The sequence below is a fragment of the Pseudomonas sp. G34 genome (assembly GCF_031119625.1).
In the GTDB taxonomy this organism is placed as follows: Bacteria; Pseudomonadota; Gammaproteobacteria; order Pseudomonadales; family Pseudomonadaceae; genus Aquipseudomonas.
In genome coordinates this window covers 226,022-282,950 of record NZ_JAVHZV010000030.1, presented here as the reverse complement: position 1 = coordinate 282,950, position 56,929 = coordinate 226,022, and the positions used below count along the sequence as shown (strand labels likewise).

53 protein-coding genes (2 of these 53 cut by a window edge) are annotated in these 56,929 nt (G+C 64.8%); 28 read left to right on the top strand and 25 right to left on the bottom strand.

Features of this window, described 5'->3' with window-relative positions; all coding sequences use genetic code 11:
• The 8 genes from QYS36_RS22845 to QYS36_RS22810 all read left to right on the top strand — a co-directional run.
• Positions 1-212, top strand: the final stretch of a protein-coding gene (locus tag QYS36_RS22845) for a LytTR family DNA-binding domain-containing protein (RefSeq protein WP_308841653.1). It extends 535 nt beyond the left edge of the window; the window shows 212 of its 747 coding nt (coding positions 536-747); its start codon lies beyond the left edge, outside the window; the stop codon is at positions 210-212.
• 100 nt (positions 213-312) lie between these two features.
• Positions 313-1,251: a hydroxymethylbilane synthase gene (gene hemC / locus QYS36_RS22840; RefSeq protein WP_308841652.1), complete on the top strand. Its 939-nt coding sequence runs from the start codon at positions 313-315 to the stop codon at positions 1,249-1,251.
• Positions 1,248-2,021: a uroporphyrinogen-III synthase gene (locus tag QYS36_RS22835; RefSeq protein WP_308841651.1), complete on the top strand. Its 774-nt coding sequence runs from the start codon at positions 1,248-1,250 to the stop codon at positions 2,019-2,021. The genes hemC and QYS36_RS22835 overlap by 4 nt, the downstream gene beginning before the upstream one ends.
• A gap of 16 nt (positions 2,022-2,037) precedes the next feature.
• Positions 2,038-3,174: a uroporphyrinogen-III C-methyltransferase gene (locus QYS36_RS22830; protein WP_308841650.1), complete on the top strand. Its 1,137-nt coding sequence runs from the start codon at positions 2,038-2,040 to the stop codon at positions 3,172-3,174.
• Positions 3,171-4,433, top strand: coding sequence for a heme biosynthesis HemY N-terminal domain-containing protein (locus QYS36_RS22825; RefSeq protein ID WP_308841649.1), 1,263 nt, complete (start codon positions 3,171-3,173; stop codon positions 4,431-4,433). Before QYS36_RS22830 ends, QYS36_RS22825 begins: the two co-directional genes overlap by 4 nt.
• A 307-nt stretch (positions 4,434-4,740) precedes the next feature.
• The gene (gene rsd / locus QYS36_RS22820; protein ID WP_308841648.1) at positions 4,741-5,202 is read left to right on the top strand and encodes a sigma D regulator; all 462 of its coding nucleotides are present in this window, start codon (positions 4,741-4,743) and stop codon (positions 5,200-5,202) included.
• Positions 5,203-5,341: 139 nt separating this feature from the next.
• Positions 5,342-6,406 carry an AlgP family protein gene (locus QYS36_RS22815; RefSeq protein WP_308841822.1) on the top strand — a complete coding sequence of 355 codons (1,065 nt, stop codon included), beginning with the start codon at positions 5,342-5,344 and terminating at the stop codon, positions 6,404-6,406.
• A gap of 374 nt (positions 6,407-6,780) precedes the next feature.
• Complete coding sequence (locus QYS36_RS22810) at positions 6,781-7,545, top strand: phasin family protein (RefSeq protein WP_308841647.1); 765 nt, start codon at positions 6,781-6,783, stop codon at positions 7,543-7,545.
• Between the two features lie 99 nt (positions 7,546-7,644).
• Here QYS36_RS22810 and QYS36_RS22805 read toward each other — a convergent pair whose 3' ends face one another.
• The 6 genes from QYS36_RS22805 to QYS36_RS22780 form a co-directional block, all read right to left on the bottom strand.
• Positions 7,645-8,016, bottom strand: a complete 372-nt coding sequence (locus tag QYS36_RS22805; RefSeq protein WP_308841646.1) for a DUF971 domain-containing protein — start codon at positions 8,014-8,016, stop codon at positions 7,645-7,647.
• 47 nt (positions 8,017-8,063) lie between these two features.
• On the bottom strand, positions 8,064-9,404 hold the full coding sequence (hslU, locus tag QYS36_RS22800; RefSeq protein ID WP_308841645.1) for an HslU--HslV peptidase ATPase subunit: 1,341 nt from the start codon (positions 9,402-9,404) through the stop codon (positions 8,064-8,066).
• Positions 9,405-9,428: 24 nt separating this feature from the next.
• Positions 9,429-9,965 carry an ATP-dependent protease subunit HslV gene (hslV, locus tag QYS36_RS22795; protein ID WP_308841644.1) on the bottom strand — a complete coding sequence of 179 codons (537 nt, stop codon included), beginning with the start codon at positions 9,963-9,965 and terminating at the stop codon, positions 9,429-9,431.
• Between the two features lie 255 nt (positions 9,966-10,220).
• A complete protein-coding gene (locus tag QYS36_RS22790; RefSeq protein ID WP_308841643.1) occupies positions 10,221-10,922 on the bottom strand; it encodes an SPOR domain-containing protein in 702 nt (233 codons plus the stop codon).
• Positions 10,923-12,686, bottom strand: coding sequence for an arginine--tRNA ligase (argS, locus tag QYS36_RS22785; RefSeq protein ID WP_308841642.1), 1,764 nt, complete (start codon positions 12,684-12,686; stop codon positions 10,923-10,925).
• 145 nt (positions 12,687-12,831) lie between these two features.
• Entirely contained in the window at positions 12,832-15,051 is a 2,220-nt protein-coding gene (locus QYS36_RS22780; protein ID WP_308841641.1) for a primosomal protein N', read from the bottom strand.
• Positions 15,052-15,296: 245 nt separating this feature from the next.
• Between QYS36_RS22780 and rpmE the strand changes: the two genes are divergently transcribed.
• The 4 genes from rpmE (at position 15,297) to QYS36_RS22760 (ending at position 19,133) form a co-directional block, all read left to right on the top strand.
• The gene (gene rpmE / locus QYS36_RS22775) at positions 15,297-15,509 is read left to right on the top strand and encodes a 50S ribosomal protein L31 (RefSeq protein WP_073262851.1); all 213 of its coding nucleotides are present in this window, start codon (positions 15,297-15,299) and stop codon (positions 15,507-15,509) included.
• Positions 15,510-15,534: 25 nt separating this feature from the next.
• Positions 15,535-16,332 carry a thermonuclease family protein gene (locus QYS36_RS22770; RefSeq protein ID WP_308841640.1) on the top strand — a complete coding sequence of 266 codons (798 nt, stop codon included), beginning with the start codon at positions 15,535-15,537 and terminating at the stop codon, positions 16,330-16,332.
• A complete protein-coding gene (locus tag QYS36_RS22765) occupies positions 16,329-17,762 on the top strand; it encodes a M48 family metalloprotease (RefSeq protein ID WP_308841639.1) in 1,434 nt (477 codons plus the stop codon). The genes QYS36_RS22770 and QYS36_RS22765 overlap by 4 nt, the downstream gene beginning before the upstream one ends.
• 102 nt (positions 17,763-17,864) lie before the next feature.
• Positions 17,865-19,133: a malic enzyme-like NAD(P)-binding protein gene (locus tag QYS36_RS22760; RefSeq protein WP_111461266.1), complete on the top strand. Its 1,269-nt coding sequence runs from the start codon at positions 17,865-17,867 to the stop codon at positions 19,131-19,133.
• 325 nt (positions 19,134-19,458) lie between these two features.
• Here the strand turns inward: QYS36_RS22760 and QYS36_RS22755 are convergent, their stop codons facing one another.
• Positions 19,459-21,894 (bottom strand): penicillin-binding protein 1A, encoded by a 2,436-nt coding sequence (locus QYS36_RS22755; protein ID WP_374990489.1) that lies wholly within the window; start codon positions 21,892-21,894, stop codon positions 19,459-19,461.
• 184 nt (positions 21,895-22,078) lie between these two features.
• Here QYS36_RS22755 and QYS36_RS22750 point away from each other — a divergent pair, with 184 nt between their 5' ends.
• The 11 genes from QYS36_RS22750 (at position 22,079) to hemE (ending at position 37,754) form a co-directional block, all read left to right on the top strand.
• A complete protein-coding gene (locus QYS36_RS22750; protein ID WP_308841637.1) occupies positions 22,079-23,143 on the top strand; it encodes a pilus assembly protein PilM in 1,065 nt (354 codons plus the stop codon).
• The gene (gene pilN, locus QYS36_RS22745; protein ID WP_230123288.1) at positions 23,143-23,715 is read left to right on the top strand and encodes a type 4a pilus biogenesis protein PilN; all 573 of its coding nucleotides are present in this window, start codon (positions 23,143-23,145) and stop codon (positions 23,713-23,715) included. The genes QYS36_RS22750 and pilN overlap by 1 nt, the downstream gene beginning before the upstream one ends.
• Positions 23,712-24,335: a type 4a pilus biogenesis protein PilO gene (gene pilO, locus QYS36_RS22740; protein WP_308841636.1), complete on the top strand. Its 624-nt coding sequence runs from the start codon at positions 23,712-23,714 to the stop codon at positions 24,333-24,335. Before pilN ends, pilO begins: the two co-directional genes overlap by 4 nt.
• Positions 24,332-24,850: a type 4a pilus biogenesis lipoprotein PilP gene (gene pilP / locus QYS36_RS22735; RefSeq protein ID WP_308841635.1), complete on the top strand. Its 519-nt coding sequence runs from the start codon at positions 24,332-24,334 to the stop codon at positions 24,848-24,850. The genes pilO and pilP overlap by 4 nt, the downstream gene beginning before the upstream one ends.
• Positions 24,851-24,904: 54 nt before the next feature.
• Positions 24,905-27,040: a type IV pilus secretin PilQ gene (gene pilQ, locus QYS36_RS22730; RefSeq protein WP_308841634.1), complete on the top strand. Its 2,136-nt coding sequence runs from the start codon at positions 24,905-24,907 to the stop codon at positions 27,038-27,040.
• Between the two features lie 3 nt (positions 27,041-27,043).
• Positions 27,044-27,562: a shikimate kinase AroK gene (gene aroK / locus QYS36_RS22725; protein WP_111461259.1), complete on the top strand. Its 519-nt coding sequence runs from the start codon at positions 27,044-27,046 to the stop codon at positions 27,560-27,562.
• A gap of 51 nt (positions 27,563-27,613) precedes the next feature.
• Positions 27,614-28,720 carry a 3-dehydroquinate synthase gene (gene aroB / locus QYS36_RS22720; protein ID WP_308841633.1) on the top strand — a complete coding sequence of 369 codons (1,107 nt, stop codon included), beginning with the start codon at positions 27,614-27,616 and terminating at the stop codon, positions 28,718-28,720.
• Positions 28,721-28,727: 7 nt separating this feature from the next.
• Entirely contained in the window at positions 28,728-30,332 is a 1,605-nt protein-coding gene (locus QYS36_RS22715; RefSeq protein ID WP_308841632.1) for an AAA family ATPase, read from the top strand.
• Between the two features lie 205 nt (positions 30,333-30,537).
• A complete protein-coding gene (gltB, locus tag QYS36_RS22710) occupies positions 30,538-34,986 on the top strand; it encodes a glutamate synthase large subunit (protein WP_308841631.1) in 4,449 nt (1,482 codons plus the stop codon).
• A 102-nt stretch (positions 34,987-35,088) separates the two neighbouring features.
• The gene (locus QYS36_RS22705; protein ID WP_308841630.1) at positions 35,089-36,507 is read left to right on the top strand and encodes an FAD-dependent oxidoreductase; all 1,419 of its coding nucleotides are present in this window, start codon (positions 35,089-35,091) and stop codon (positions 36,505-36,507) included.
• Between the two features lie 179 nt (positions 36,508-36,686).
• On the top strand, positions 36,687-37,754 hold the full coding sequence (gene hemE / locus QYS36_RS22700; RefSeq protein ID WP_308841629.1) for a uroporphyrinogen decarboxylase: 1,068 nt from the start codon (positions 36,687-36,689) through the stop codon (positions 37,752-37,754).
• 6 nt (positions 37,755-37,760) lie between these two features.
• Here hemE and QYS36_RS22695 read toward each other — a convergent pair whose 3' ends face one another.
• Complete coding sequence (locus QYS36_RS22695) at positions 37,761-38,162, bottom strand: DUF2141 domain-containing protein (RefSeq protein ID WP_308841628.1); 402 nt, start codon at positions 38,160-38,162, stop codon at positions 37,761-37,763.
• Positions 38,163-38,244: 82 nt separating this feature from the next.
• On the opposite strand from QYS36_RS22695, the gene QYS36_RS22690 reads away from it, so the two are divergent.
• Genes QYS36_RS22690 through QYS36_RS22675 form a run of 4 tightly spaced genes read left to right on the top strand, consistent with a single transcriptional unit; the run spans position 38,245 to position 41,733 of the window.
• The gene (locus QYS36_RS22690) at positions 38,245-39,162 is read left to right on the top strand and encodes a dialkylrecorsinol condensing enzyme (protein ID WP_308841627.1); all 918 of its coding nucleotides are present in this window, start codon (positions 38,245-38,247) and stop codon (positions 39,160-39,162) included.
• Between the two features lie 18 nt (positions 39,163-39,180).
• The gene (locus tag QYS36_RS22685; RefSeq protein ID WP_308841626.1) at positions 39,181-40,338 is read left to right on the top strand and encodes a beta-ketoacyl-ACP synthase III; all 1,158 of its coding nucleotides are present in this window, start codon (positions 39,181-39,183) and stop codon (positions 40,336-40,338) included.
• Positions 40,328-40,735 (top strand): hypothetical protein, encoded by a 408-nt coding sequence (locus QYS36_RS22680; protein ID WP_308841625.1) that lies wholly within the window; start codon positions 40,328-40,330, stop codon positions 40,733-40,735. Before QYS36_RS22685 ends, QYS36_RS22680 begins: the two co-directional genes overlap by 11 nt.
• On the top strand, positions 40,732-41,733 hold the full coding sequence (locus QYS36_RS22675) for a BtrH N-terminal domain-containing protein (RefSeq protein ID WP_308841624.1): 1,002 nt from the start codon (positions 40,732-40,734) through the stop codon (positions 41,731-41,733). The genes QYS36_RS22680 and QYS36_RS22675 overlap by 4 nt, the downstream gene beginning before the upstream one ends.
• 426 nt (positions 41,734-42,159) lie before the next feature.
• Here QYS36_RS22675 and QYS36_RS22670 read toward each other — a convergent pair whose 3' ends face one another.
• Genes QYS36_RS22670 through QYS36_RS22645 form a run of 6 tightly spaced genes read right to left on the bottom strand, consistent with a single transcriptional unit; the run spans position 42,160 to position 46,527 of the window.
• Positions 42,160-42,711 (bottom strand): hypothetical protein, encoded by a 552-nt coding sequence (locus QYS36_RS22670; RefSeq protein ID WP_308841623.1) that lies wholly within the window; start codon positions 42,709-42,711, stop codon positions 42,160-42,162.
• Positions 42,708-43,814: a beta-ketoacyl synthase N-terminal-like domain-containing protein gene (locus tag QYS36_RS22665; RefSeq protein WP_308841622.1), complete on the bottom strand. Its 1,107-nt coding sequence runs from the start codon at positions 43,812-43,814 to the stop codon at positions 42,708-42,710. Before QYS36_RS22665 ends, QYS36_RS22670 begins: the two co-directional genes overlap by 4 nt.
• Positions 43,811-44,077, bottom strand: coding sequence for an acyl carrier protein (locus QYS36_RS22660; protein WP_308841621.1), 267 nt, complete (start codon positions 44,075-44,077; stop codon positions 43,811-43,813). Before QYS36_RS22660 ends, QYS36_RS22665 begins: the two co-directional genes overlap by 4 nt.
• A complete protein-coding gene (locus QYS36_RS22655) occupies positions 44,059-45,246 on the bottom strand; it encodes an ABC transporter permease (protein ID WP_308841620.1) in 1,188 nt (395 codons plus the stop codon). The genes QYS36_RS22660 and QYS36_RS22655 overlap by 19 nt, the downstream gene beginning before the upstream one ends.
• Positions 45,243-46,127: an ABC transporter ATP-binding protein gene (locus tag QYS36_RS22650; protein WP_308841619.1), complete on the bottom strand. Its 885-nt coding sequence runs from the start codon at positions 46,125-46,127 to the stop codon at positions 45,243-45,245. Before QYS36_RS22650 ends, QYS36_RS22655 begins: the two co-directional genes overlap by 4 nt.
• Positions 46,120-46,527, bottom strand: coding sequence for a beta-hydroxyacyl-ACP dehydratase (locus QYS36_RS22645; protein WP_308841618.1), 408 nt, complete (start codon positions 46,525-46,527; stop codon positions 46,120-46,122). Before QYS36_RS22645 ends, QYS36_RS22650 begins: the two co-directional genes overlap by 8 nt.
• Positions 46,528-46,585: 58 nt before the next feature.
• On the opposite strand from QYS36_RS22645, the gene QYS36_RS22640 reads away from it, so the two are divergent.
• Positions 46,586-47,140, top strand: coding sequence for an isoprenylcysteine carboxylmethyltransferase family protein (locus QYS36_RS22640; RefSeq protein WP_308841617.1), 555 nt, complete (start codon positions 46,586-46,588; stop codon positions 47,138-47,140).
• Positions 47,141-47,181: 41 nt separating this feature from the next.
• Here the strand turns inward: QYS36_RS22640 and QYS36_RS22635 are convergent, their stop codons facing one another.
• The 11 genes in view from QYS36_RS22635 to QYS36_RS22585 are tightly spaced (at most 34 nt apart) and all read right to left on the bottom strand, a layout consistent with a single transcriptional unit that may run on beyond the window.
• Positions 47,182-47,622: an excinuclease gene (locus QYS36_RS22635; protein ID WP_308841616.1), complete on the bottom strand. Its 441-nt coding sequence runs from the start codon at positions 47,620-47,622 to the stop codon at positions 47,182-47,184.
• Between the two features lie 18 nt (positions 47,623-47,640).
• On the bottom strand, positions 47,641-48,042 hold the full coding sequence (locus QYS36_RS22630; protein WP_308841615.1) for a hypothetical protein: 402 nt from the start codon (positions 48,040-48,042) through the stop codon (positions 47,641-47,643).
• A 34-nt stretch (positions 48,043-48,076) separates the two neighbouring features.
• Entirely contained in the window at positions 48,077-49,303 is a 1,227-nt protein-coding gene (locus QYS36_RS22625) for a beta-ketoacyl-ACP synthase (RefSeq protein WP_308841614.1), read from the bottom strand.
• Positions 49,304-49,319: 16 nt separating this feature from the next.
• On the bottom strand, positions 49,320-50,048 hold the full coding sequence (fabG, locus tag QYS36_RS22620) for a 3-oxoacyl-ACP reductase FabG (protein ID WP_308841613.1): 729 nt from the start codon (positions 50,046-50,048) through the stop codon (positions 49,320-49,322).
• Complete coding sequence (locus tag QYS36_RS22615) at positions 50,045-50,515, bottom strand: hotdog family protein (RefSeq protein WP_308841612.1); 471 nt, start codon at positions 50,513-50,515, stop codon at positions 50,045-50,047. The genes fabG and QYS36_RS22615 overlap by 4 nt, the downstream gene beginning before the upstream one ends.
• The gene (locus tag QYS36_RS22610; RefSeq protein ID WP_308841611.1) at positions 50,512-51,705 is read right to left on the bottom strand and encodes a beta-ketoacyl-[acyl-carrier-protein] synthase family protein; all 1,194 of its coding nucleotides are present in this window, start codon (positions 51,703-51,705) and stop codon (positions 50,512-50,514) included. Before QYS36_RS22610 ends, QYS36_RS22615 begins: the two co-directional genes overlap by 4 nt.
• Positions 51,702-52,181: a DUF3261 domain-containing protein gene (locus tag QYS36_RS22605; RefSeq protein ID WP_308841610.1), complete on the bottom strand. Its 480-nt coding sequence runs from the start codon at positions 52,179-52,181 to the stop codon at positions 51,702-51,704. The genes QYS36_RS22610 and QYS36_RS22605 overlap by 4 nt, the downstream gene beginning before the upstream one ends.
• Positions 52,178-52,900 (bottom strand): class I SAM-dependent methyltransferase, encoded by a 723-nt coding sequence (locus QYS36_RS22600; RefSeq protein WP_308841821.1) that lies wholly within the window; start codon positions 52,898-52,900, stop codon positions 52,178-52,180. The genes QYS36_RS22605 and QYS36_RS22600 overlap by 4 nt, the downstream gene beginning before the upstream one ends.
• Positions 52,901-52,910: 10 nt before the next feature.
• Complete coding sequence (locus QYS36_RS22595) at positions 52,911-54,155, bottom strand: NAD(P)/FAD-dependent oxidoreductase (RefSeq protein WP_308841609.1); 1,245 nt, start codon at positions 54,153-54,155, stop codon at positions 52,911-52,913.
• On the bottom strand, positions 54,142-55,290 hold the full coding sequence (locus QYS36_RS22590; RefSeq protein ID WP_308841608.1) for a sodium:proton antiporter: 1,149 nt from the start codon (positions 55,288-55,290) through the stop codon (positions 54,142-54,144). Before QYS36_RS22590 ends, QYS36_RS22595 begins: the two co-directional genes overlap by 14 nt.
• Positions 55,287-56,929: the 3' portion of an MMPL family transporter gene (locus QYS36_RS22585; RefSeq protein WP_308841607.1), read on the bottom strand. It continues 691 nt past the right edge of the window; only the last 1,643 of its 2,334 coding nucleotides appear in the window; the start codon falls outside the window, past its right edge; it ends in the stop codon at positions 55,287-55,289. The genes QYS36_RS22590 and QYS36_RS22585 overlap by 4 nt, the downstream gene beginning before the upstream one ends.

The following is a 56,929-nucleotide window of genomic DNA, read 5'->3' as shown; positions in this document are numbered from 1 at the left end:
TCGACGAGCCGCTCAAGGCCCTCGAGGATGAGTTCGGTGATCGCTTCGTGCGTATCCACCGCAATGCCCTGGTGGCGCGCGAGCGCATCGAGCGCCTGCAGCGCACCCCGCTGGGCCACTTCCAACTGTATCTGCGAGGGCTCAATGGCGATGCCCTGGTGGTCAGTCGCCGTCATGTGGCGGGTGTGCGCAAGCTGATGAACCATATCTAGTCGCCGCGCCGTGAGTAGGGCGAAGGGTCGCAGCCGGCTTCGGGTAGGCGGCCCATGAGCCTGTTATGATTCGCGGCAACTGGTTTTCTGGAACGTTCACATGCCCCGCGAAATTCGCATCGCCACCCGCAAGAGTGCCCTGGCCCTGTGGCAGGCCGAACACGTCAAGGCCCGTCTTGAAGCGGCACACCCCGGCTTGCAGGTGAGCCTGGTGCCGATGGTCAGCAAGGGCGACAAGCTGCTCGATGCGCCATTGGCCAAGATCGGCGGCAAGGGCCTGTTCGTCAAGGAGCTGGAAACCGCACTGCTGGAAGACCAGGCCGACATCGCCGTGCATTCCATGAAGGATGTGCCGATGGACTTCCCCGCGGGCCTTGGCCTGTTCTGCATCTGCGAGCGCGAAGACCCGCGCGATGCCTTCGTTTCCAACGGCCATGAGCGTCTCGACACGCTGCCGGCCGGCAGTGTGGTCGGCACCTCCAGCCTGCGCCGCCAGGCCCAGCTGTTGGCCCGCCGGCCGGATCTGAAAATCCATTTCCTGCGCGGCAACGTCAACACCCGCCTGGCCAAGCTGGATGCCGGCGAGTACGACGCCATCATCCTTGCTGCCGCGGGGTTGATTCGCCTGGGCTTCGAGGATCGCATCCGCGACTCCATCGCTGTCGAGCACAGCCTGCCGGCGGGCGGCCAGGGCGCCGTCGGTATCGAATGCCGGGTTGGCGATACCGAACTGCAACAACTGCTGGCGCCGCTCAACCATTCCGAGACTGCGCTGCGCGTGACGGCCGAGCGTGCCATGAACAAGCGCCTCAATGGCGGTTGTCAGGTGCCCATCGCCTGTTACGCGATTCTCGAAGGTGAGCAGCTGTGGCTGCGTGGTCTGGTCGGCGAGCCGGATGGCAGCCGCCTGCTGCGCGCCGAACAGCGCGGCGCGGCCGATGACGCCGAGCGCCTTGGCATCGAGGTCGCCGAAGCACTGCTGGCCCAGGGCGCCGGCGAGATCCTCGCGGCCATCTACGGTGAGGCCACTGCCCCGTGACGGGCTGGCGCCTGCTGCTGACCCGCCCCGAGCAGGAGTGCCAGGCGCTGGCCCAATCGCTCGCGGGCCAAGGTATCCAGAGTGCCTGCCTGCCCCTGCTGGGTATCGAGCAACTGCCTGAAGCGCCTCAGCACAGCGCCACCATCTGCGAGCTGCACCGCTACACGGCGGTGATCGTGGTGAGCAAACCCGCCGCCCGCTTCGGCCTCGAGTTGCTGGATCGCTACTGGCCGCAGCCGCTTGCCGAGCAGCCCTGGTTCAGCGTTGGCGCCGGTACCGGGCAGATCCTTGCCGACTACGGCCTGACGGTGTTCTGGCCGCGCGGCGGCGACGACAGCGAAGCCTTGCTGGAACTGCCCGAACTGCAGGCGGCGCTGGAGGAGGCGATGTTTCCCCGGGTGCTGATCATTCGCGGCGAGGATGGCCGCACCTTGCTGGCCGAGCGCTTGCGTGCGCAAGGCGTCGAGGTGGATTATCTGCCGGTCTATCGCCGGGTACTGCCCGCCTACCCGCCCGGTACGCTGCAGGAACTGATACAGGTGGAACGCTTGAATGGGCTGGTGGTCAGCAGTGGGCAGGGCCTGACGCATCTGCAGCAACTGGCGGCGGATGACTGGCCCACGCTGGCGCAGCTACCCTTGTTCGTGCCCAGCCCGCGTGTCGCCGAGATGGCCCGCGCGCTCGGTGCGGTTGATGTTGTGGATTGCCGTGGTGCCGACACCGCGGCGTTGTTGGCGGCCTTGCGTGCGCAGGCTTCGCCCGACTCTTGAAGCAAAGGATGGATACGTGAGCGAAGCGACTCCCCCGAAAGAGCAGGATCAGCCTGTGCAGACCGCCCCCGAATCGTCCCCAGCCGCTGCCGAGGCCAAACCGGCGCCGCGCGGCTCGGCGATTGCCGCCGTGGCCCTGTTGGTCGGCGCCATCGGTGTCGGCGTCGGCGGCTGGAGTGCCTGGCAATTGCGCGCCTTGCAGAGTGAGGCACAACAACAGTCCGGCCAGCTCGAGCAGGCCCGCAGCCAGACCCAGGCATTGGTGCAGCGCACCGATAGCCTCGATGGCCGCTTCGAGCAACTGCCCAGCGTGGAGGAGCTCGAAGAGCGCCGCCAACTGGTGACGCAATTGCAGGGTGACCAGCAGTTGCTCAATCGCCGCCTGGAAACCGTGCTGGGTGCCAGCCGCCAGGAGTGGCGCCTGGCCGAGGCCGAACACCTGTTGCGCCTGGCCAGCCTGCGCCTGTCCGCGTTGCAGGACATCAACAGCGCCACGGCGCTGGTTCAGGCCGCCGATGAAATCCTCCGTGATCAGGATGACCCGGCTGCCTTCGCTGCCCGTGAACAATTGGCGAAGAGCCTGGAGGCGCTGCGCGCCACCGACAATCCCGATCGCACCGGGTTGTTCCTGCAGCTCGGTGCGCTGCGCGAGCAAGCTGCGCAGCTCAATTCCCTCAATCCGAAGTTCGTTGCCGACGGCGGCGTGCTCGGCGAGCTGGCCGCCGAAAGCGAACCTGGCACCTGGTGGGGCCAGGCCCTGCACAAGCTCTCGGAGTATTTCCGCCTCGATTTCAATGCCGACCAGAACGTGCGCCCGTTGCTGGCCGGGCAGAGCCTCACCCAAGTGCGCCTGGCACTGAGCCTGGCGCTCGAACAGGCGCAGTGGGCCGCCTTGCACGGGCAGACCCAGGTCTATCGGCAGGCACTGCAGCAGGCTGCCGAGGTGCTGGACGCCAACTTCAATCGTGACAACCCGGACAGCCGCGCCCTGCGCACCCGGGTTGGCGAGCTGGTCGACCAGCCCATCGAGGTCAAGGCGCCCGAGCTCAGCGAATCGCTCAACGCCGTGCAGGCCTATATCGAGCACAAGCAGTCGGCGCGTGAGCGCCTCAAGGATGCCCCCGGCGAAGCTGCTGGGGAGGAGCGCCCATGAAGCGCGTTTACCTGCTGTTGCTCACCGTGCTGGTGATCGGCGGGCTGGCGCTGCTGGGCCTGGCCGTTTCCGAACACCAGGGCTACGTGCTGTTCGCCTACAAGGGGTTTCGCTACGAGTCGACGTTGTGGGCGTTCGTGCTGCTGATCGTTGCGGTCGTTCTGGCGCTGTGGCTGCTGCGCCTGCTGATTCGCGCGCTGCTGACCTCGGTCGGGCTGATCAACCCCTGGTCGCGGCTGCACCGCGAGCGCCGGGTGCGCAGCGCTTCCGAGCACGGCTTTCAGGAACTGATCGAAGGCCGCTGGAGCAAGGCGCAGACGCACCTGAGCCGCATCGCGCGCAACGAGTCGCGCCCCTTGATCCACTACCTGGGCGCCGCCCGTGCGGCCCACAATCTCGAGCATTACGAACAAAGCGACGCCCTGCTGGAAGAGGCGCTGCAGCGCCAGCCGAATGCCGAGCTGGCCATCGCCCTGACCCACGCCGAGTTGCAACTGGCGCGCGGCGAAATCGACAATGCCCAAGAAACCCTGCAGGTGATGCACGAGCGTCATCCGCACAACCCGCAGGTGCTGCGCCAGCTGCAGCAGCTCTACGCCACCCGCGGCGACTGGCAGGCGGTACTTAAGCTGCTGCCGGTGTTGCGCAAGGAAAAGGCCATGGCGCCGGCCGAACTGATGGCGCTGGAGCGCCGCGCCTGGCGTGAATACCTGCTCGGCCTGGATTTCAAGGAGGCGGGCGACGGTGCGCTACCGTCCCTGGCGCAGGCCTGGGAGCGCCTGTCGCCCAACCTGCGTGGTGAGCCCGAGCTGCTCGCGGTGTATGCCGACCGGTTGCGTGCGCTGGGTGCTGAGCCCGGTGCCGAAGAGCTGCTCAGCAAGGCGTTGAACCGTGAATACGACGGCCGCCTGGCGCGTCTTTATGGGCTCCTGCGGGGTCGCGATTCGGCCAAGCAGCTGCGCAATGCAGAAGGCTGGCTCGAGCAGCACCCCAATGATGCCGGCTTGCTGCTCACCCTCGGGCGCCTGAGCCTGCACAATCAGCTGTGGGGCAAGGCGCGCGATTATTTCGAAGCCAGCCTGACCCTGGAACGCCACCCCGAGACCTGTGCCGAGCTGGCGCGCCTGCTCGCGCAACTGGGCGAAGTGGAGCGCAGCAACCGCTTGTTCCAGGAAGGCCTGGGGCTGCTCGACCGACGTCTCAGTGGTCAGGTTGCGGTGCTAGCTGCCGAGCCGCAGCGTATGCCCAGCGGCGGCTGAGCAACGAGTACCGGCGGCGCTCCTGTCGGCGCTCGCCATCAAGCGTCTTGAAGGGTGACTGGCGCAGGCATAACCTGAGACGAAATGAGAGGTCGGACTGCAATCGGAATCATGCTAGTGTCCTGACTCGGCTGCACGTTCAGGGAGCGATTCGTGATTGCGTTTGCCGTCGCTGTACGCAGCGACATTTGGCCGGAGGGAATGCCGACAGGCGACCAGCCAACTTTCCGCTTCGCGGCGACGACAGGTTGCACAACGGTCAACGCCCGATGCCCACAGGACATACCGATAAGGGAGCGAGATCACCATGCTCGAAAGTTGCCAGAATGCGCAGGAGCGGTGGGGCGGCGTACATCTGTTGATCGATCGCTGGTTGCAGGAACGTGCCGAGTTGATCAAGGCCTACGTTGCCATCAGCGACGTCAGTGACGCGGCGGTGATGCAGCGTTTCTGTGAAATCCTCGTCGACTATGTGTCCGCTGGGCACTTCGAGGTTTATCAGCAGCTCAACGAGGAAGCGCGCGCGTTCGATGATCAGCGCGGCCTGGAGCTGGCCAAGCAGATCTACCCGCGTATCGAGGTAATCACTGAAGCCGCTCTGGCGTTCAATGATCGCTGCGATGCCGGTGATTGCGGCGATGTCGACGCGGTAAGCGGTGAGCTCAAGCGTCTGGGGCAGATGCTGCATGAGCGCTTCGAGCTCGAGGATTGCCTCATCGAAGTCCTGCACACCGCCCACAAACAGCTGGCCAGCGCCGCCACTGTATGAGCCAAGACGCCGCGATTGTTCGCGGCGTCTTTGTTTCGCGCCCTCGTGAACCCTACACAGGTGCTTGCAAAGCGCCTCTGGCGGGCGCAAATTTCACCCACTTAGTATGGCTTTTTCCCCATCCGCCTGGAGGCGCGTCATGCCGGCCACAAAAAACCTGAAGAAGAAATCGGTCACCACCCCTTTGCATCTGCTGCAGCAGTTGTCCGCAAGCTTGCTCGAGCACCTTGAGAACGCTTGCTCGCAAGCGCTGGTCGATGCCGAGAAGATTCTCGCCAAACTGGAAAAACAGCGCGGTAGCGCCCAGGAAAAACTGCACAAGGCGCGCGGCAAATTGCAGTCGGCAGTCGCCGACGGCAAGGCCAAGGCGCAGTCCAAGGCCAAGGCCGCAGTGGACGAGCTGGAAGGCGCGCTTGATGCGTTGCAGACTCGCCAAACCGAAACCCGCCAGTACATCGTGCAGCTCAAGCGTGATGCCCAGGAAAGCCTGAAACTGGCCCAGGGTGTTGGCAAGGTGCGTGAGGCGGCCGGCAAGGCGCTGTCCAGCCGTGACAAGGCCCAGGCCAAGCCGGTTGCCGCCAAAGCCGCAGCGAAACCGGTTGCCAAGCCAGCCGCCAAGGCGGTGGCGAAACCTGCCACCAAGCCAGCGGCCAAAGCAGCGGTAAAAGCTGCTGCCAAGCCTGCTACCCAAGCTGCCGCAAAAGCGGCTACTGCCAAGCCCGCCGCCAAACCGGCAGCAAAGGCCGCCGCCAAGCCCGCTGCCAAACCAGCGGCTCAAGCCGCTGCGAAATCGGCTACCGCCAAGCCGGCGGCGAAGCCTGCCGGCAAATCTGCAGCTAAACCGACTGCGGCTAACTCGGCTGGCAAGACGGCGGCAAAACCGGCTGCGAAATCCGCTGCCGCCAAGCCAGCGGTCAAGGCTGCCCCTAAACCTGCTGCCAAGCCAGCTAGCAAAGCGGCCGCGAAGCCGGCCACTCAGGCAGCCGCGAAGCCCACTGCCGCCAAGCCGGCGACCAAGGCCGCTGCCACCAGGGCAGCTGCTAAACCAGTAGCAAAACCTGCCGCTGCCAAGCCTGCGGCAAAGCCTGAAACCGCCAAGCCTGCCTCTGCGGCCGTCGCGAACAAGCCGGCAGCCGAGCCTGCCGCCGCCGCAACCTCCGCTACCAGTGCTGCCAACGGCGCAACGCCGCCAGCCAATAGCTGATTCAGGCATCTCGAGCCTGCGAGCGGTAAGCTCGCAGGCTTTGCTTGGCCCTGGCCCCCAGGGCAATCAGCGGTTGTTCTCCCAGGCTGATCAGTCTGCGCTTTGCATTTTCCCCCGTTACGGCACTCGACAAGCCTGTGTCCTACAGCTCGGCCAATGGCCGGGTCGATGAAGCCAGAAGCCCAGTGGCCGTTGTGCAGAGCCAGCCGGTTCACCGCACACCTCGATAAGCTCGCGGCAAGTCTCGATTCGTCCTTGGTTGGCGCACTGAGCCGGCTTGCTGGCCGACAGGCTAGCGCAGCCCTGTCTGCTAAGCTGGATGAGCTGAGCGCGTTGCTCGAGCGTGTCGTGCGTACCCCCAGAAGGAGAGCAGGATGGCTGTCAAAAAGAATACCGAGAAACAGACCAGCTCGTGGATCGGCGAGGTTGAAAAGTACTCGCGGCAGATCTGGTTGGCAGGCCTGGGCGCTTATTCCAAGGTCAGCAAGGACGGCCCCAAGCTGTTCGATACCCTGGTCAAGGATGGCGAAAAGGCTGAGAAAGCCGCCAAGAGCAACGTCGATAAGCAGGCCGATACGGTGAAATCGTCCGCCGGCGGTACCCGTTCGCGCGTCGATGAGGTCAAGGACAAGGCGATCGGCAAGTGGAGCGAGCTCGAAGAGGCATTCGACAAGCGTCTCAACAGTGCCATCTCCCGCCTTGGCGTGCCGAGCCGCAATGAGGTCAAGGCGCTCAACGACAAGGTCGACCTGCTGACCCGCCAGCTGGAGACGCTGACCGGTGTGTCCGGCAAGCCGGCGGCCAAGGCGGCAGCGGCCAAGCCGGCGGGCAAAACGGCGACGGCGGCCAAGCCGACTACCAGCAGCAAGACGGCGAGCGCCGCCGCCGTGAAGTCAGCCGCCAAACCGGCCGCTGCCAAACCCGCAGCAGCCAAGAAAAAGCCGGCCAGCAAAACGGCGGCGGCCAAGCCGGCCACCGCTACCAAGACCCCGGTCAAGCCAGCGGCCAAACCCGCGGCCAAGGCAGCCAGCAAGCCGGCGGCGAAGAAACCGGCGGCGAGCAGGGCCACCGCAGCGCCCGCGACGCCGGCCGGCACGCCGGGGCTACCAGCCAGCAACGCTTCCGGCACTCAGACCTGAGTCGGCCGTTCGCCTGCCAAGCGCCCGACCCCGTATCGGGCGTTTGTGTTTTTAGCGGGCGTGTTCGACCAGGTGGCAGCCAGTACCACCCACCGGGGGTCAGAGCATCAGACGCACGACCGACTCGTTCGGGTCGCGGGATTGGCCGGCGGCGGCCAGGGCGTCCAGGTAGTCTCGCCACAGCTCGTCCTGGCGCAGGGCCAGTTGATGCAGGTAGTCCCAGCTGAACAGCCCGCTGTCGTGGCCGTCATCGAAGCTCAGCTTGAGGGCGTAGTTGCCGGCGGGCTCGATACCGACCAGCGCGACATTGAGTTTGCCGGTCTGCAGGATGGGTTTGCCGTGGCCCTGCACTTCGGCAGAAGGCGAGTGCACGCGCAGGAATTCGGCCGGCAACCGATAGCTGTCATTGCCGTAGTGCAGCTCCAGAATGCGCGAGGCCTTGTGCAGCTTGATCGAGGTTGGGATAAGCACGGCAGGCTCCAGGCTGCGCGGTGAGGTCACCGCGCAGTGCGAGGCTATCAGAGAATGTAGCGCGACAGGTCTTCGTCCTGGGCCAGCTCACCGAGGTGGCTGTTGACGTAGGCCGCGTCGATGCGAATGGTCTCGCCGTTCTGCTGGCCCGCCAGGTCACCGGCGCTGAACGACACTTCCTCGAGCAGGCGTTCGAGCAGCGTATGCAGGCGACGGGCACCGATGTTCTCGGTCTTCTCGTTGACCTGCCAGGCGATCTCGGCGATACGCTTGATGCCCTCTTCGACGAACTCGATGCCCAGGCCTTCGGTCTGCAGCAAGGCCACGTATTGCTCGGTGAGCGACGCATGGGGTTCGCTGAGGATGCGCTCGAAATCTTCCGGGCTCAGGGCCTTGAGCTCGACGCGAATCGGCAGGCGGCCCTGCAGCTCCGGCACCAGATCGCTCGGCTTGCTGAGGTGGAAGGCGCCCGAGGCGATAAACAGGATGTGGTCGGTCTTGACCATGCCCAGTTTGGTGTTCACGGTGCAGCCCTCGATCAGCGGCAGCAGGTCGCGCTGTACGCCTTCGCGGGATACGTCGGCGCCGCCGGCGTTGGCGCGCTTGGCCACCTTGTCGATCTCGTCGATGAACACGATGCCGTGCTGCTCGACGGCTTCGAGTGCCTTGGCCTTGAGTTCTTCCTCGTTGACCAGGCGGCCGGCTTCCTCGTCACGCACCAGCTTGAGTGCATCCTTGACCTTGAGCTTGCGGCTCTTCTTCTTGCCCTTGCCCATGTTGGAGAACAGGTTCTGCAACTGGCTGGTCATTTCTTCCATGCCGGGCGGCGTCATGATTTCGATGCCAGCCGGGCTGTCGGCCACTTCGATATCGATTTCCTTGTCATCCAGCTGGCCTTCGCGCAGGCGCTTGCGGAACAGCTGGCGGGTGTTGGAATCGCCGTTCGGTGCGGCCTCTTCGGCAAAGCCGCTGCGCGCCGGCGGCAGCAGGGCGTCGAGAATACGGTCTTCGGCGGCATCTTCGGCGCGGTGGCGTACGCGGATGATCTCCTGCTCGCGGAGCATCTTCAGCGCGGCATCGGCGAGGTCGCGGATGATCGATTCGACATCGCGGCCAACGTAACCGACCTCGGTGAACTTGGTGGCTTCGACCTTGAGGAACGGCGCATTGGCCAGTTTGGCCAGGCGACGGGCGATCTCGGTCTTGCCGACACCGGTGGGGCCGATCATCAGGATGTTCTTCGGCGTGACCTCGGCGCGCAGCTCGGCGGGCAGCTGCATGCGCCGCCAGCGGTTGCGCAGGGCGATGGCCACGGCGCGCTTGGCGTCGTCCTGGCCGATGATGTGGCGATTGAGTTCGTGAACGATCTCGCGGGGTGTCATGGACATGAGCGGGCTCCGATCCGGACTGGCCTAGATGGCCGAGTCCAGTTCCTCGATGGTCAGATTCTGATTGGTGAAGACGCAGATGGAACCGGCGATCTTCAGCGCGGTTTCGGCGATCTCCCGGGCGTCGAGGTCTTCGCTGCCTTTTTGCAGCAGCGCCAGCGCCGCGGCCTGGGCGTAACCGCCGCCCGAGCCCATGGCGATCAGACCATGCTCGGGTTCGACCACGTCACCGTTGCCGGTGATGATCAGCGAGGCATCCTTGTTGGCCACCGCCAGCATGGCTTCCAGGCGGCTCAAGGAGCGGTCGGTACGCCAGTCCTTGGCCAGTTCGACGGCGGCCCGCACCAGGTGGCCCTGGTGCCTTTCGAGCTGCGACTCGAAGCGTTCGAACAGGGTGAAGGCATCGGCGGTGGCACCGGCGAAACCGGCGATGACCTGGCCGTGGTACAGGCGGCGAACCTTCTTCGCGTTGCCTTTCATCACGGTATTGCCAAGGGAAACCTGGCCGTCGCCACCCATGACGACTTTGCCATGGCGGCGCACTGAAACGATGGTGGTCAAGGGGAGAGTCTCCACGCTGCGGGGCGAAATGGCCCTGATGAAAACTCAGATGGGGTGCCCGTCGCGGTTTTTCAACCGGCGCGCGGGTTAACAGGCCATTGAAAAACGTAGGCGAGGCCGCCGATGCGAGGCAAAACAGGCGAAAAAGCGCAGTTTACGTGTTGTAAATGAGCATTTTGACTGGGCTGGCATTCCAGCCTGTTTTAACCAAGCAGCGGCAGCGCAGGTAGTTTTCCAACCGCCTGTTAAAGGCGATCAGCGTAGTTGGCGCTGCTGCAACAGCAGGTTGCCGAAGCCGCCGGCTGCCAGGGTCTTCTGGGCGCTGGCCAGTTGCTCGCGATTGGCGAAGGGGCCGACCAGCACGCGGTGCCAGGTCTTGTCCGCCACGGTGCCGGATTCCACCCGCACGTTCTGGCCGAGCAGAATGATCTGCGCGCGCATGCTCTCGGCCTTGTCCTTGCTCGGGAACGAGCCGGCTTGCAGGAAGAATTGCGTGGTCAGCGGTGCCTGGGTGGTCTCCGCCGGTTTGGCAACCGGGGGTGGCGGTGGCGGCGTTTCACCGTTCAGCGCAGCCTGGGCGCGGGCAGCATCGATCTTGGCGGCTTCCTCCGGGGTTACCGGCTTCTGCTCGGGCGTCGGCGTGGTGGGCGGCGGCACTGCATCCGGCGGCACGATGACTTCCGACTCGGGCAGCAGGGTGTAGAAGTCGTACTTGGGCTTGCCCGGTTCCTGGCTGGTCGCCGACGGCGTTGGCTTGGTCGAGGTGCTGGCGCGCTCCGGTTGTGGCTTGTCGCGTTTGACCGCGTCGTCCCCCGGCTTGAGGTTGAGCAGCAGGGTGACGAACACGCCCACCGCCAGGCCGCAGGCAAGCCAGATCCAGCCCGGTACCGGGCGTTTGCTCGGGGCCTTGTAGCGGCTGGCGCCACGTTTGGGTGCTGGCTTCTTGCGGGCTGCCACTTACATGCGCTCCAGGGTTTCCAGGCCCAGCAGTTGCAGGCCTTGCTTGAGGGTACGGCGCGTCAGCGCGGCCAGGCGCAGGCGGCTCTGGCGGGTGGTCTCGTCTTCGGCGCCGAGTACCGGGCAGTGCTCGTAGAAGCTGGAGAACAGCCCGGCCACGTCATAGAGGTAAGCGCACAGCAGGTGCGGCGTGCCCTTGTCGGCGACGCTGCCCAGCACTTCGCCGAACTGCGCGAGCTTGCCGGCCAGTTCGATTTCCTGGGCCGCGTGAAGTTCGATATGGCCGCCGATCTCCTCGATGCCTTTGCCCAGCTTGCGGAAGATGCTCGCGGTACGGGTATAGGCGTACAGCAGGTAAGGCGCGGTATTGCCCTCGAAGCTGAGCATCAGTTCGAAGTTGAAGCTGTAGTCGCTGGTGCGGTGCTTGGATAGGTCGGCGTATTTCACCGAGGCAATACCCACGACCCGGCCAATTTCGCGCAGTTCGGCTTCTTCGAACGGCGTCTCCCCCTTGGCTGCGCGCTGATCGTTGCGCTCTTTCACCAGCTCGTAAGCACGGAGTTCGGCTTCGTCGAGCAGGTCGATCAGCTTCACGGTGCCGCCATCGCGGGTCTTGAACGGCCGGCCATCGGCGCCGTTCATGGTGCCGAAGCCCATGTGCTCCAGGTCCATGCCCTCGTGCACGAAGCCGGCACGACGGGCGACCTCGAAGGCCATCTGGAAGTGCAGGGCTTGGCGCTGGTCGACGAAGTACAGGGCGCGGTCGGCCTTGAGCACCTGGCTGCGGTAACGCATGGCCGCCAGGTCCGTGGTCGAGTACAGGTAGCCGCCGCCGGCTTTCTGCACGATCACCGGCAGCGGGTTGCCCTCGGCGTTCTTGTATTCGTCGAGGAAGACGCACTGGGCGCCGTTGTCCTCGGTGAGCAGGCCCTTGCTGCGCAGGTCGGCGACCACGTTGGCGAGGTCGGCGTTGTAGGCGCTCTCACCCTTGACGTCGGCCGGGGTGAGCTTCACGCCCAGGCGGTCATAGGCTTTCTGGCAGTGGCTCAGGGAAATTGCATTGAAACGCTCCCACAAGCGCAGGCATTCCGGCTCGCCGGCCTGCAGCGCCACGACCAGGGCGCGGGCACGCTCGGCGAACTCCGGCGACTCGTCGAAGCGCTTCTTGGCGGCGCGGTAGAAGCCTTCCAGGTCGGCCAGCTCGCTTTCCGCCGCCGCCGGGTTCTCTTCCATGAAGGCCAGCAGCATGCCGAACTGGGTGCCCCAGTCGCCCACGTGGTTCTGGCGGATCACCTCGTCGCCAAGGAACTCCAGCACCCGCGCCACGGCGTCGCCGATGATGGTCGAGCGCAGGTGGCCAACGTGCATCTCCTTCGCCAGGTTGGGCGAGGACAGGTCGACGACCACGCGCTGCGCCGGGCCGGCCTTGCGTACGCCCAGGTGTTCGTCGGCCAGGGCCGCTTCCAGGCGTTCGGCCAGGGCGTCACTGTTCTGGAAGAAGTTGAGAAAGCCCGGGCCGGCGATTTCGACCTTGCTGATCTGCGCATCGGCAGGCAGCGCGTCGATCAGCTTCTGGGCCAGGTCGCGGGGCTTCATGCCGGCCGGCTTGGCCAGCATCATGGCGATGTTGCTGGCGAAGTCGCCGTGGCTCTTGTCGCGGGTGTTCTCCACCTGGATCGTCGGGCTCAGGCCTTCGGGCAGCACGCCTTCGGCGGTCAGGCGGGTCAGGGCTTGCTGGATCAGGTGGCGAATACTGTCTTTCATGGTCTGCTCGTTCGGCCGCAAGATGCGGCGCCGCTCGAAAGCGTGGGTGGAAAACTGCGCATTATAAAAGCAGCGGCCGGTGGCAAGCCACCGGCGGCGTGGATAAAGCGCGGCGTAGTTGTCGCCGGATGCGAGCGGCGCCGGCTCAGAACAGGTCGATCGGGTCGACATCCAGCGACCAGCGCACCGCGCGGCCGCTGGGCAGGCTTTCCAGCACCAGCAGCCAGTGCGCCAGCAGCTTGTGCAGCGGCGCCCGGGCATTGCCCTGCAGCAGCAGCTGCGCGCGATAACGCCCGGCGCGGCGTTCCATGGGCGCCGGCACCGGGCCCAGCAGTTCGATGCCGCTCAGCGCCAGTTCGTTCAGCAGACGCTCGGCCTCGCTGCAGGCCTCATCCAGGAAGCCTTCCGCCTGGCCAGGCTTGTGCGCTTCGGCGCGCAGCAGGGCCAGGTGGCAGAACGGCGGCAGGCCGGCGGCGCGGCGCTCGCTCAGTGCTTGGTCGGCAAAGGCGAAGTAGCCCTGTTCGGTCAGTTGCACCAGCAATGGGTGATCGGCCAGGTGGCTCTGGATGATCACCTTGCCGGGCTCTTCGGCACGGCCAGCGCGCCCGGCGACCTGGACGATCAACTGGGCCATGCGTTCGCTGGCGCGGAAGTCGGCGGAGAACAGGCCGCCGTCGGCATCGAGTATCGCCACCAGGGTGACCCGTGGAAAGTGGTGGCCCTTGGCGAGCATCTGGGTGCCGACCAGGATGCAGGGTTCGCCGCGCTGTACGGTGTTGAACAGGGTGGTCATGGCTTCCTTGCGTGCGGTGCTGTCGCGGTCCACGCGCAGCACCGGTACGTTCGGGAAAAGAATCTCCAGGCGCTCCTCGGCCCGCTCGGTGCCGGCGCCCACCGGACGCAGGTCGACGTTGTTGCAGCTCGGGCAGTTGCTGGGCTGGCGTTCGGCGTGGCCGCAATGGTGGCAGCGCAGTTCGCGGCTGCGCTGGTGCACGGTCATGCGTGCGTCGCAGCGCGGGCATTCGGACAGCCAGCCGCATTCGTGGCACAGCAACGTCGGTGCGAAGCCGCGGCGATTGAGGAACACCAGCACTTGCTGGCCGGCCGCCAGGGTCTGGGTGATGGCCTGCTGCAGCGGTGGCGACATGCCGGCATCCAGCGGGCGGCTCTTGACGTCCAGGCGCAGGAAGCGCGGTGGCTGGGCGCCGCCGGCGCGCTGGTTCATGCGCAACAGGGCGTAGCGACCGCTGTGGGCGTTGTGCAGGCTCTCCAGCGAGGGCGTGGCCGAGCCGAGCACGATCGGCACGTTTTCCTGGTGGGCGCGCACCACGGCCAGGTCGCGGGCGTGGTAGCGCAGGCCTTCCTGCTGTTTATAGGAGGCGTCGTGCTCCTCGTCGATGATGATCAGCCCGGGGCGCTTCATCGGCGTGAACAGCGCCGAGCGGGTGCCGATGATGATGTCGGCCTCGCCATCGCGGGCGGCCAGCCAGGCATCCAGGCGCTCGCGGTCATTGACCGCCGAATGCAGCAGGGCGATGCGCGCGTTGAAGCGGCGCTCGAAGCGCGCCAGGGTCTGCGGGCCCAGGTTGATCTCGGGAATCAGCACCAGGGCCTGCTTGCCGGCTTCCAGGGTCTCGCGGATCAGCTGCAGGTACACCTCGGTCTTGCCGCTGCCGGTCACGCCGGCCAGCAGAAACGCGTTGAAGCCATCGAAGCCGGCGCGCACTGCCTCGGCCGCGGCGCGCTGCTCGGCATTGAGCGGCAATTCCGGCTGGGCCAGCCAGTTGGCGTGCCGCTCCGGGCTGCTCAGGCGGCGCACTTCGACGCGCACCAGGCCCTTCTCCTGCAGCAGTTGCAGGCTGTCGCGGTTGATCTGCAACTGGCTGAGCAATTGATGCGAAACGCCATGGGGGTGCTGGGCGATGGTTTTCAGGGCTTCGCGCTGCCGCGGCGCACGAGCCAGGCGCGGGTCGTCCAGGCGGGCGTCCTTGGCGATCAGCCAGAAACGCTCCTGGCGCGCTTCGGCGGGCTCGCCCTGGCGCAGCAGCACCGGCAGCGCCCAGCTCAGGGTGTCGCCCAGGCTGTGCTGGTAATACTGGGCAGTCCATTGGCACAGGCGCATCAGCGCCGGCGGCACCGGGGCCTGCAGGTCGAGCAGCTGCAGCGCCGGCTTGAGCTTGCCGGCCGGCACCTCGCTGTGGTCGCTGACCTCGATCAGCACGCCGATCATCTCGCGCCGCCCGAAAGGGACGCGCAGCCGTGCGCCGGGCTGCAGGTCACGAGCCGACACGCCAGGCGGGGCGAGGTAGTCGAACAGCCGGCGCAGTGGCGAGGGCAGGGCGAGTCGCAGGATGACGTCAGGCACGCAAAGGCTCCAGGCAGGCGAGGCGCGATATTAGCAGGCCCTTGAAAAACTACCTACGCTGCCCCCGGTATCGGGCTGGCTGCCTCGGTGAGGTTTTTCCACGGCCTGCTGGGCAGGCCGGTGTGCGACGGCCGGTAGCCGTGGCCGAGTTGCATCATGGCTGCGCTCTGGTATGATCCGCGGCCAACCTAAGTGCGGTACCTGACAATAGTGTCGGGTGGCGGCACAAAACCTGAGGAATAATCATGAAAGCCGATATCCATCCGGAATACGTCGCCATCGACGCTACCTGCAGCTGTGGCAACGTCATCAAGACTCGCTCCACTCTGGCCAAGCCGCTGAGCCTGGACGTCTGCTCCGAGTGCCACCCGTTCTACACCGGCAAGCAGAAGGTGCTGGACACCGGCGGCCGTATCGATCGCTTCAAGCAGCGTTTCGGTGTGTTCGGCGCCAAGTAAGCGACCGAGCCGCGAAGAAGCCCACATGGCTGTTTTCGCATCATTGAAAAAGGCGTCCCTGGTGGGCGCCTTTTTCGTTTCTGTGTTTTGCCTGCCGGCCCATGCGCTCTGCCCGGCGCCCGGCAAGCTGCCCCAGGCCAAGGTGCAGCGTGTGGTGGATGGCGACACCCTGCGCCTGGTCGATGGCCGCAATGTTCGCCTGATCGGTCTCAACGCGCCCGAGTTGGCACGCAAGGGCCGGCCTGCCGAGCCATTCGCCGAGGCAGCACGCAAGCGTCTCGTCGAATTGGTAGCCGCCAATGATGGCCGCGTTGGGGTAAAAACCGGCGAGCAGAAGCAGGATCGCTACGGCCGCACCCTGGCCCATTTGTACGACAGGCAGGGCCGCAACCTGGAAGCGCAACTGCTCGCCGAAGGGTTTGGCCAGATGGTGGCGATCACGCCCAATGTGGCGCTGGTGGCTTGCCATCGTGAAGCCGAGCGCCAGGCGCGTAGCGCTCGGGCCGGCCTCTGGGCGCAGCTGCGGCCGGTGCCGGCTCGGGCGGTGCGCACGGGTGGTTTCGTACTGCTCGAAGGGCAGGTGCAGCGCGTCGAGCGCAATCGTGGTGGTGTGTGGGTCGAGCTGGGCAATTCGGTGGTGCTGCGTATTGCGCCGCCTGTGCTGGATAGCTTCGATGCGTCACTATTGCGGGATCTACAGGGCAAGCGGGTCGAGGCTCGCGGCTGGATGATCGACCGCTCGCGCGGCGGCGGCCTCAAGGTTGGCCAGGCGCGCTGGATGTTGCCCTTGACCCATGGCGCGATGCTGGAGGTGTTGCGATGAGGCTGTGCTTGCTGATGGTGCTGCTGGCGACCCTGGCGGGGTGCGCGGTGAATCCGGCCACCGGGCGTACCGACTTCGTGATGATGAGCGAGGCCCAGGAGTTGTCCGTCGGCCGTGATGCCCATCAGCAGATTCTCAAGCAGTACCCGCGTTACCCCGATGAGGCCCTGCAGGCCTACGTCCAGCAGGTCGGCGAGCGGGTGGCGCGGCACAGCCACCGTGGCCAGCTGGACTATCACTTCACCGTGATCGACAGTCCGGACATCAATGCCTTCGCCCTGCCGGGCGGCTACATCTATATCCATCGCGGGCTGATGGCCTACCTGGGCTCGGAGGCCGAACTGGCGGCCGTGCTGGGGCACGAGGTTGGGCATGTGACTGCCCGCCACGGCGTGCGGCAGCAAAGCCAGTCCACCGCCTGGGGGCTTCTCGGCCAGGCCGTGGCCATGGGCACCGGTGTTAGCGCCGCCGCGGACGTGACCGGTGTGCTGGGCAATGCGGTGGTGCGTGGCTACGGCCGCGACATGGAGCTGGAGGCCGACGGCCTCGGCGCCCAGTACCTGGCCCGCGCTGGTTACGACCCGCAGGCGATGATCGAAGTGGTCGAGGTGCTCAAGCTGCAGGAAGACTTCGCCCGCGATCAGGCCGCCGCACGCGGCGAGCAGCAGCCGGTTGGCAGTTACCACGGGTTGTTCGACACCCATCCGGATAACGACCGCCGCCTGCAGCAGGTGATCGGCCCGGCCCGTGCGCTGGTCGCCGGGCAGCAGGAGGTCAACCGCGAAGCCTTCCTGAAACGGCTGCAGGGCGTGCCGTTCGGCGATTCGGCCGAGAGCGGCATTCGCCGCGGCGAGCGCTTCTATCACCGTGATCTGGATTTCACCCTGGCGTTTGCCAAGGGCTGGAGTATCGTCAACGAGCCACAGCAACTGGTCGGTCAGTCGCCGGGCAGGCAAGTACTCGTGGCCATGATGCTGGAAGACAACCCGCGTCGGCTGGATGCCGCGACCCTGCTGAGCCAGCGTATCGGCGGCAGACGCCTGCGTGCTGGCGAGCCGCTGCAGCAGGCCGGTTTGCAGGGTTATACCGGCCTGATCGAGGGTAACGTGCCGCGTCGGGTGGCGGTGATCCTCAAGGGCGACAAGGCCTACCTGTTCGTCGGTGCGGCCAAGGGTCGCGCCGCGAGCGCGACGGAAGATGCCCAGATGCTCGCGGCGATCAGCAGTTTTCGGCCGCTGCAGCCAGCCGAGCGCAAGCTCGCGGAGCCGCTCAGGTTGCAACTGGTGCGCGTTGCGCCAGGGCAAACCGTCAAGGCGCTGGCGGCTGGCAGCGGCCTGCCCGGCGATGCCGAGGCGACCTTGCGGCTGCTCAACAATCTTTATCCACAGGGCGAGCCGCGCCCAGGTGAATGGTTCAAAACGGTTCGTTGAGGCACGTTTGCAGGCTGACTGCATAGTCTTGTGCAGGTCCCCGCACATTGCGTATCCTCGGCCGCCTGCCAGTCAATAGCCCAAAAAAGCGGAAATGCCACTATGTCTGATCTGAAAACTGCCGCTCTCGAATACCATGAGAAGCCCCGTCCGGGTAAGTTGAGCGTCGAGCTCACCAAGCCCACCGCCACTGCCCGTGACCTGTCGCTGGCCTACAGCCCGGGTGTCGCCGAGCCAGTGCGCGAGATCGCTCGCGATCCGGAGCTCGCCTACCGCTACACCGGTAAAGGCAACCTGGTAGCAGTCATTTCCGACGGCACCGCGATCCTCGGTCTGGGCGACCTCGGCCCGCTGGCCTCCAAGCCGGTCATGGAAGGCAAGGGCGTGCTGTTCAAGCGTTTCGCCGGCGTCGACGTGTTCGACATCGAAGTCGATGCGGAAAGCCCGCAGGCCTTCATCGACACCGTCAAGCGCATCTCCATTACCTTCGGTGGTATCAACCTGGAAGATATCAAGGCACCCGAGTGCTTCGAGATCGAGCGTGCGCTGATCGAGCAGTGCGACATCCCGGTGTTCCACGATGACCAGCACGGTACCGCCATCGTCACTGCGGCCGGCATGCTCAATGCCCTGGAAATCGCCGGCAAGACCCTGCCGGAAGCCAAGATCGTCTGCCTCGGCGCTGGTGCCGCCGCCATCTCCTGCATGAAGCTGTTGGTGAGCATGGGTGCCAAGGTCGAGAACATCTTCATGATCGACCGCAAAGGCGTGATCCACGCTGGCCGTGACGACCTGAACCAGTACAAGGCGGTGTTCGCCACCGAAACCACCAGGCGTACCCTGGACGATGCCCTCACCGGCGCTGACGTATTCGTCGGTCTGTCCGGCCCGGATCTGCTGAGCGCCGAAGGCCTCAAGCTGATGGCGCCGAACCCGATCGTGTTCGCCTGCTCGAACCCGGATCCGGAAATCAAGCCCGAGCTGGCCCACGCCACCCGTAACGATGTGATCATGGCCACCGGTCGTTCCGACTACCCGAACCAGGTCAACAACGTGCTGGGCTTCCCGTTCATCTTCCGCGGCGCGCTGGACGTTCGCGCGACCCGCATCAACGAAGAGATGAAGATCGCCGCTGCCAACGCTCTGCGCGAGCTGGCCAAGCTGCCGGTACCCCAGGAAGTGTGCGACGCCTATGGCGGCATCAAGCTGGAATTCGGCCGTGAGTACATCATCCCCAAGCCGATGGATGTACGCCTGATCAACGTGGTCTGCGACGCCGTTGCCAAGGCCGCCATCGAAAGCGGCGTGGCGACCCTGCCGTATCCGAAGCACTACCCGCTGCAGTCGGTCGACGACGTGTTCAAGGGCTGAGTCATTCAGCAGGCAATAAAAAACCCGCTTCGGCGGGTTTTTTATTGGGCGCGTTTTGAGCTGTTGATGCTTGCTACAAAAGAGCCGCTAGCTGCTGGGCTGCTGACGTCGCCCTTAGGGCCTGTTCACGATCATTATGCGCATGAAGCGGCAACTACAAGGCAAAAGCGGACGGTCCCAGCGTAGGGTGGACAACGCTCTTTTTGTCCACCATTGCGCTCGCAGAGCGGTGGACGGATGAAGCGTCGTCCACCCTACGAAAGGCCGCTTCCGCCGCTTCGCAGTCAAAATCGACGAACCTGGGCTGAAAGATTATGAACGGGTCTTAGAACAGGTCGATCGGCGCGCTTTCATCCGCGGGCAGCGGGCTATTCGGCGCGCCCATGCCCGGATCGAGCTCGTTCATCGGCGGCGGCGAGTCCTCGCTCTTGAACAGCTCGAAATAGGCATCCGGCGTGCCGGGTGCTGCGGCGCGGCCACTGTGCGGGTCGATGCGCAGGGTAAGGATGCCGTCCGGCTCGGCAGGCGCGTGGCTGGGCTTGTCCTTGAGCGCGGCGCCCATGTAGCTCATCCAGATCGGCAGGGCCACGGTGCCGCCATATTCATTGCGGCCCAGGCTTTCCGGCTGGTCGAAACCGGCCCATACGGTGGTCACGTAATCGGCGTTGTAGCCGGAGAACCAGCTGTCCTTGGACTCGTTGGTGGTACCGGTCTTGCCGGCCAGGTCGGTGCGGCCCAGGGCCATGGCGCGGCGACCGGTGCCGCGCTTGATCACGTCCTGCAGCATGCTGGTCATGATGTAGGCGGTGCGCTCATCGAGGATGCGCTCGGCGGTTGCCGGCTCCGGTGCCTCCGGCAGTTGCTCGGGCGCTGCCTCGGCGCTGCTCATCACGCCTTCTTCGTTGACCGGTGGCGGTACTTCGGGCTTGGCGGCATTCGGCACGGTCGGCGGGTTGGCGATGAACAGCGGATCACCGTGGCGGTTGTCGATGCGCTGGATCAGGTACGGCTGGACCTTGTGGCCGCCGTTGGCGAACGCCGTCCAGCCGGTGGCGATCTCCATGGGCGTCAGGTTGGCGGTGCCCAGGGCCAGGGACAGGTTGCGCGGCAGGTCCTGCCGGTTGAAGCCGAAGCGCTCGATATAGCGCAGGGTGTTCTCGATGCCCATGGCCTGCAGCAGGCGAATCGACACCAGGTTTCGCGACTTGTACAAGGCCTCGCGCAAGCGGATGGGGCCAAGGAAGGTGTTGTTGTCGTTCTTCGGCCGCCAGACCTGATCCATGTAGTCGTCGACGAATACGATCGGCGCATCGTTGACCAGGCTCGCGGCGGTGTAGCCATTGTCCAGGGCCGCACTGTAGACGAAGGGCTTGAAGCTCGAGCCCGGCTGGCGCTTGGCCTGCACGGCGCGGTTGTAGTTGCTCTGCTCGAAGGAGAAGCCGCCGACCAGGGCGCGGATGGCGCCATTCTGCGGATCGAGCGAAACCAGTGCGCTCTGCGCCGCGGGCAACTGCACGAAGCGCAGGCTGTCGTCGTCCTGGCGCTGCACGCGAATCAGGTCGCCGATCTGCACCACGTCCGCCGGTTGCTGCGGGCGCGGCCCCAGGCTGTTGGTGTTGAGGAAGGGGCGTGCCCATTTCATGCTGTCCCACGACACGGCTTCCTCGTTGCCGCGACGGGTCAGCACCAGGATGCCGCTCTTCTCGACCTGGGTGACGATGGCCGGCTCCAGACCACCGCGCGGGCCCTGCTTGCTGAGCTCGGTCTGCCAGGTTTCCCGGGTCATGCCGGGCAGGCGGCTTTCCGGGCCGCGATAACCGTGGCGCTGGTCGTATTCGATCAGGCCGTCGCGCAGGGCCTTGTTGGCCATGACCTGCAGGTCGCTGGGCACCGTGGTGGTGACGTTGAAGCCCTGGGTGTAGGCATCGCTGCCGTAGCGGCCAACCATTTCGGCACGCGCCATCTCGGCTACGTAGGGCGCCGAGACTTCAGGTGTCGCCACGTGATAGCTGGCGTCCACCGGCTCGGCAAGCGCGGCCTCGTAGCGCGCCTGGTCGATCCGGCCGAGGCGCAGCATGCGGCCGAGAATCCAGTCGCGGCGTTCCTTGGCGCGCGTTGGATTGGTCAGCGGGTTGAACGCCGAAGGTGCCTTGGGAAGACCGGCTATCGTCGCAAGCTGTGAAAGGCTCAAGTCTCGGATGGATTTGCCGTAATAGACTTGGGCGGCGGCTTCGATGCCGTAGGCGCGGTGGCCCAGGTAGATCTTGTTGACGTACAGCTCGAGGATCTCGTTCTTGCTCAGCTCGCGCTCGATCTGCAGGGCGAGCAGGATCTCGGTGATCTTGCGCGAGAAGCTGCGTTCGCTGGTGAGGAAGAAGTTCTTCGCCACCTGCATGGTGATGGTGCTGCCGCCGGACTGAATTTGACCTGTTTTCAATAATTGCGTGGCAGCGCGCATCAGGCTCGTAAGATCAACGCCATAATGGTTTGCGAAGTTATCGTCTTCGGCAGCCAGCAGCGCGCTGGTGAAATCGGCCGGTATGTCGGCGAAGGCGATGGGGGAGCGACGCATCTCGCCGAATTCGGCGATGAGTTTTCCGTCGCTGCTGTACACGCGAAGGGGTATCTGCAGCTCTATACTGCGCAAGGCATCGACAGAGGGTAGGGTCGGGCTCAGGTAGAGGAAAGCACCACTGACGGCGAGTACCAGCGCACAAAAAACAGCGATGACGGACCAGCAGAAAAACTTCAGCAAACGCATCAAGATTTTTGGATTTCCAGATAAAAGAATGAGTTAAGCGGAAGGCGAAGTGAAAAGGCAAAAGCTGATCACATTATAAGCGTTTTTTTTGCCGGGGAGCCATTTGCGCTTCTGTCAAGTCTGCTATTTAATGTGGAAAAACATAAATCATCCGTAAGTTATGGATGTGAATAGGAAATCGGTCGTGCTAGGGCTCTTCAGTAAAAAAGCGAATACGCTTTTGGGGATCGATATAAGTTCGACCTCCGTCAAGCTCCTCGAATTGAGTCGCTCAGGTAGCCGCTACAAGGTAGAGGCGTACGCTGTAGAGCCACTCCCCGCCAACGCCGTGGTCGAAAAGAACATTGCCGAGCTCGAGGGCGTTGGTCAGGCCCTGTCGCGTGTGCTCGCCAAGGCCAAGACCAATGTGCGCTCGGTGTCCGTGGCCGTTGCCGGCTCGGCGGTGATCACCAAGACGGTCGAAATGGAAGCGGGCCTGTCGGACGACGAGCTGGAAAACCAGCTCAAGCTCGAAGCCGACCAGTACATTCCCTACCCCCTTGAAGAGGTGGCGATCGACTTCGAAGTTCAGGGCATTTCACCGCGCAACCCTGATCGGGTCGAAGTGCTGCTGGCTGCCTGCCGCAAGGAAAACGTCGAAGTCCGCGAGGCGGCTCTGGCCCTTGCCGGCCTGACCGCCAAGGTCGTCGATGTCGAAGCCTACGCGCTCGAGCGTGCCTATGACCTGCTGGCCGAGCAACTGGGCGGTGGGCACGAGGAATTGACTGTGGCCGTCGTCGACATCGGCGCCACCATGACCACCCTCAGCGTGCTGCACAATGGCCGCACCATCTACACCCGCGAGCAGCTCTTCGGCGGCCGCCAGCTGACCGAGGAAATCCAGCGCCGCTACGGCCTTTCCGTCGATGAGGCCGGGCTTGCCAAGAAGCAGGGCGGCCTGCCCGACGATTACGAAAGCGAAGTGCTGCAGCCGTTCAAGGACGCGCTGGTGCAACAGGTCTCCCGCTCGCTGCAGTTCTTCTTCGCTGCCGGCCAGTACAACGATGTGGATTACATCCTGTTGGCCGGTGGAACCGCCTCGATCCCGGATCTCGATCGCCTCATCCAGCAGAAGATCGGCACCCAGACCCTGGTCGCCAACCCCTTCGCGGACATGGCCCTCAGCGGCAAGGTGAATGCGGGCGCGCTGGCCAGTGATGCACCGGCACTGATGATTGCCTGCGGCCTGGCGATGAGGAGTTTCGACTGATGGCGCGGATTAACCTCCTTCCCTGGCGCGAGCAACTGCGTGAAGAGCGCAAGCAGCGCTTTCTGGTATCCCTTGGCGGTCTGCTGGTCGCGGCGGCGGCCCTGGTGTTCCTGGGCGACCAGTACCTCAATGGTGAAATCGAGAACCAGCAGGCCCGTAACGATTTCGTGCGCAAGGAAATTGCCGTGCTCGATACCCGCATCGCGGAAATCAGCGAGCTGCGCACCCGCCGCCAGCAGCTGCTGGAACGGATGAAGATCATTCAGGACCTGCAGGGCAACCGCCCGATCATTGGCCATGTGTTCGACCAGTTGGTCAGGACGCTGCCCGATGGTGTGTATTTCACTGGGGTGAAAATGACCGGCAAGAGCATCGCCATCGTCGGCGCGGCCGAATCGAACAGTCGCGTATCCAAGCTGATGCGTGACATGGATGCCTCCGACTGGCTGACCGCGCCCAACCTGACCGAGGTCAAGGCGGTCACCGCTGGTGCCTTGGATCAGGCCAACACCTTCCAGCTGACCGTGCAGCAAGCGCAGCCGGGCAAGGACAACGCGGAGGTCAAGCCATGAGCCTCAATGATTCTCTGGCCAGTCTGCGCAAGATCGATATCAATGATCTCGATCTGAACAACATCGGCTCGTGGCCTGCCGCAGCCAAGGTGATTGCCGGCTTTCTGGCGGTCGTGCTGGTGCTGGCGCTCGGCTACAACTTCCACCTCAAGGATCTGCAGGCCACCCTGGATCAACAGCGGCTGGATGAAGAAACCCTCAAGGAGCAATTTTCCACCAAGGCGTTTCAGGCGGCCAACCTCGAGGCTTACCGTGAGCAGATGAAAGAGGCCGAGACGTCCTTCGGCGCCCTGCTCAAACAGCTGCCCAGCGACACCGAAGTGCCGGGTCTGCTCGAAGATATCACCCGTATCGGCCTGGACAGCGGCCTGGAGTTCGAGGAGATCAAGTTGCTACCGGAAGCCACCCAGCCGTTCTATATCGAACTGCCTATCCAGATTCAGGTGGTTGGTGGCTATCACGACCTGGCGACTTTCGTCAGTGGCGTCGCCAGCCAGCCGCGGATCGTCACGCTGCATGATTTCGAGTTGGTGCCGGCCGAGCAAGGCAGCACTTCCAAGCTGCGCATGAGCGTGCTGGCCAAGACCTACCGCTACAACGACAAGGGGGCACATCAATGAAACGCGTCCTTGTGCCTAGCCTGTTGCTGCTGACCCTGAGTGGCTGTGGTGGCGGTGACTTCAGTGATCTGCAAGCTTACATGGATGAGGTACGGGCGCGGCCAAGAGGTCAGATAGAGCCCTTGCCGCAGCCTGAACCCTACGAAAGTTTCACCTATAGCGCTGCCGCGTTGCGCAGCCCCTTCCAGCCGCCGGTGAAGATCGATATGGTCGCCCGGGCGAAAGGCAGCAAGGAAATCAAGCCCGACGAAACCCGCGTCAAGCAGTTTCTCGAAGGCTTCAATATCGAACTGTTCGAAATGGTCGGCACGCTGGCCAACGATAATGGTTCGTTCGCACTGGTAAGCGGTGCCGGTGGTGTACATCGCGTCAAGGTCGGGGATTACCTGGGACGCAATGAAGGCCGCATCGTTGCCATCGACAGCGCCAAGATCGACGTGGTCGAAATTGTCCCCGACGGAGATGGCGGCTGGCTCGAGCGTCCTCGCACCCTCACTCTGAAGGAACGCTCCTGAGGAGCGAGGTCAAGCATGAATAGAAATAACCGGTCTGCCAAACGGAATCCAAGCATGAACAGCTCTCTCTCGCGCCTAAGCATTTCGCTGCTGGTGGCACTGCTCTCTCCTGCCGCTCTGGCCGCCAACCTGCAGGCGCTGGACGTGGCGGCTCTGCCGGGCGACCGTGTCGAGCTGAAACTGACCTTCGATGAGCCGGTGGCGGCGCCACGCGGCTATACCATCGAGCAGCCGGCGCGTATCGCCCTGGATCTGCCGGGGGTATCCAACAAACTGGGCGTGAAGAATCGCGAGTTGGGCATGGGCAATGCGCGCAGCGTTACTGTGGTCGAGGCCAAGGATCGCACGCGGCTGATCATCAACCTGACCAACCTCTCGCCTTATAACACCCGCACCGAGGGCAACAACCTGTTCGTGCAGGTCGGTACCGGCATTGCTACTTCGGCAACCACCACGGCGGCAGCGCCGGTGAGCGCGCCCGCTGCTGCCCGCTCCGCCACGGCGGCAACGCCCAAGGTGTTCGGTGCGGTAAACAAGTCGATCAGCAATATCGACTTCCAGCGCGGTGAGCAGGGTGAGGGCAATGTTGTCATCAACCTGTCCGATGCTTCGGTCAGCCCTGATATCCAGGAGCGCGGCGGCAAGATCATCCTCAATTTCAACCGTACCCAGCTGCCTGAGGCGCTGCGTGTGCGTTTGGACGTCAAGGACTTCGCCACGCCGGTGCAGTTCGTCAGCGCGACTGGTACGGGCGACGATGCGAGCATCGTCATCGAGCCGGTCGGTGCTTTCGATTACCTGGCCTACCAGACCGAGAACAAGCTGACCCTGAGCGTCAAGCCACTGACCCAGGAGGATGCCGACAAGCGTCAGGCCGAGCGCTTCGCCTATACCGGCGAGAAGCTGTCGCTGAACTTCCAGGATATCGACGTCCGTTCGGTACTGCAGCTGATCGCCGACTTCACCGACCTGAACCTGGTCGCCAGTGACACGGTGGCCGGCAATATCACCCTGCGCCTGCAGAACGTGCCGTGGGACCAGGCGCTGGATCTGGTGCTGAAAACCAAGGGCCTGGACAAGCGTCAGGTCGGCAACGTGCTGCTGGTGGCTCCGGCGGAAGAGATTGCCGCCCGTGAGCGTCAGGAACTGGAATCGCAGAAGCAGATCGCCGAGCTGGCGCCACTGCGCCGTGAGCTGATTCAGGTCAACTACGCCAAGGCCGCCGATATGGCCAAGCTGTTTCAGTCGGTGACCAGTGCCGATGGTGGTGTGGCGGATGATCGTGGCTCGATTACTGTTGACGAGCGTACCAATAGCATCATCGCCTACCAGACCCAGGAGCGTCTGGACGAGCTGCGCCGCATCGTCGCTCAGTTGGATGTGGCGGTGCGTCAGGTGATGATCGAAGCACGTATTGTTGAGGCCAACGTCAACTACGGCAAGTCTCTTGGTGTCAGGTGGGGCGGCGCTGGACGGGGTGGTAACTTTAGCGTCTACGGCAAGGACGGTGCTACGACCTTCGAGGATGGCCAGGCGTTCCTACCAGGTACAAGTACGATTGGTAACTTCGAGGCCGAAGAGGGTACGGCACCTGTGCCGTTCGTCGACATGGGCGTAGCCAACAGTACATCTGGTATTGGCATTGGCTTCCTGACCAACAACATCGTGCTGGATCTGCAGCTCTCGGCCATGGAGAGTTCCGGTAATGGTGAAATCGTTTCCCAGCCGAAGGTCGTTACCTCGGACAAGGAGACGGCGAAGATTCTTAGAGGTCAGGAAATTCCCTACCAGGAAGCCAGCTCGAGTGGTGCCACCTCCACCTCGTTCAAGGAAGCAGCATTGTCCCTGGAGGTGACCCCGCAGATCACCCCAGACAATCGCATCATCATGGAAGTCAAGGTGAATAAGGACTCTGCGGACTATGAGCGTGCGATCGCAGGTGGCGCGCCGCCCATCAACAAGAACGAGGTCAACGCCAAGGTTCTGGTTTCCGATGGTGAGACCATCGTGATCGGTGGTGTATTCGAAAACGCTCAGAGTAAAGCCGTCTCCAAGGTACCGTTCCTCGGCGATGTCCCCTACCTGGGCCGCCTGTTCCGCCGCGACATCGTCACCGACAACAAGACCGAGTTGCTGATTTTCATCACGCCGCGCATCATGAACAGTCAAGCGGTGGCCGTGAGTCGGTAATTTGTGCGTAATCTGATCCTTGTCGGCCCGATGGGTGCTGGAAAAAGCACCATCGGGCGTTTGCTGGCCAAAGAGCTGCGGTTGCCATTCAAGGACTCCGACAAGGAGATCGAACAGCGTACCGGTGCCGATATTCCCTGGATTTTCGATGTCGAGGGTGAGCAGGGTTTTCGCGAGCGCGAGCAGGCGGTGATCTGCTCGCTGTGCGAGTCCGATGGCCTGGTTCTGGCGACGGGGGGCGGCGCGGTATTGCGTCCGCAGAACCGTCAGGCGCTGCGAAACAGTGGGCGGGTTGTTTATCTGCATGCCTCGGTGGAGCAGCAGATCGACCGCACGGCCCGTGATCGTAATCGGCCGCTGTTGCGCGCACCCAATCCCGGGCAGGTGCTGGCTGACCTGCTGGCCATTCGTGATCCGCTGTACCGGGAGATCGCCGACGTGATCATCGAGACCGATGAGCGTCCGCCGCGTATGGTCGTCCAGGAAATTCTCGAGCGGCTGGAAGCGCTGGCGCCCCGTTAATGACAGGGCAGAACTGCGCTATCCTAGAGCCCTTTTCCAATCGGGGGCTCCATGCAAACACTTCATGTTGATCTCGCTGAGCGCAGCTACCCCATACATATCGGGACTGATCTGCTGAGCCGTGTCGATCTGCTGGCGCCGCATATCGCCGGTCGTCAGGTGGCCATCGTCACCAACCAGACCATCGCGCCGCTGTACCTGCAGACGCTGCAGGACACATTGGCCGATTACCGCGTCACCCCGATCGTGCTGCCTGATGGCGAGGCGTTCAAGAACTGGGAAACCCTGCAGCTCATTTTCGATGGCCTGCTCGGCGCGCGCCATGACCGGCGTACCACCGTTCTGGCGCTGGGCGGCGGGGTGATCGGCGATATGGCCGGTTTCGCCGCTGCCTGTTATCAGCGTGGTGTGAACTTCATTCAGCTGCCGACTACGCTGCTGTCCCAGGTCGATTCGTCGGTCGGTGGCAAGACCGGCATCAACCACCCGCTGGGCAAGAACATGGTCGGCGCGTTCTATCAGCCGCAGGCCGTGCTGATCGATACCCGCAGCCTGGAGACCTTGCCGCCCCGCGAGCTGTCGGCGGGCCTGGCGGAAGTGATCAAGTACGGGCTGATCTGCGATGAACCGTTCCTGGGTTGGCTCGAGCAGAACATGGCCGCCTTGCGCAGCCTGGATCAGGCCGCGTTGACCGAGGCCATCGAGCGCTCCTGTGCAGCCAAGGCACGCGTCGTCGGCGCTGACGAGAAAGAGAATGGCGTGCGCGCCACGCTGAACCTCGGGCATACCTTCGGCCATGCCATCGAGACCGAGATGGGCTATGGCGTCTGGCTGCACGGTGAAGCCGTGGCGGCAGGAACGGTGATGGCCTTGGAGATGTCTTATCGCCTGGGCTGGATCAATGCCGACGAGCGTGATCGTGGTATTCGTCTGTTCCAGGCTGCTGGCCTGCCTGTGGTGCCGCCGCAGGCGATGACCCCCGAACAGTTCATGGAGCACATGGCCGTGGACAAGAAGGTGCTGGATGGCCAGATGCGCCTGGTGCTGCTGCGTTCGCTGGGCGAAGCGGTGGTGACCAGCGATTACCCGGCAGACATATTGAGTGCCACCCTGGCTGCCGATTACCCGGCGCTGGTGGCTCGGCTTAACAATCAGTGAGTATTCAATGACCAGTTTGCACGCCGACGAAGCATTCCTCGACCACTACCAGTTCACCCACGATCCGTTCGCGGCGCGGGTGCCTGGGTTCAAGTTCTTCCCGGCGCAACGCAAGCCGGTGCTCGGGCAGCTGCATCACCTGGCGCGCTACAGCCAGTTGTTGCTGGTGGTTACCGGCCCCGAGGGCAGCGGCAAGACCCTGCTGCGCCAGGCGCTGGTCGCCAGTACCAACAAGCAGGCCGTGCACAATGTGGTGGTCTCGGCCCAGGGCGCCGCCGATCCGGCGACCCTGTTGCGCCATGTCGCCCAGGGGCTCAATACGCAGCAGACCGATCACGCCTCGCTGCTCGGTCAGGTTGGCCAACTGTCGCTGACCGGGCAGGAGGTGTACCTGCTGATCGACGATGCCGAAGAGCTCAGTGATGCGGCGATCGATGAACTGTTGACCCTGGCGCAAGGCAACAGCGACGGTCGCCCTCACGTCTTTCTGTTCGCCGATACCGATCTGATCGCGCGCCTGGATGCCCTGAGCAATGGCGAAGAATCGTTCCATGTGATCGAGCTGCAGCCCTACAGCGAAGAGGAAACCCGTGAGTACCTGGCCGTTCGCCTGGAAGGTGCGGCCCAGGGCATCGAACTGCTGTCCGAAGAGCAGATCGAGCTGATTCACGAGCGCTCTGGCGGCTGGCCCGGTGAAATCAACCGGGTGGCGCGCGACGTACTGATCGACGCCATGGCAGCACGCCGCGGTGCGGTAAAGGCTGGTGGCTTTGCGCTCAAGCTGCCCAAGAAGCACCTGCTCGCGCTGGGGGTGGTCGCCGTCGGTGTGGCTGCCGCCTTGTTGATGCAGGGCCGCTCCGAGCCTACCGACGCGCAAGCGCCGGCCCAGGCTCAGCTGCCCATGGGGGCGGCGCCGCAGCCTGAAACCGTGCCGAGTGCGCCGGCTGTTGCCGAGCAAGGCGCTGATGGTCGGCCGCCAATCGAGTTCGCGGGTAGCAATCAGCCGTTGCCGTTGCCGCTGGTGGGGCAGTCGCAGCCGGTCATCCGTCAGCCACTGGCCCAGGCGGCTGGTGAGACCGACGGTGAAGCGAATGTCGAGTTGCCGGAGTCCACGCCGACGGCGCCGGTCACCGTCCCCCCGAGTGCCGCGCAGAATGTGCCCGCGCCGACGCCTGCTCCGGCACCGCAAGTGGCCACGCCCGCTGCACCCCAGCCGAAACCGGCCGAACAGCCGAAGCCGGCGCAGCAACCCAAACCCGCTACGCCGCCCGCCACGGCAACCCGGCCCGCGCCCACGACGCCAGCGCCGGCTACGGCGGGTGGCTCGCAAGCCAACAGCTGGTATGCGGCGCAGAACAAGAGCCACTACACCCTGCAGGTGCTCGGGACGAGTACCGAGGCCGCGGCGCGTTCCTTCATCAGTCAGAACGGCGCGCAGTACCGCTACTTCAAGAAGATGCACCAGGGTAAGCCACTTTTCGTCATCACTTATGGTAGCTTTGCCAGCCGCGATGCCGCCCAGGCTGCCGTGAAGACCCTGCCTGCCAAGGTTCAGGCCGGCAAGCCCTGGCCGAAGACCTTCGCCAGTGTTACCCAGGAAATGGCGAACTGATCGAAGCGAGCCCGTTGCGCACAAACTGACGCAACGGGCTCTTTCATTTTTGCGACATTTTATTCCTGTTTTTCGTCACATTATTCTTTGTGACGCCCATCTCGCTATGTACAATGCCCTCCGTTTGCCTGCGCAACGCGGCGTTTAGACCTGCGCGCGGATTAGAGAAAAACGCCTGAGAAAGGCTGTCTGGTGAGAGTCCCCTATGAAAGCAGGTTTGTACCGTCCTGATGAGTTCAAGGATAACTGCGGCTTCGGCCTGATCGCCCACATGCAGGGTGAGGCCAGCCATCACCTGTTGCAGACGGCGATCGAAGCACTGACCTGCATGACCCACCGTGGCGGTATCAACGCCGACGGCAAGACGGGTGATGGCTGCGGTTTGCTGATTCAGAAGCCCGATCTGTTCCTGCGCGCCGTCGCCCAGGACACCTTTGGTGTCGAACTGCCCAAGCAATATGCCGTCGGCATGGTCTTCCTCAATCAGGATGACGCCAAGGCCAGTGCTGCCCGCGACAACATGAACCGCGAAATCCAGGCGGCTGGCCTGACCCTGGTCGGCTGGCGCAAGGTGCCGATCGATACCAGCGTGCTCGGCCAGCTGGCCCTCGAGCGCCTGCCGCAGATCGAGCAGGTATTCATCGGCGGTGAAGGCCTGAGCGACCAGGAATTCGCCATCAAGCTGTTCTGTGCCCGCCGCCGTTCTTCGGTGGCCAACGCCGCCGACAGCGAGCACTACATCTGCAGCTTCTCGCACAAGACCATCATCTACAAAGGCCTGATGATGCCGGCCGACCTGCAGCAGTTCTACCCGGACCTGGGTGACGAGCGCCTGCAGACCGCCATCTGCGTGTTCCACCAGCGCTTTTCCACCAATACCCTGCCGAAGTGGCCGCTGGCTCAGCCGTTCCGTTTCCTCGCCCACAACGGTGAGATCAACACCATCACCGGTAACCGCAACTGGGCCCAGGCACGCCGTACCAAGTTCGAGAATGGCCAGATCCCGGCCCTCGAAGAGCTCGGCCCGCTGGTCAACCGCGTAGGCTCCGACTCGTCGAGCATGGACAACATGCTCGAGCTGATGGTCACCGGCGGCATCGACCTGTTCCGCGGCGTGCGCATGATCATTCCGCCAGCCTGGCAGAACGTCGAGACCATGGATGCCGACCTGCGGGCGTTCTACGAATACAACTCCATGCACATGGAGCCCTGGGATGGCCCGGCCGGCGTGGTGCTGACCGACGGCCGTCATGCCGTGTGCCTGCTCGACCGCAATGGCCTGCGCCCGGCGCGCTGGGTGACCACCACCAACGGCTACATCACCCTCGCCTCGGAAATCGGCGTGTGGAATTACCAGCCCGAAGACGTGGTTGCCAAAGGCCGTGTCGGCCCGGGCCAGATCCTTGCCGTGGATACCGAAACTGGCCAGGTGCTGACCACCGACGACATCGACAACCGCCTTAAGTCCCGCCACCCCTACAAGCAGTGGCTGCGCAAGAGTGCGCTGCGCATTCGCGCGACCATGGAAGACAACGACCATGGTTCGGCCTTCTACGAGGCCGATCAGCTCAAGCAGTACATGAAGATGTTCCAGGTCACCTTCGAGGAGCGTGACCAGGTGCTGCGCCCGCTCGCCGAGCAGGGCCAGGAAGCCGTCGGCTCCATGGGTGACGACACGCCGATGGCGGTACTCAGCCAGCGTGTGCGCTCGCCCTATGATTACTTCCGCCAGCAGTTCGCCCAGGTCACCAACCCGCCGATCGACCCGCTGCGCGAAGCCATCGTCATGTCCCTGGAGATCTGCCTCGGTGCCGAGCGCAATATCTTCGAGGAGTCGCCGGAGCACGCTTCGCGGGTGATCCTCAGCTCGCCGGTGATCTCCCCGGCCAAGTGGCGCAGCCTGATGAACCTGGAGCGCCCGGGTTTCGAGCGGCAGATCATCGACCTCAACTACGATGAGTCGATCGGCCTGGAAGCGGCCGTGCGCAACATGGCCGACCAGGCCGAAGAAGCGGTGCGTTCCGGCAAGGTGTTGCTGGTGCTCACCGACCGCCACATCGCCCCAGGCAAGCTGCCGGCGCATGCCGCGCTGGTCACCGGCGCGGTGCACCACCGCCTGACCGAGACCGGCCTGCGTTGCGACTGCAACATCCTGGTGGAAACCGCCACCGCCCGTGACCCGCACCACTATGCGGTGCTGATCGGCTTCGGTGCCTCGGCGGTCTATCCGTTCCTGGCCTACGAAGTGCTGGGCGACCTGATCCGCACCGGCGAAGTGCTGGGCGATCTGTACGAAGTGTTCAAGTACTACCGCAAGGGCATTTCCAAGGGACTGCTGAAGATCCTCTCGAAGATGGGCATCTCCACCGTCGGTTCCTACCGCGGTGCCCAGCTGTTCGAAGCCGTTGGCCTGGCCGACGAAGTCACCGAGCTGTGCTTCCGTGGTGTGCCGAGTCGCCTCAAGGGTGCGCGTTTCGTCGACCTGGAAGCCGAGCAGAAGGCCCTGGCAGGCGAAGCCTGGAACAACCGCAAGGCGATCCAGCAGGGCGGCCTGCTGAAGTTCGTCTACGGCGGCGAGTACCACGCCTACAACCCGGATGTGGTCAACACCCTGCAGGCGGCGGTGAAGCAGGGCAGCTACGAGACCTTCAAGGAATACACCAAACTGGTGGATACCCGCCCGGTGTCGATGCTGCGCGACCTGCTGCAGGTCAAGCTGGCCGACCAGCCGCTGAGCCTGGACGAAGTCGAGCCGCTGGAAGCGATCTTCAAGCGTTTCGATGCTGCCGGTATCTCCCTGGGCGCGCTGTCGCCAGAGGCTCACGAAGCCCTGGCCGAGGCGATGAACCGCCTCGGCGCGCGCTCCAACTCCGGCGAGGGCGGTGAAGACCCGGCCCGTTACGGCACCATCAAGAGCTCGAAGATCAAGCAGATCGCCACCGGCCGTTTCGGGGTCACCCCGGAATACCTGGTCAATGCCGAAGTGCTGCAGATCAAGGTGGCCCAGGGTGCCAAGCCAGGCGAAGGCGGCCAGCTGCCGGGCGGCAAGGTCAACGGCCTGATCGCCAAGCTGCGCTACGCCGTACCGGGCGTGACGCTGATCTCGCCGCCGCCGCACCACGACATCTACTCGATCGAAGACCTGGCGCAGCTGATCTATGACCTCAAGCAGGTCAACCCCAGCGCCCTGGTGTCGGTCAAGCTGGTCTCCGAAGCGGGCGTCGGTACCATCGCCGCGGGTGTCGCCAAGGCCTACGCCGACCTGATCACCATTTCCGGCTACGACGGCGGCACCGGCGCTTCGCCGCTAACTTCCATCAAGTACGCCGGCGCGCCCTGGGAGCTCGGCCTCGCCGAAACCCACCAGACGTTGCGCGGCAACGACCTGCGCGGCAAGGTGCGGGTACAGACCGATGGCGGCCTGAAAACCGGCCTCGACGTGATCAAGGCGGCGATTCTCGGTGCCGAGAGCTTTGGCTTCGGCACCGCGCCAATGGTCGCCCTGGGCTGCAAGTACCTGCGCATCTGCCACCTGAACAACTGCGCCACCGGCGTGGCCACCCAGAACGACAAGCTGCGCAAGGATCACTTCATCGGCACCGTCGACATGGTGGTGAATTTCTTCACCTATGTCGCCGAAGAAACCCGCGAGTGGCTGGCCAAGCTGGGCGTGCGCAGCCTGGGTGAGCTGATCGGTCGTACCGACCTGCTGGAAATCCTGCCGGGCGAAAGCGCCAAGCAGAACCACCTGGATCTGACCCCGCTGCTCGGTAGCGACCATATCCCGGCCGACAAGCCGCAGTTCTGTGAAGTCGACCGTAACCCGCCGTTCGACCAGGGCCTGCTGGCCGAAGAGATGCTGTCGATGGCCAAGTCGGCGATCGACAGCGCCAGTGGCGGCGACTACCAGCTGGACATCTGCAACTGCGATCGCTCCATCGGTGCCCGCGTGTCCGGCGAAATCGCCCGGGTGCATGGCAACCAGGGCATGGTCAAGGCGCCGATCACCTTCCGCTTCAAGGGTACTGCCGGGCAGAGCTTTGGCGTGTGGAACGCCGGTGGCCTGAACCTGTATCTCGAAGGTGACGCCAACGACTACGTCGGCAAGGGCATGACCGCTGGCAAGCTGGTGATCGTGCCGCCGAAGGGCAGCCCGTTCAAAACCCAGGACAGCGCGATCATCGGCAACACCTGCCTGTACGGCGCCACCGGTGGCAAGCTGTTCGCGGCCGGTACCGCCGGTGAGCGTTTCGCGGTGCGCAACTCCGGCGCCCACGCGGTGGTGGAAGGCGTGGGCGACCACTGCTGCGAATACATGACCGGTGGTTTCGTCTGCGTGCTGGGCAAGACCGGCTACAACTTCGGTTCCGGCATGACCGGCGGTTTCGCCTATGTGCTCGACCTGGACAACAGCTTCTACGACCGCGTGAACCACGAGCTGGTGGAAATCCAGCGCATCAACAGCGAGTCCATGGAGGCTTACCGTAGCCACCTGGAGCGCGTGCTGGTCGAGTACGTCGAGGAGACGTCGAGCGAGTGGGGCCGTAATCTGCTGGAAAACCTGGACGACTACCTGCGCAAGTTCTGGCTGGTCAAACCCAAGGCCGCGAACCTCAAGTCGCTGCTCTCCAGCATCCGCGCCAACCCGCAATAAGCAGCTTCAAGCGGCGGCCCTGACGGCAGGGCGCGCCGCTCAACGTGATTGTCTTGCCGCGTCGAGCGTGTCGCTCGGCGCTGCTGCTAAGAGGTTTATGACATGGCTGAACGTCTGAATAACGACTTCCAGTTCATCGAAGTCGGGCGCAAAGACCCGAAGAAGAAGCTGCTGCGTCAGCGCAAGAAAGAATTCGTCGAGATCTACGACACCTTCAAACCGGCGCAGGCCGGCGAGCAGGCGCACCGCTGCCTGGGCTGCGGCAACCCGTATTGCGAATGGAAGTGCCCGGTGCACAACTTCATTCCCAACTGGTTGAAGCTGGTTTCCGAAGGCAACATCCTGGCCGCCGCCGAACTCAGCCACCAGACCAACACCCTGCCAGAAGTCTGCGGCCGCGTGTGCCCGCAGGATCGTCTGTGCGAGGGCGCCTGTACCCTCAATGACGGCTTTGGCGCGGTGACCATCGGTTCGGTGGAGAAGTACATCACCGATACCGCCTTCGCCATGGGCTGGCGCCCGGACATGTCCAAGGTCAAACCGACCGGCAAGCGCGTCGCCATCATCGGTGCCGGCCCGGCTGGCCTGGGCTGCGCGGATATTCTGGTGCGCAACGGGGTGACCCCGGTGGTGTTCGACAAGAACCCGGAAATCGGCGGTCTGCTGACCTTCGGCATCCCCGAGTTCAAGCTGGAAAAGAGCGTGCTGAGCAATCGCCGCGAAGTCTTCACCGGCATGGGCATCGAGTTCCGCCTGAACACCGAGATCGGCAAGGACATCGCCATGCAGCAGCTGCTGGATGAGTACGATGCCGTGTTCATGGGCATGGGCACCTACACCTACATGAAGGGTGGTTTCCCGGGCGAAGACCTGCCAGGCGTGCACGATGCGCTGGACTTCCTGATCGCCAACGTCAACCGCAACCTCGGCTTCGAGAAGGCGCCGGAAGATTTCGTCGACCTGAAGGGCAAGCGCGTGGTGGTGCTCGGCGGTGGCGACACCGCGATGGACTGCAACCGCACCTCGATTCGCCAGGGCGCCAAGGCGGTGACCTGCGCCTATCGCCGCGACGAAGCGAACATGCCGGGCTCGCGCAAGGAAGTGAAGAACGCCAAGGAAGAGGGCGTGAAGTTCCTGTTCAACCGTCAGCCCATCGCCATCGTCGGCGAGGACAAGGTCGAAGGCGTCAAGGTTGTCGAGACCCGTCTTGGCGAGCCGGATGCCCGTGGCCGTCGCAGCCCCGAGCCGATTCCGGGCTCCGAGGAGATCATTCCGGCCGAAGCCGTGCTGATCGCCTTCGGTTTCCGCCCGAGCCCGGCACCCTGGTTCGAGGCGTTCGACATCCGTATCGACACCCAGGGCCGCGTGGTGGCCCCGGAAAAGGCCACCTTCAAGCACCAGACCAGCAACCCGAAGGTGTTTGCCGGCGGTGACATGGTGCGCGGCTCCGACCTGGTGGTTACCGCCATCTACGAAGGGCGCAATGCCGCGGAAGGCATCCTCGACTATCTCGGCGTCTAAGCCGCTGCGCTGTACCTGTGGGAGGGGCTTTAGCCGCGCGCTTTGAATCGACGGCGTCGCCTCCCACAGAAGTGTTTGCCCGCGACAAATTGACCCGATAGAGAAAAGGCACGGCACTCGCCGTGCCTTTTATTGGGCGCTCTGCGAAAATAACCCCACTTTTTTCGCTGGATGTTGCCATGACTGCCTTGAAGAACGATCGTTTTCTGCGTGCCCTGCTCAAGCAGCCCGTCGACGTCACGCCGGTGTGGATGATGCGCCAGGCCGGTCGTTACCTGCCCGAGTACCGCGCCAGTCGCGCCAAGGCCGGGGATTTCATGAGCCTGATGATGAACCCCGAGTTCGCCTGCGAAGTCACCCTGCAGCCGCTCGACCGCTACCCGCAGCTCGATGCCGCGATCCTCTTCTCCGACATCCTCACCATCCCCCACGCCATGGGCCAGGGCTTGTACTTCGAGACCGGCGAAGGCCCGCGCTTCAAGAAGGTGATCAGCAGCGCCGCCGATATCGATGCCCTGCCGATTCCCGATCCTGAACAGGACCTGGGTTACGTGATGGATGCCGTGCGCACCATCAAGTCGGCGCTGAACGGTCGCGTACCGCTGATCGGCTTTTCCGGCAGCCCGTGGACGCTGGCGACCTACATGGTCGAAGGCGGCTCGTCGAAGGACTTCCGCAAGATCAAGGCGATGCTCTACGACCAGCCCGAGGCCATGCACGCGTTGCTCGACAAGCTGGCGCAGTCGGTGACCGCCTACCTCAACGGGCAGATTCGCGCAGGCGCCCAAGCGGTGCAGATCTTCGACACCTGGGGCGGTAACCTGTCGTCAGCGGCCTATCAGACCTTCTCCCTGGCCTACATGCAGAAGATCGTCGATGGCCTGATCCGCGAGCAGGACGGGCGCAAGATCCCGGTGATCCTGTTCACCAAGAATGGCGGCCTGTGGCTGGAGTCGATAGCCGCCACTGGTGCCGATGCGCTGGGCCTGGACTGGAGCTGCGACATCGGCGAGGCGCGCCGCCGTGTCGGCAACCAGGTGGCCCTGCAGGGCAACATGGATCCGACCGTGCTGTACGCCAAACCGGCGGCGATCCGCGCCGAAGTCGCGCGCATTCTTGAAAGCTATGGCAGTGGCAGCGGCCATGTCTTCAACCTGGGTCATGGCATTACCCCGGAAGTCGATCCGGCCCACGCTGGCGCCTTCCTCGAAGCGGTGCACGAGCTGTCGGCCCGCTACCACGGCTGATCGCGGTCAGTCCTTCTGCACCTTGCCGCGAGGCGGGTGCAGGCGGATGTCGAGCAGTGTGTCATCGTCGCCATGCTCGAACTGCGCCGCCCTTGGCACTGGCTTGCCCTTGAGCAAGCTCGGGTTGGCGGAGAAACCGACGGGCTCCAGCGGAATGCCGCGGGGGCTGAGGTCGAGGCGGCCGTTGCCGTTGGCGTCCTGATACAGCTGCAGGGCAAAACGCCCCGGCGGCACGTCCTCGAGAATAAGCTGATCACCGGCTCCCTGCTGGGTGCGCAGCAGCGGCTCCCAGCCTGGCTGGTCGGCGCTGACCAGGCCCAGGTATAGCGGGGCGTCACTCTGGTTACCCTGCACGCGTATCAGCAGGTTGCCCGCCTGGGCCGACAAGGGGCCAAAGAGGAGAACCACTGCGCATGCCGCGCAGCGTTTGGTTACGATTTGAAGAAGTCTCTGTGGCATAATCCGCCCATTTTGCAGGGATTCGCTCTAAATGCGTCAGGTTCTAGTCGTTCACTTTTCACAGACTGGCCAATTGAACCGCCTGGTGCAATCGGTCTGTGCGCCCTTGCAGGCCAGTGACGGCATCCAGGTGGATTTCCTGGCGTTGCAGCCGGCCACGCCTTTTCCCTTTCCGTGGCCCTTTCTTGGCTTCTTCCGGATCTTCCCGGAAACCGTGCTGATGAAGCCGCAGCCATTGCTGCCGCTGAAGGTCGATGCCGACAAGCGCTACGACCTGATCATTCTCGCCTACCAGGTGTGGTTCCTGTCGCCGTCGCTGCCGTTCACCAGCTTCCTCGCCTCGCCTGAAGCCGCTCGGTTGTTGAAGGATACGCCGGTGATCACCCTGATCGGCTGCCGCAATATGTGGCTGATGGCACAGGAAAAGGTCAAGGCGCGCCTGCAGGCGCTTGGCGCGAGACTGGTCGACAACGCCGTGCTGACCGATGCCTGTGGCACCGCCGCGAGCTTCCTGGCCACGCCGCTGTGGATGTTCACCGGCCGGCAGAAGCCCTACAGCTGGGTGCCGCGTGCCGGTATCGACGAGGCGCAAATGGCCGCGGCCAGCCGCTTTGGCGATGCCATGGTGAGGCGCCTGCTGGCTGACCAGCGGCCTATCGAACGACCGATGCTCAGCGGCCTGGGTGCAGTAAAGGTGGATGAAAAACTGATCGCCAGCGAAAAGGTCGGCAACCGCAGCTTTACCCTGTGGAGCCGCCTGCTCTCTGCGCTCGGCCCCCAGCACAGTCGGCGCCGCGGTGCCGGGCTGGTGGTGTATATCGTTTTCCTGATCTGCCTGATTCTCACCGTGGTGCCGATCAGCGCGCTGTTGAAAAAGTTGTTGGCCCCGTTGTTAAAGGCGCGCATCCGGCGCCAGAAGGCCTACTTCGCCGGCCCGTCCGGCGAGTGAAGTGACCGAGGTAATCCCGTGGTAGCACCCGTATTCATCAACCGTATCAGCGCCAGCCTGCCCCATGACCCGGTCGATAACGAGCAGATGGAAGCGCGCCTCGGCAGGGTCGGCGGCAAGCCCTCGCGGGCGCGCAAGCTGGTGTTGCGCCGCAACGGCATCCAGCAGCGCCACTACGTCATCGACCCGCAGACCGGCGAGCCGAGCATGACCAACGCGCAGCTCAGCGCCGCGGCGATTCGTGGTCTGGTTGGCGACGGCTTTACCCTGGACAGCCTGGATTGCCTGGTCGCCAGCACCTCGTCGCCCGACCAGGTGATGCCGGGCCACGGGGTGATGGTGCACGGCGAGCTCGGCAATCCGCCTTGCGAGGTCGCCACCACGGCGGGCATCTGCCTGTGCGGGATGACCGCGCTGAAATACGCCTGGATGAGCGTGGCCAGTGGTGAAAGCCGCAACGCCGTGGCCTGTGGCTCGGAGGTCGCGTCGACGCTGATGCAGGCGCGCAACTTCAACGCCGAGTACGAAAGCCGCGTCGAAGAGCTGGAGAACCACCCGGAAATCGCCTTCGAGAAGGACTTCCTGCGCTGGATGCTTTCCGATGGCGCCGGCGCCGTGCTGCTGCAGGATCGCCCCAATGCCAGCGGGCTGAGCCTGCGGGTCGACTGGCTGGACATTCTCTCCTTCGCCGACCAGATGCCGGCCTGCATGTATGCCGGTGCCGAGATGCAGGATGGCAGTCTGCGGGGCTGGAGCCGTTATGACGCCGACGAGCGCGCCCGGCACTCGCTGATGGCGATCAAGCAGGACGTCAAACTGCTCAACGACAACATCGTCAGATACACCGTGGTCGAGGCGCTGCGCCGCATCATGGCGCGCCGCGAGCTGCGCGTGGCGGACATCGACTGGTTCCTGCCGCACTACTCCTCGGAGTTCTTCCGTGAGCGCCTGGCCACGGGCCTGGCCGAGGTCGACCTGGCGATCCCGATGGCGCGCTGGTTCACCAACCTGACCCGCAAGGGCAACACGGGGGCGGCGTCGATCTTCATCATCCTCGAAGAGCTGTTCAACGGCGGGCAGCTGCGCAGCGGTCAGAAACTGCTCTGCTACGTGCCGGAAAGCGGGCGTTTCTCCAGTGCATTCATGCACCTCACGGTGGTCGGCGATGAAGCTTGACGAGGTTCCCCAGGATCCGGATTCCGCCTACGGCGGGCACAGCAAATTGCTCTACGCCGTCGACGACAAGGGGCATTACCGGGGGGCTCAGAGCGCCGGCTGGGAGCCTGAGTCGTATTCCACCCAGTTGGCCGTTGCCGAGCTGCAGGCCCAGGAGGCCGAGGCCTATGCCGGCTGGCAGCGCGGCGAGCTGTCGCCACTCAAATGCCTGATGTATCGCTATCGCATGGATGAGCCGGCGCTGGCGCAGATAGCCGGGCTGTGGCAGTGGCGGGTGCGGCGGCACTTCCGCCCGGAAATCTATCGGCGCCTGAGCGATTCGCTGCTGGGCCGCTATGCCGAGGCCTTTGGCTTGAGCGTCGACGAGCTGCGTCGTTACCAGAAGGAACTGCCATGAGCGCGTTCGAACATCGCCAGAGTGCCCACTGCGAAAGCGGCGTGATGGCCAGCCTGCTGAGCCAGGCCGGCCTGCCGATGAGCGAGCCGATGGCCTTTGGCCTGGCATCGGGCCTGGCGTTCGCCTATCTGCCGATCGTCAAGCTCGGCGGTATGCCGCTGATTGCCTACCGCATGCCGCCGCGGCACCTGATCAAGACCCTCAGCAAGCGCCTGGGTGTGCGCCTGAGCAGCCGCACGTTCAGCAACCCCGAGCAGGGGCGCCGGGCCCTCGACGAGGCGCTGGACAGCGGCCGCCTGGTCGGGTTGCAGAGCTCGGTGTTCTGGCTGCCGTACTTCCCGCCGGAGATGCGCTTTCACTTCAACGCTCACAACCTGCTGGCCTATGGGCGCGAGGGCGATGACTACCTGCTCAGCGACCCGGTATTCGAGGCGCCGATGCGCTGCGCTGGCGCGGATTTGCAGAAGGCCCGCTTCGCCAAGGGTGCCCTGGCGGCCAAGGGGCTGATGTATTACCTGGATGAGGTGCCAGCCGAGCAGGATTGGCAGCGGCTGATCCGCCAGAGCGTGCTGTCCACCTCGCGGATTCTCGATGGCCTGCCGCTGCCATGGGTCGGCATTCGCGGTATCCGCCACCTGGCCAGGTGCGTGGAGAGGCTCGACCCGGCCCAGGCCAAGTACAACCGTCTGTACCTCACCCACATCGTGCGCATGCAGGAAGAGATCGGCACTGGCGGCGCGGGGTTTCGCTTCATGTATGCCAGTTTCCTGCAGGAGGCCGGCGAAAAGATCGGCGACGCCACGCTGCGCGAAGCCTCGACGCGCCTGACCGCGGTGGGCGACGACTGGCGCCAGTTCGCCTCGGCCTGTGTGCGGGCCAGCCGTAGCAAGGGCGAGGCGCCGGATTTCAGGCCGATCGCCGAGAGGCTGCGGGGGATTGCGGATCAGGAGCGGGTGCTGATGAAGGAGCTGGGGGCTTGGGCGAAGCGCAAGGGCTGAGGTAAGGATTTAGAAATCCAGAAACGGACATCCAGCGACCTCGTGGGAGCGGCTTTAGCCGCGAGGTTTCTAGCAAAGGCCGCTATATAGGCTTTGCATGGGCTGTGGTTTCCTAGAGTTATCGCATTGCTCTTGCGTTCGGTTCCGCTCTGACGAGCGGGTTCCTTTTGGCATTGCCCCAAAAGGAACCAAAAGGTCTAGCCCCGACATCCGGCCCCAGCTGCGCTGGGGTTCCCTCATTACATCGTTGTTCCGGGGGCCGGCCTGGAAGGGCCATCCATGGCCCATCAGGCCTCTCGCCGCATCCCTGCGGCTCGTCCCCCTGCACAACGATTCCATTCGGCCTCCTGAAGGGGCGATTGGTGTCGCCTGTTATTCCCGTACAAGAGAAACATTAAGAAGCCAAAGAGAGCCGGCGGTCGCCGCTTACAGCTGCAACTGCAGCACCTCGATCCCTGCCGTCAGCTCGGCAAAGTCTGCTGCCTGGCTTGGGCCCTCGACCAGCACTGCCTGGGCCTCGAAGCTGTCGTCTTCATCGATCAGCACCAGCAGCGCCTGGCCGATCAGGCCGTCGGCCAGATCCAGCCCGGCCAGGGCCTGCAGGTGCTTCCAGGCGTGCGGGCCGGCGCCGATAAACAGGTTCGGCCCTTCCAGGCCCAGTTGCGCGGCGACGTGAAAGCCGGCGGCATTGCTGACGCTGTTGACGAATTCGAAGGGCTTGGGCTGCAGCTGGTGCACGCACACGCTGTCGAGCAGCGAGCCCATGGTGGCCCGCGCCGGATGGCGCGAAGCCAGGTACAGGCCGCAGTCGCTGCGGATCTTGGTTCGCAGCGGCGCGGCACACAGCAGGGCCTGCAGGATCAGCCGGTCGATGCGCCGTGGCGTGGTCGGCAGCCAGTTGATCAGCGTGGCTTTCAGCTCCTTGTCGGAGTTCTCCGCGTCCCCGCGCACGCTGCAGGCGGCTATCACGGGGCTCATGGGGCGTCCTCCGCGCAGCGTTGCAGCACCAGGCTGGCGTTGTTGCCGCCGAAACCGAAGAAGTTGGCGAGCAGCAGGCTGTCCTCGCCAATCGCCAGGGGCTCGGCAGACAACGGCAGCAGCGCTTCGGCGGCGTAGTCGCAGGCCGGCAGGTGCTTGAGGTTCTCCACCAGCAGCAGGGTTTCCGCCAGGCCGCAGGCGCCCAGGGTGTGGCCGAGCCAGGGCTTGAGCACGCACAGCGCTGGCAGCGCCTCACCGAACAGCAGGCGCACGCCATTGCTTTCGGCGCTGTCATTGGCTCCCGTTGCGGTGCCGTGGGGTTTCACCAGGCCGATCTGCTCGGCACTCACGCCGGCACTGCGCAAGGCTTCGCGCATCACCCACTCGATATGGCTGCCGTCTTCGCGGGTATTGGTCAGGCTGCTGGTGTCGCAGGCGCTGAAGCCGCCCAGCAGGCGGGCCAGCGGTGCAGGCCCAGGTTCCAGGCTCAGCAGGGCCGCCGCATAGGCTTCGCCCAGCAGCAGGCCGTCGCGTTGCGGGTGGAAAGGGCGGTACTCGCCGCTGGGCGATACCAGGCCGAGGGCGCCAAAGCCTTGCTGGGCGATGGCGCTGGGTGTTTCGAAGGCCAGCACCAGCGCCCGGCGGTAGCGCCCGGCAGCAAGCAGGCGGGCGCCATACAGCAAGCCGTTGGCGGCACTGGTGCAGGCGGTGTTGAGGGTGAAGGCATCGGCGAAAGCGAAGCGCGCGCGCAGCCGTTCGGCGATCAGGTCGAGGGAGGTCGAGTGCTCCGGGCGAAAGCCGCCGTGCTGGGCGGCCAGTGCTTCCAGCTCGTCGATATCCAGGCTGGTGCTGGCAACGATCAGCAGGCAGTCGGCCAGGGCGCTGGTGTCGTCGCCCAGGGTTTCATGGATCAGCCGGTCGAAATGCTCGTCCGGGCTTTGCTCGCCGGCCACGGTGAGGTAATGGCGCGGCTCCTGCAATTCATGCAGTAGCACGGTGCTGGCCGCAGGCCTCCGGCCACTGCGCAGGGCGGCGTTGGCGGCGCACAGGTCGGCGCCGAGGGCACTGTGCAGGGCGCCTCGCTGCAGGTAGACGGGCGTCACTGCTGTTGCCTGATGAAGGCCGCGATACTGGCGATGCTGTTGAGAATACGACGGCCGTCCTTGGCGCCTTCGATACGCACGCCATAGTGCTGCTGCAGCGCCAGGGAGACCTGCAAGGCATCCAGGCTGTCCATCTGGATGCGGCTCTGCTGGCCGAACAGCGGCTCGTCGTCGTCGATGCTTTGCCAGTCGATATCGTCTTCCTTGTCGCACTCGCGAATCAGCAATTGCTTGAGCTTTTCTTCTAGTAGTGTGTGGTCCATTGCGTTTGCTGTACTCGTTTGTGGAACAGGAACAAGCCGCTGATGCCGGCCACCGCTGCGAACAGCAGCAGGCGAGCGCAGCCGGGGGCTACTTCGTTCAGTGAGCCGTGGCCCACCAGCAGGCTGAGGAAGGCGTCCAGTGCCCAGCTCATCGGTGATACCTCGGCCAGTTGGCGCATGGCCTCGGGCATCACGCTCTTGGGCACCATGATGCCGCCAATGGCTGCGAGGATGATATTGATCCCGCCGCCAAGCAATAGGGCTTGTTCACTACTGCGCGCCAATGCGGCCAGCAACAGGCCCAGGCTGCTGGTGGCCAGGGCGATGCTGGCGGCCAGCAGGGCATAAGCGGGCAGGCTGCCATTGAGCGCCAGTGCGGGCAGGCCGACCAGCGGCAAACCGTACACGCCGATGCTCAGCAGCACCACGAACTGCACCAGGTTGATGGCCAGGTAGGGCAGCATCTTGCTCGCCGCCAGGGTGCCGAGCCCCAGGCCCAGGCAGCGAAAACGCAACAGCGCGCCACTCTGTTGCTCGCGCTGGAAGCTGCCGGCCATCGGCAGCACCACGAAGAACATGCCGAAGATCAGCCAGGCCGGCACGCTCATCTGCGTGGCGTTGGCCTGGGCGCTCAGGTCGCCGCTGGCCAGGCGCTCCCTCTCGTCGATACGGCTCTCGGTGCGTTGCTGGATCCGTTCGAGCTGCTCGGCCGGCGTCAGGTCTTCTTGCAGCGCGCCGCTGTCCTGCAGGTAGGCGCGTAGCCGGGTCTGCGCCAGGGCGATGGTCACTGCAGCGTGCAGGCGCTGGCGCGACAGGCGGTCGAACTGCGCGGGAAAGCTCAGTGCCGGGCCGTGATGGGGAGTGTCCAGCAGGCGCTGGTCGAAGTCGGCGGGTAGGCTGACGCGCGCCATCTGAGTGGGCCCGTCTTCCCGCAACTGGCTGTCGGGCAACTGCGCCTGCAGGGCAGCGTGAAAGAAGCGGCTAGACTCGCTCTGCTGCGGTGCCTCCAGCACCAACTGCAAAGGCGGTGGGCGATCCTGCAGGTAGCTGGACATGGCGCCGGCCATGATCACCAGAAACAGCGTCGGCATGAGGAACAGCACGGCCAGCGCATGGGGGTCGCGCAGCAGCAGGAGGGTTTCCTTGCGAACCAGGGCGCGCAGCCTCATAGCCGGCCTCCGTTGAGGCGCAGGTACAGCTGCTCCAGGGACGGGCGGCCGAAGCGCAGCAGGCTCGGCGTTTGCGGCTGTGCGGCGATGAAACGGGTGATCGCCAGCAACTGTTCGACGTCCAGCGTGGCGATACGCACGCCGTTGGGCGTGTGCTCGGCGTTCAGGCCCAGTTCGGCGAGTAGCGCTGGCAGGGCGTCGGGGGCTTGCTCGGGCCATTCCAGAAACAGCCCGGGTTGCTCACCGAGCAACTGGTGCTTGTCGATATCCAGCTGCACGCGGCCTTCGTGCAGCAGCAGGATGCGATCGGCCACCTGTTCCACTTCATCCAGGTAGTGGCTGGTGTAGATCACCGCCTTGCCCTCGGCGACCAGTTGCTGCACGGCGTCGAGCAGCAGTTGGCGGCTGGCGGCGTCGACGCCCACGGTGGCCTCGTCGAACAGATACAGCTCGGCCGGTTGCAACAGACCGATGGCGAAGTTCAGGCGCCGCTGTTCGCCGCCGGAGAGGCGCTCGGCGCGGCGCTCGAGTTTGTCCTGCAGCGCCGTGGTGGCGATGCAGCGCTCCATGCAGTGGCGCCGCTCGGCGCCGCGCAGCCCGTAGAGATCGGCGAACAGCGCGAGGTTTTCCTTCACCTTCAGGCCGGCGTAGAAAGCCAGTTGCTGGGGCACCAGGCCCAGGCGCCGCTCGATGTGCCAGACGATCTGCCCATCCAGGGGCTGCAGCACGCCGCTGAGCAGCGACAGCAGGGTGGTCTTGCCGGCACCGTTGCTGCCTAAAAGGCCCAGGCACTGGCCGGCCTGCAATTGCAGGTCGATGCCGTTCAACGCCGGCTGCGTGGCGCCAGGGTAGCGGTAGGCGAGGTGGCTGAGCTCAAGCACGAACGAGCACCAACAGCAGCTTGCCGTCCAGCAGCAGGCGCCCGCCTTCGTGCACGCAGAAGCCGTAGAGGGCGCCAGCCGGGCTCAGGGCTTCCTGGGTCGCGCTGACCAGCAGGGCGCCGTTACGCTCGGTGGGGTGATAATGCAGCTGCAACTGGGAGAGTTTGCCGACCAGGGCCATTTCGATGGCGCTGTCATTGCCGTATAAGGCACCATGCGCGGCACATAATTGGGCCGCCGCCTCGAACAGCAGGCAGGCAGAGGCGTTTTCGCCCAGGCCATTGAGGTGCTGCCAGCTGCTCAGGCCGCGAATGCCGCTGGTGTCGTGCTCGAGCACAGCGTCCAGCCAGAGGGCCGGGCCCTGATGCGGCAGCAGTGAGTGCAGTTGGGTGCGATCCATGGCGGGCGTCTGGCGTGCGAGCGCAGCAGTGTAACAGAGGGTATTGGGGAGCAAGCGAGTGGGTGGTTGGCAATTGGTGGTTTTCGTGGGGCTGAGTGTCGCCCTGACACTGGTCTCCTGGCGCTCGCTGGGCAACCCGCGCAGCCATGGTTTCTACCGCTACTTCGCCTGGGAAGTGATGCTGGTGATGCTGGTGCTCAACGCGCCGTTCTGGTTCGAGAACCGCTCCGCCGTGCATCAGCAGATTTCCTGGGTGTTGCTGACCACCTCGCTGGTGGTGCTGTTCGCCGGCATACACCAGATGCGCCGCTTTGGCCGCGCCACGGAGCAGCGCCAGGATGACGAGCTGTTCGCCTTCGAGCGCACCTCGCAACTGGTCACCAGCGGCATCTTCGGCTACATCCGCCATCCGATGTACTGTTCGCTGCTGCTCTTGGCCTGGGGTATCGCCTGGAAGCAGCCGGGTGTTCTGGTCATGCTCCTGGCCGTGGCGGCCAGTGTGCTGCTGTGGCTCGCCGCGCGTTGCGAGGAGCACGAGTCGCTGGTCTATTTCGGCGACGCCTACCGCGACTACATGGCGCGTAGCCGGATGTTCGTGCCCTTCATCTTCTGAGCTGAGGCGCCGCAAGGCGATGCCCGCGGCGCATCACGGCCTTACTTCACGCTCGCGTACTTACCCTTCAGTGCAACGCCGGCCATGATGGCGCCGGCGTGGCATTCGAACTTGCTGCTGTCGCGGTATTCCTTGTTCTTGTAGTTGCTGGCCAGGTCGACCACGGCGTTGGCGCCGGCGGCCTTGGCCGAGTTCTGCAGCTTGATCAGGGCCGACTGCAGTACCCAGCGGCAGGCTTCTTCGTCGGTCTTGTTGAAGGCGTTGGTCTTCTGGCTGGTGGTGACGTTGGCGTTGATGATCTTGGCGCCGGCCGGGGTCTTGTTCAGGTAGAACTTCACCGAGCCGTCGAGGCGGCCGGCCTGGGTGGCTTCGTTGACCACCGACTGGAAGTCCAGGAAGTGGGCGGTGTCACGGGCCTGGCTGATGGCAGGCAGCAGGGCGGCGGTAAGCAGTGCAGCAGCGGTCAAGCGTTTCGCGTTCATCAGGTTTCTCCTGGAGTGTCACTGGGGCATTGAAAGGGGTGGGCTACGCAGTTCCTGCTGGATGCTGCGATCAAGGTTACGAACCCACTTGTTGTAGTTACGGTGGATCTTGCCGTCGCGATAACCGAGATTGTGGCTGTCGCGATAGCGAATCGAGTAACTCGACGCGGTGTAAGGAATGGTGATTTGCGCCTCATGGCTGCGGCGTGTAATCGAAGCCAGGATCTGCCCCTGGTCGGCACGCTCGACGGTCCACTGGCGGCGTTGCAGGGCGGTCAGGATCGCCCGGCGCATGTCATCCTGACTTTTGGCCGCAGTCGGTGGCACGCTGCTGGAGATGTTCAGCACCGGTTTCGAGGTACAGGCGGTAATGCCCAGCAGCAGCACGGCAAGCAGGGCGAAGCGATTGAAGCGAGACATCATCCATGGTCCTTGTCAGTGAAGGTTTCAGCGGTCAGCGCCAGCGGCGAAATACCAGGGAGGTATTGACCCCGCCAAAGGCGAAATTGTTGTTCATCACGTATTCGTTGCTCATTTCGCGGAATTCGCCGCGCAGGTAGTCCAGCTCGCCGCAGGCCGGGTCGATGTGATCCAGGTTGAGGGTGTGCACGTAGCTGTCGCGGTTGAGCATCTCGATGCTGAACCAGGATTCCAGCGCGCCGCAGGCACCCAGGGTGTGGCCGAAGTAGCTCTTCTGCGAGCTGATCGGCATGCGTGGGCCGAACAGGCTGCTGGTGGCCTGGGTTTCGGCGACGTCACCCTGTTCGGTGGCAGTGCCGTGGCCATTGACGTAGCCAATGGCCTCCGGCGTCAGCGCGGCATCTTCCAGGGCCAGTTCCATGGCCCGGCGCATGGTGCTCTGCACCGGCTTGGTGGCGTGCTGGCCATCGGCGTTGCAACCGAAACCGACGATTTCGGCGTGGATGGTGGCGCCGCGTGCCAGGGCGTGTTCCAGCTCTTCGAGAACCAGCATGCCGGCACCCTCGCCGATCACCAGGCCGTCACGGCCGCTGTCGTAGGGGCGCGGGCTGGTGTGCGGTGCATCGTTCTTCAGGCTGGTGGCGTACAGCGCATCGAAGACCATGGCCTCGGTCGGGCACAGCTCCTCGGCGCCGCCGGCGAGCATCAGCGGCAGGCGACCGAACTTGATCGCCTCGTAGGCGTAGCCGATGCCCTGGCTGCCGCTGGTGCAGGCGCTGGAGGTGGGGATCAGCCGGCCGGTGAGGCCGAAGAAGATGCTGATATTGGCCGCCGTGGTGTGCGGCATCATGCGGATGTACGAGTTGGCGTTGAGGCCGTCGGCCACCGAGTTGAGCAGCATGTTGCCGAACGCCTTGATCTCCTCGGTGCTACCGGTGGACGAGCCACAGGCCACACCCATGCGCCCGTCCTTGATGCTGTGGTCATCCAGCAGGCCGGCATGGGCCAGGGCGCGCTCGGCGGCATACACCGACAGGCGCGACACGCGGCCCATGCTGCGCAGTTGCTTGCGGGTCCAGTGGGCTGGCACGACGAAGTCGTCGACCGGGCCGCCCAGGCGGGTGTTCAGCTCGCTGAAACGATCCCACTCGTGCATGACCCGGATGCCGCTACGGTCGGCGCGGAAGTTCGCCGCGATGCTGTCCCAGCTGTCGCCCAGGGAGGTAATGCCGGCCATGCCGGTAACGACTACGCGCTTCATGCCACTTCACTCTTGATCAACACAGACCGCCATTCACGGCGATCACCTGGCGGGTAATGTAGGCCGCCTCTTCGGACATCAGAAAGTTCACCGTGCCGGCCACCTCCTCGGGGGTGCCCATGCGCGCGGCGGGGATCATCTTGAGGATCTCCTCGAGCGGCACGTGCTCGTCGAGAATCTCGGTATCGATCAGCCCCGGGGCCACGCAGTTGACGGTGATCTTGCGCTTGCCCAGCTCGATCGCCAGGGCCTTGGCCGCGCCGATGATGCCGGCCTTCGATGCACTGTAGTTGACCTGGCCGCGGTTGCCGATCAGCCCGGAAACCGAGGTGATGCAGACGATACGCCCTGGCTTGCGGCGACGCACCATCGGCATCGTCAGCGGATGCAGCACGTTGTAGAAACCATCCAGATTTGTGCGCAGCACCACATCCCAGTCGTCCTCGCTGAGTGCCGGGAAGGCGCCGTCGCGGGTCAGCCCGGCGTTGCACACCACGCCGTAGTAGGCGCCGTGGCTTTCCACGTCGGCTTCCAGGGCGCTGCGGCAGGCGGTGCGATCGGCGACGTCGAACTGCAGGATGCGCGCCTGCTGGCCGAGGGCTGCGATCTCGCGCTGCACCGCTTCGGCCTCGTCGCGGCGCGAGCGGCAGTGCAGCACCAGATCGAAGCCGGCGCGGGCCAGGCGCAGGGCAATGGCACGGCCGATACCGCGGCTCGATCCGGTGACCAGAATGGTCTCGCTCATTGGGACGGCTCCTGAGTGAGTGGGGGTTCTTGGATATAGGTGGACACGTCGCGGGGCTGGAATACGTTCAGCCGCGCCTCGACCAGGATGCCCGGGCCTTCGAGGCGGCATTCGAACACGCACATGCCGTTGTCGTCCTGCAGGGAGCGGTTGGCGTGGATCAGCAGGGTGCTGCCGGCTGGGAAACGGTCGACGTTGCAGCCGTAGTTGCGCGTGCCGAGCAGGAAGCCCAGCTCCACCGGCAGGCCTTGTTCACGGGCGTGACAGCCGGCGAAAGCGGCGACGCTCTGGGCCATCAGCTCGATGCCGACGATGGCCGGCAGGCTGCCGTCGGCCTGGCTGAACAGGCCGCCCGGGCGCACCACCAGGCGGGTGTCGATATGCTCGGCGCCGAACCCCAGCACCTCGTCGATCAGAATCATGTCGCCAGCGTGGGGCACCAGCTCGGCGACGGGCCAGACACTCACGGCAGGTCTCCCAGGACTAATGAAATGTTGTTGCCGCCAAAGGCGAACGAATTGCTCATCAGATAACGCCGCTCGCCCGGCGGCAACTGTTCTTGCCCGCCGACCAGCTTCAGCCGCGGTAGCTGCGGCTCGGCCTGGCCATCCCAGACGTGCGGCGGCAGGCGATTGGCGGTGTTGTAGTCGCTCAGCGTCAGCCAGCAGAAGGCCGCCTCCAGGGCGCCGGCGGCGCCCAGGGTATGGCCGGTCAGCGGCTTGCTCGACGAACAGGCCACGCCGGCCGGGAACAGCGCCTGCACCGCCAGGCTTTCCATGGCGTCGTTGTGGGTGGTGGCGGTGCCGTGCAGGTTCAGGTAGCCGATCTGCTCGGCCTCCAGGCCTGCGGCACTCAGCGCCTTGCGCATCGCCTGCTGGGCGCCGAGGCCCTCGGGGTGCGGTGCGGAAATATGGTGGGCATCGGAGGTCGCGCCGCCACCGAGCAGGCCGATGCCGGGGCGCTGTTCGGCGCGGGTCATCAGGAACAGCGCGGCGGCTTCGCCGATATTGATGCCACGGCGGTTCATCGAGAACGGATTGCAGCGCTCGTCGGACACCGCTTCCAGGCTGGCGAAGCCGTTCAGGGTCAGCTTGCACAGGCTGTCCACGCCGCCACACAGCACCGCATCGCAAATGCCCATGCGCAGCAGGCGCTGGGCAGCGAGCAGGGCCCGGCCGCTGGAGGTACAGGCCGTGGACTGGCAATAGGCCGGCCCGCTGAGGCCCAGCCAGTCGGCCAGGAAGCTGGCCGGCGCAGCGATTTCCTGGCGGCTGTAGCGGTAGGCCTCCGGCAGCTCGCCGTGGTGCACGTACTCGGCGATATGTTCGCCGGCTTCGGCGATGCCCGAGGTGCTGGTGCCGAGCACCACGGCGATGCGGCTGGCGCCGTATTTCGCGATGGCCGCCTGGATGTCGTCGTGGATTTCCAGGGCGGCAGCCAGCAGCAGGCGATTGTTGCGGCTGGCGAGGTGTTCGAAACCAGCGGGCATCTCGGCCAGCGGCGCATCGACGGCACCGACGGTAACGGCGCGTTCGGGGATCCAGCCCTCCTGGCGGCGCATGCCGCTGGTGTCGCCGGCGAACAGGGCGTCGGCGACCGCCTGCTTGCCTTGGCCGAGGGCGCAGATCACGCCGAGGGCGTCGAGTCGAGCGATCATGGTTGCGTCTCCAGCGGGCGCACGCGGTACTGCTGCGTGGCGTTGCTCAGTTCGATGGCTTGCCCGGCGCCGTAGCGGATCCGCCAGTCGGGCGCCAGCTGGCGCCCCTCGGCGCCCTGGCGCCAGTGTTCGCCAGCATAGCTGCCCGCCAGTTGATCATCTGGCGTGAGGGCGAACAGCAGGGCGGCGAACAGCTCGCGGGCGGCGGCATTGGGCGGCAGCAGGCCGTCATTGTGCCAGGTCCCATCGGCCAGCGATTGCCGGGCCAGCGGCACGCCGAGCGGGTCGAACAGCGACCAGCGCAGGGCGGTGCCTTCGGCCTGGATCACCAGCAGCCAGTCCTGGCCATCGGCGGTGCTCACCTGCAGCGACATCGGCAGCGGCTGCGCCAGGCGTGGCGAGGCGGTGGGCAGCGGCGTGCGCGCGGCGCAGGCGCTCAGCAGCAGGATGCAGGCGAGGGTCAGCAGGCGTTTCATGCAGGCTCCAGGGGTTTGCGCACCGCGGCGTTGACCAGGGTTTCGTTGCGCTGGCCAAACGGCTTGGCCTTGCGGATGCCCCAGCGCTCCAGCAGGCCGAAGTCTTGCGAGCGGCTCCACCACAGGTACGGGTAGGAAACGTTGCGCGCGCTGAACTCGAAGCCTTGCTGGCGCAGCATAGCGAGGTATTCGTCGGCGCTCTTCTGCACCTCCATCGGGTGGCGGAACAGCCAGCGGATCACCCAGGTGTCGATGTAGTACTTGGTCGACTCGGCGAACAGCAGCAGGCCGCCGGGCTTGAGCACCCGCCAGAACTCGGCCAGCGCCTGCTGCTGCTCGACCAGATGGTGGAAGGTCTGGTGGCAGAAAAGCATATCCACGCTGGCGTCGGGCAGCCCGATCGCCGCGCAGTCGCTGGCGATCAGCTCGACGTCCAGGCCCAGGCGCTGGGCTTCGGCACCTGAGCAATCGAGGCTGTGCGGGTCGGCATCCAGGCCGATGATGCGCGCCGGCTGAAACGCCCGCTGCAGCAGGCCGAACGACTTGCCCTGGCCGCAGCCGGCATCGAGCAGCACCGGCGCGGCCGGCAGCGGGCCGTCAATCAGTGTCTGCAGGTCGTCGATGGCCACGCGCAGCACATGGTGCTGCCACACGTGGCTGCGCAGGAACCAGAAACCAAAGCCGGTTTCCTCGACATAGGTGGCCGCGGCGCGGTGCATCGAAGCGTTCTCAGGCACTGGCGCACAACTCCGCGAGCACCCGCAGACGGCGACGCGGCTCGGCCACGTACGGGTTGCGCTGGTCCCAGGCGTAGCCGGCGAGGATCGAGCTGATCATGGCGCGGATCTCGGGCGATGCCTTGGGGTAGTAGATGACGTCCTGGAAGCTGCCGTCGTACCAGCCTTCCACATACACACGGAAGGTGTCGACGCCGCGTTTGAGCGGGATGGCGAAGTCCTGCTCCCAGTCCACGGCCTCGCCGCTCAGCTGGCGATGCAGCAGGTTGGCGGCCATGCTCGCCGAGCGCATGGCGATGGTCACGCCGGAGCTGAACACCGGGTCAAGGAACTCGGCGGCGTTGCCCAGCAGGGCGAAACCCTTGCCGTGCAGCGCCTTGACGTTGGCCGAGTAGCCCTTGATTTCGTTCACCGGGGTGTCCCACACGGCGTTGCCCAGCACCTTGCCCAGGCTCGGGGTTTCGGCGACGAACTGCTTGAGCGCGGCGTCCTTGTCATCGGGGTAGCCGTCGAAGCGCTCGGCCAGGCCGACCACGCCGAGGGAGCAGCGGCCGTTGCTGAACGGAATGGTCCAGAACCACACATCGCGCAGGGTCGGGTGGGTGGTGATGAGGATCTTCTCGCGGTCGAAGGCCGGGTGATCGATGCGGTCTTCGATATGGGTGAACAGCGCCTTGCGCATCGGCAGGTTGGACGGCAGTTCGAGGTCGAGCAGGCGCGGCAGCAGGCGGCCATAGCCGCTGGCGTCGAGCACGAAGGTGCAGCTCACCTGGTATTCGTGGCCATCGGCGAGGCGGCGTACCGATAGCAGCGGCCGCTCGCCGCTGAAGTCCACGGTATGGATTTCCTCTTCATAGCGGATGGTCACGCCCTGGCGCTCGGCGTCGTCGGCCAGCACCTTGTCGAAGGTGGCGCGCTGCACCTGGAAGGTCGAGCCGAAGCTCTTGGTGAAGGTCTCGCGGAAGTCGAAGTCGGTGTAGCGATCACCCCAGGCAAAGGCCGCGCCGTGCTTGGTCTGGAAGCCCGCCGCGCGCACGGCGTCCATCATTCCGGCTTCTTCGACGAAGTCCAGGCAATGCGACAGCAGACTCTCGCCGATCGAGAAGCGCGGGAAGCGCTGGCGCTCGAGAATCAGCACGTCATGGCCCTTGCGCTTGAGCAGGGCGGCGGCGATGGCGCCCGAAGGGCCGGCACCGACCACGACGATCTGCTGCTGTTGGACTTCAGGAGACTTCATAGCGGCTCTTTGCCTCGAGTTGGGTTGGTCTGCGCAGGGTCGCCGGCAGCAGGGTGCACAGCAGGCCCATGAGCATCAGGGCGAAATACAGGTGGGGGCTGATGACCTGCTGGTGCAGCAGCAGGTTGAGAAAGACGATTTCGGTCAGGCCGCGGGTATTGAGCAGGATGCTCTCGCGCCATTTGCTCTGGCCCAGCCTCAGACCACCGGCCGCCCACGACAGCCCCAGCCAGCTGCCGGCCAGCTTGCTGATCGCCGGCAAGGCCAGCAGCGCGATGAACTGCGTGGCGGTAAAGCCGAAGTCGGTGGCCAGGCCGTGCCAGTCGATCTGCAGCAGGCCGTAGGCGAGGATCAGCGGCACGGCGAGCCAGGTCTGCAGGGCCGTGAAGGCTTGCGCCGGCAACGGCAAGCGCAATGGCAGACGCAGGCCGGCAGCCAACAGCAGGTAGACGATACCGAATACCAGCACGTTGTAGCCCAGTTGCTGGAGGAGCAGCAGCAGGCCAAGGAACAGGCTGCCATTGAGCACCGCGTGGCGCAGGCCGAGCAGACGCAGCAGCAGCGGGCTGGCCGCTGCCAGCAGCGGCCACAGCAGGCTGCTCGGGTCGCGGCTGCCCTGGGCGAGGGCGAAGATCGACCAGCACAACAGGTCCATGACAATCGCCGCCTGCATCAGCGTGCGGGTGCGCGCGGCGGGGTAGCCGAGATCCTGCAGGTACAGATACAGCACCGGAATCGCCGTCAGGGCGAACAGCAGGCCGATGGCGATGGCCGTCAGGCTGCCCAGCGGTGGCAGCAGCCACAGCGCACAGGCCAGGCCGCAGAAGAACGGCACGAAGAAGCTCGGCAGGGCGATCTTCAGGCTTGCCGCCTGCAGATCGAGGTCGATCACGTCGCTGAGAATATGCGCCAGCAGCAGGCTGAAGGCGATACCGTACGCCGGCTTGAGCCAGCCGGGCGCGAGCAGTTGTTCGGCGCCGACGCCCAGCGGCGTGCTCCAGTACAGCAGCACGGGCAGGGCAAAGGTGCCGAGCAGCAACTGGCTGACGATGGCGATCAGGCCCAGGCGTTTGCCGAACCAGGTGGCCAGGGCGAACAGGCCGATCAGGCCGAGCCAGCACAGGGCGATCGTCATCCCTTCACCTCGTGCTGTTGCGTGCCGGCCCACGGCGAGAGCAGGAAGCAGAACATCAGGCCGAGGCTGATCGCCAGGCCGAAGTTGGCGATGGCCGGGGTCTGGCTGAGCAGCAACAGGCCGAACGACAGCCAGCTGGAGATGGCCGACAGCAGCGTGCCGAGCAGGCTGACCGCCGGGCCACCGATGTTCTCGCGCATCAGGATGGCGTAATCGACGCCGATGGCGGTGATCAGCAGCAGGCCGAACAGGCTGAACAGGGTCAGCGGCTGGCCCAGCCAACCGAGGCAGGCCAGCGCCGCGAGGGCGGCCAGCAGTGGCAGGCAGACCACCCGCAGGGCGCCGCCGATGCCGAACGGGATGCACAGCAGCAGCACGATGGCCAGGCAGGAGATCAGCTTGAGCTCCGCAGCGCTGATCTGGGTGGCCGCGAACAGGCGGTTCAGCTCGCCGAGACGGTCGACCAGTTGCACGCCTTCGAGGCCCTCGGCTGCGCCTTGCAGCACGCTGCTGTCGGTCTGGCCCTGCAGGCTGACCACCGCGGCAACGCCGTTGTCGTCACGGCCCAGCCACAATGCCCGCCAGGGCTCGGCCAGCGGGCTGGCGAGCGCCTGTTCCAGGTCTGGCTGCGGCTGCTCCAGCAGTTGCTGCAGTTCGGCCTGCAGCGCTTGTGCCGGGATGCCGAGGTCGAGCAGCGCCTGCCAGTGGCCCGGCAGGTCAGCCAGGGCGCTACGCAGCGCCTGCAAGTCGGCGGCCGGGGTGGCCAGTTGGTTCAGCGACAGGTAACTGCGCAGCTGTGCGGTTTTCACCAGTGCATCGAGCCGCGTACCGAGGGCTTGCTGGCGTTGCAGCAGTTGCGCCTGATCGGCAGCCCGCACCAGGAAGAACTGGCTGGTGGGCTGCTGCCCGGTCAGCTCGACGATCCGCTGCGACTGGGCGAACAGCGCCGGATCCTTGCCCAGCCACTGGCGCAGGTCGTTCTGGCTGTGCAATTGCCCGATACCGGCGGCGCAGAACGCCAGGAACAGCGCCAGCAGCCAGTAGGTACCGTGGCCCTGACGCAGGCGCCCGTGCCAGCTCATGGCTCGGGTCGCCACGGCCAGCAGGCGCGGCGCCGGGTGCAGCTGCATGCCATTGAGCCAGGCAGGCAGCAGGCACACCGAACACAGGTACGCGCCGATCAGCCCGGCGGCAGAGAACGCGGCGATCTGGGTCAGTGCCGGGAACGGCGTGAAGGCCAGGGCCAGGTAGCCCATCAGATTGGTGCCCAGGCTCAGGGTCAGGCCCGGCAGGGTACTGCGCAGCGCGCTCCAGCTGCGCCACTCGGCGTGGCCCCAGCTCTTGCTCAGGTAATGCAGCGGGTAGTCGGCCGCCACACCGATCAGGCTGGCGCCGAGCACCAGGGTCAGGGCGTTGATCTGCCCGAAGATCAGCACGCAGGCGGCGCACCCGGCCACCAGTGCCACGCCGATGGGCAGCAGGCTGAGCAGTACCCTTGGGCGGCGGAAGCCGATCAGCAACAGCAGCAGGGTGCCGAGGCTGGCCGCGCCGCCGATCAGCGTCATCTCGCTCATCGCCTTGTTCTGGCCGGCCGCCGCATACAGCGCGCCGCCAGTGGCGAGCAATTGGCCGCCAGCGG

Coding starts and splice junctions, on each gene's coding strand:
- hemC (WP_308841652.1), top strand. CDS start 313: ATGCCCCGCGAAATTCGCATCGCCACCCGCAAGAGTGCCCTGGCCCTG.
- QYS36_RS22825 (WP_308841649.1), top strand. CDS start 3,171: ATGAAGCGCGTTTACCTGCTGTTGCTCACCGTGCTGGTGATCGGCGGG.
- rsd (WP_308841648.1), top strand. CDS start 4,741: ATGCTCGAAAGTTGCCAGAATGCGCAGGAGCGGTGGGGCGGCGTACAT.
- QYS36_RS22815 (WP_308841822.1), top strand. CDS start 5,342: ATGCCGGCCACAAAAAACCTGAAGAAGAAATCGGTCACCACCCCTTTG.
- QYS36_RS22810 (WP_308841647.1), top strand. CDS start 6,781: ATGGCTGTCAAAAAGAATACCGAGAAACAGACCAGCTCGTGGATCGGC.
- hslU (WP_308841645.1), bottom strand. CDS start 9,404: ATGTCCATGACACCCCGCGAGATCGTTCACGAACTCAATCGCCACATC.
- argS (WP_308841642.1), bottom strand. CDS start 12,686: ATGAAAGACAGTATTCGCCACCTGATCCAGCAAGCCCTGACCCGCCTG.
- rpmE (WP_073262851.1), top strand. CDS start 15,297: ATGAAAGCCGATATCCATCCGGAATACGTCGCCATCGACGCTACCTGC.
- QYS36_RS22770 (WP_308841640.1), top strand. CDS start 15,535: ATGGCTGTTTTCGCATCATTGAAAAAGGCGTCCCTGGTGGGCGCCTTT.
- QYS36_RS22765 (WP_308841639.1), top strand. CDS start 16,329: ATGAGGCTGTGCTTGCTGATGGTGCTGCTGGCGACCCTGGCGGGGTGC.
- QYS36_RS22760 (WP_111461266.1), top strand. CDS start 17,865: ATGTCTGATCTGAAAACTGCCGCTCTCGAATACCATGAGAAGCCCCGT.
- QYS36_RS22755 (WP_374990489.1), bottom strand. CDS start 21,894: ATGCGTTTGCTGAAGTTTTTCTGCTGGTCCGTCATCGCTGTTTTTTGT.
- pilN (WP_230123288.1), top strand. CDS start 23,143: ATGGCGCGGATTAACCTCCTTCCCTGGCGCGAGCAACTGCGTGAAGAG.
- pilO (WP_308841636.1), top strand. CDS start 23,712: ATGAGCCTCAATGATTCTCTGGCCAGTCTGCGCAAGATCGATATCAAT.
- pilP (WP_308841635.1), top strand. CDS start 24,332: ATGAAACGCGTCCTTGTGCCTAGCCTGTTGCTGCTGACCCTGAGTGGC.
- pilQ (WP_308841634.1), top strand. CDS start 24,905: ATGAACAGCTCTCTCTCGCGCCTAAGCATTTCGCTGCTGGTGGCACTG.
- aroB (WP_308841633.1), top strand. CDS start 27,614: ATGCAAACACTTCATGTTGATCTCGCTGAGCGCAGCTACCCCATACAT.
- QYS36_RS22715 (WP_308841632.1), top strand. CDS start 28,728: ATGACCAGTTTGCACGCCGACGAAGCATTCCTCGACCACTACCAGTTC.
- gltB (WP_308841631.1), top strand. CDS start 30,538: ATGAAAGCAGGTTTGTACCGTCCTGATGAGTTCAAGGATAACTGCGGC.
- QYS36_RS22705 (WP_308841630.1), top strand. CDS start 35,089: ATGGCTGAACGTCTGAATAACGACTTCCAGTTCATCGAAGTCGGGCGC.
- hemE (WP_308841629.1), top strand. CDS start 36,687: ATGACTGCCTTGAAGAACGATCGTTTTCTGCGTGCCCTGCTCAAGCAG.
- QYS36_RS22690 (WP_308841627.1), top strand. CDS start 38,245: ATGCGTCAGGTTCTAGTCGTTCACTTTTCACAGACTGGCCAATTGAAC.
- QYS36_RS22680 (WP_308841625.1), top strand. CDS start 40,328: ATGAAGCTTGACGAGGTTCCCCAGGATCCGGATTCCGCCTACGGCGGG.
- QYS36_RS22675 (WP_308841624.1), top strand. CDS start 40,732: ATGAGCGCGTTCGAACATCGCCAGAGTGCCCACTGCGAAAGCGGCGTG.
- QYS36_RS22670 (WP_308841623.1), bottom strand. CDS start 42,711: ATGAGCCCCGTGATAGCCGCCTGCAGCGTGCGCGGGGACGCGGAGAAC.
- QYS36_RS22660 (WP_308841621.1), bottom strand. CDS start 44,077: ATGGACCACACACTACTAGAAGAAAAGCTCAAGCAATTGCTGATTCGC.
- QYS36_RS22655 (WP_308841620.1), bottom strand. CDS start 45,246: ATGAGGCTGCGCGCCCTGGTTCGCAAGGAAACCCTCCTGCTGCTGCGC.
- QYS36_RS22645 (WP_308841618.1), bottom strand. CDS start 46,527: ATGGATCGCACCCAACTGCACTCACTGCTGCCGCATCAGGGCCCGGCC.
- QYS36_RS22635 (WP_308841616.1), bottom strand. CDS start 47,622: ATGAACGCGAAACGCTTGACCGCTGCTGCACTGCTTACCGCCGCCCTG.
- QYS36_RS22630 (WP_308841615.1), bottom strand. CDS start 48,042: ATGTCTCGCTTCAATCGCTTCGCCCTGCTTGCCGTGCTGCTGCTGGGC.
- QYS36_RS22625 (WP_308841614.1), bottom strand. CDS start 49,303: ATGAAGCGCGTAGTCGTTACCGGCATGGCCGGCATTACCTCCCTGGGC.
- fabG (WP_308841613.1), bottom strand. CDS start 50,048: ATGAGCGAGACCATTCTGGTCACCGGATCGAGCCGCGGTATCGGCCGT.
- QYS36_RS22610 (WP_308841611.1), bottom strand. CDS start 51,705: ATGATCGCTCGACTCGACGCCCTCGGCGTGATCTGCGCCCTCGGCCAA.
- QYS36_RS22605 (WP_308841610.1), bottom strand. CDS start 52,181: ATGAAACGCCTGCTGACCCTCGCCTGCATCCTGCTGCTGAGCGCCTGC.
- QYS36_RS22600 (WP_308841821.1), bottom strand. CDS start 52,900: ATGCACCGCGCCGCGGCCACCTATGTCGAGGAAACCGGCTTTGGTTTC.
- QYS36_RS22595 (WP_308841609.1), bottom strand. CDS start 54,155: ATGAAGTCTCCTGAAGTCCAACAGCAGCAGATCGTCGTGGTCGGTGCC.
- QYS36_RS22590 (WP_308841608.1), bottom strand. CDS start 55,290: ATGACGATCGCCCTGTGCTGGCTCGGCCTGATCGGCCTGTTCGCCCTG.